Genomic DNA, 57,671 nt, shown 5'->3' with positions numbered 1-57,671 from the left:
TATTGGTATTTACCTAGGCCTTAATTACAGCGACGAAATTGAAGATATCATGGACACCGATGCTTTTGAGCGAGTGCAGGAACGTGCTGAAGACGGCAAAGATGCATTGATGGATACAATTGACGAGATCAAAGGTTAAAAATGTCTGAAGAACAGAAAACTGATATTTCTAAAGATATTCAAGACGAATTACAAGAACTGCAAGAGACACAAGAGTCTCTGTTAGAAGAGCAAAAGAAAGGCGGTCTAGCTCGTACCATTGGTTTGGTATCGGTTATTTCTATTGCTTTGGGTGGCTTTAATGACAGCTTTGATGCATTGGAAAAGATGTTCGACTTTGGTCTTTCTCAAATGACAGATATTCCATCTCATAGAAAGCTAGAGAGAATATATATTCGTTCATCCGCTGAAGCTTTGGATCAAACTTTTGGCGCACCAGTATATATAAAACGTTCAAGTAGTGGTGATGTGATCAAATATTATCAAGATGATCATTTCATACTGTCTGCGATTACTAGAGATAACGCTATTGTCGCTTACCTTGTCTTTCCTGATCAAGGTTTTGTACCTGAAACACGAGAACATGCAGGTGGTGTAGAGTTTTTCAATCAGCCTTTTAATACCATTGAAAGTGTTAATGAAATTCGAGCATCGTTCGCTAGAACTGGCAATTATTACATTGAAGAAAATAACGGTGGGGAATTCGGCTATCTCTATTCTTCAATCAGTGGCGTTAGTGAATTTATTGCGCCAATGACCAAAGGCAATAAGAATTTGCTTGCTGCCGTCGTTGACTCGTTAACGATGGACGAAGATGTCGTAACGAGCGTACAGTCTTTGCGATTGAGCGCCAAACCAAACTTTTATGGTTACAGTACGTTAGGTGTCGATGCGCTTGAAGAAGCGATTTTATCGAGTGCAGAGTACCGTTTGATTCATAAGAGTTAACCATTAACACATTAGCTCTGGCTTCTTACAAAGCTAGAGCTTTATCAGCAGTTGGATTATGGCAAATTCAAAATTCGATACCTTTCTAGAAAGACTCAAAGGCAATAAACGAATCATTGTTCAAGCTCATGACTTCCCAGACCATGATGCGTTGTCTTCGGCGTACGCTCTAGCTTACCTATTAAAAAAGAAAGGTTTTCACCCATTTATTACCTTTCATGGTTACATCGATAGAGTGTCACTGAGGAATCTAATCGATTGGTTAGAGATTCCAATCTATGAGCCAAAAGACTTGAAGCTACAACCAGACGACAAGGTTATTGTTGTTGATGGCTGTATTGGTGAGAAGAATGTTACCGACGTTCCTGGTTTAGAAGTCGCAGTGATTGATCACCACCAAGTAAAAGTTCCAGATTTTGTATGGTACTCCGATGTGCGAGCAAATTATGGCGCAACAGCAACTATGATGGTCGAGTATTACCGCTATTTTTCTTTGCCGATGCCACAAAAAGTTGCAACAGCACTATTGGTCGGTTTGAGCTTTGATACCGCTAACTTTACTCGGGCTGTCGGAGCGGCTGATCTAAAAGCACTGCTGTACCTTCAAGAGAGGGCAGGCAATACCATGGTCAACAAGATTTGTCGTAATCAGGTCGAGTTCCACGAATTGCAACTTTTCAGTTCAATGCTTACTAACTTGCGCCGTGAAAAAAATGCAGCATTTGCGGTGCTTCCTGAGGGTTGTCCTAAAAATATGCTCGGTGTATTAGGAGATTTTCTATTAAGTGTTGATGAGCTTGATATCGTCGTCCTCATTGCTAGGAGTCATGAGAAAACCTTTATTTCTCTTCGTTCAGAATGTTCTAAAAACAATGTAGCGAAGATAGTTAGAAGGGCACTGAACGATAAAGGGATTGGCTTTGGAGGTGGGCATTCTCACATGGCTGGTGGCATCATCAACAATCAGTTTCAACTCAATGATGACCTCGATTATGTCTATGACTTGATTCGACCTAACCTGGTGCTTGACGCTTAAACTTGTTTGCATAGATTGCTGGATATTTTGAAAGGCTTAGCATTTTTATCTAAGTATGAGCGTCATCTTCGACTAATTGTATGCTTAGTTCAGAAGGTAATTGGGTGTTGTTGGTGTATATACGATCAAATTGCTCCAACGATGCTACCTTCAGAGCAGCAAAACGGCCCCATTTACTTGCGTCAGCTACGAGCCAACTTTCGCGGCTGTTTTTGACAATAGATTTTGAAAGGTCGGCTTCAACCTGCTCATGTTCCATTGCAAAATGGCTGTCTGTTACTGAGCCACAACCGCAAATACCAATGTCGGCTTCAAAATCGGAAAAGAAGTGGACCACGCTACTTCCCACCATGTCTTGATGTTCTCTGCGAAATAAACCACCCGCTAAATACACTTCAATCTGCTCGTTTGCTTCAAGGATTCGAGCGACTTGCAGGTTATTGGTGATCACTCGTAATGCAGGCTTTGCCAATAAGTACTGTGCGATACGAGTGACGGTAGTGCCAATGCCCATCATTACCGTTGAACCTTCAGGTATAGCGTTTGCAACAGCCATGGCGATACTGTCTTTCGTTTCTGATTCAACACCAGCACGGAATCGATAACTGGTGTTGGTTAGCGTTGTCGGTAAGCTCACGCCTCCGTGCACTCTTCGTGCTAAACCTTGTTCACATAAGTGGTTGACGTCACGACGAATGGTCTGAGTGGTTACGGTAAATAGCTCGGCTAGATGGTCGATCTGTACGTCTTGATTCGCTTTAAGCGTCGCGAGTATTTGTTTTTGGCGGTGGTTCAGTTCCATAGAAGCTCACTAAAATTTGTTTGGTACGTCGGTAATGATGTTATCAACACCTAGGTTGAGGTATTTACTCGCCAGCAGTGGGTCGTTTAATGTCCATATTTTAAGTACTGTACCTGAAGCCTTGATTGTTTTTGCGGTCTGTTCATCAAGTATTCGGTGGTCAATGTGAATGCTGTATAGGTCGAGTGGCTGGAGCGATTCAAGGCTGAAATCATTCCATACTTCGCAGATAAATCCTCGTCTAACTTCAGGCATTAACTCTTGGCAAAGACTTAACGCTTCCTTTTTAAAGCTTGAGATGAGCAGTTTCTCGCTAGGAAAGTTCTTTTGCTTTATCAGCGCAATAACTTGGTTAACTAAAGGTTTGATCGCCTTATTGTCATATATCTTGATCTCAAGATTCAGAGTCAGACCGAGTTCTAGGCACTTGTCTAGCGCTTCACTTAACGTCGGAATTGAGGTGCCTGCAAACTCACTACCAAACCAACTGCCAGCGTCTAAAGCCTTGAGCGCAGTGAGATCTAAGTCTGCAATATTCCCAGCCCCATTAGTACAGCGGTTCACCGTTCTATCATGAAAAACCATAGGGATACCGTCGGCACTGAGCTGGGTATCAATTTCAACCCAGTCTGCGCCTGCTTTCGCTGCTTGCTCAATACTGACTAGCGTATTTTCTGGTGCTAAAGAAGCGGCACCGCGGTGGCCTGTAATCATAATGTATTCTCGATGTTCATTTGAAAATTTAGGGGACATTAGCTTTATTTTATTACAGATTTATTATCGATAGGCTATATCACCCCATTTTAACTGAGAACTGGTTAAAAGAAGTCGGTTAGAGTTTATACAATAGTGAGACCTTATCCTCAATGTGTTCAAGTGGCTAAGATAAATGTTCATATGAATGTAATAATTCACTTACATACTCTACGAAAACTTAATAACACCCTCTATATTTAGAAAAGATAGCCACGATAAGGTGATTAAAAAATGAAAAAGCTATTAGGTACAGTAATTATGGCGGCAACGTTACTTGTTGGTTGTGGTGAAGCTGACAAGGCTGGAGCGGACGCTAAAGACGAGCCGATTAATATCAACATGAGCCTTGTGTTCACTCAAAACGAGTTGTTAACCCAAGAGCTCATCAAAGCAACCGACAAAATACGCGAAAGAACTGAAGGTTCGGTAAATATTAAAGTTTTTCCTGGTGGTCAATTACCGGTTTATAAAGACAACTTGGAGCAAGTCGTTAACGGCGCAAACTGGATTGCCGTTGAGGATTTGACCTACCTGGGTGATTACGTACCAGACTTCGCAGCACTGGCTGGCCCAATGTTGTATAACACGTATGATGAATATTTAGCGATGATGGATACGGAATTTGTCGCGGGCTTGAAGGCTAAAGCTGAAGAAAAAGGCATTAAAGTATTGAATGCAGACTATATGTTTGGGTTCCGTCACATGATCACCAATAAAGAGATTGTGAATTCTGAAGACATGAAAGGGATGCGTATCCGTGTTCCACAAAGTCAGTTGTTCATTAGCACACTTTCAGCAATGGGTGCGGCTCCAGCTTCTCTGCCATTCCCAGAAACTTATGCCGGTGTTCAACAAGGTGTTGTTGACGGCCTTGAAGGTTCGATTTTGACGATGTACTCAACCAAAATCTACGAAGTAGCAAAGAACATGTCTTTGACTAAACACTTCCTAGGCACGGTTGGTATCTACATTTCACCGACACTTTGGGACAAATTTACGCCAGAGCAACAGCAAATCATCAATGAAGAGCTAGAAGCAGGCGCTGAATCTAATACTGCAGAGCTGGTTAAGCTTGATGTTGAATACACTCAAAAACTCGAAGAGCTAGGCGTTAAGTTTAATGAAGTTAACTCGGATGAATTCAATGAGTTGACAGCTGACGTATACAACCAGTTCCCAACATGGAGCGAAGGTATACACGCAACGATCATGAAAGAATTGGAAACGATTCGAGCTGCACAGTAATTCTGCGAATGTAGATTAATTCGTTAATGAAAACGGCCTGATTTCCTTCAGGTCGTTTTATTCCTGAAGTAACCGACGTGATGTCGGGTATTTCATTGGAGAAGTCTTTTGTTTTTATTGAAAAATATTGAAGAAATCCTCGCCTCTATAGCTATTTCGATTACCGTTTTAGTGGTCATTATTAACGTTGTGTTGCGTTATGGGTTTGGATTTGTTGTCCCTTGGAGCGAAGAGCTATCGGTTATTTGCTTCATATGGGCTGTCTATTTAGGCATTAGTTCCTGCTATAAACACAAGCTCCACATGGGTGTTGATGTGGTGGTCGCCATGCTGCCAGAAAAAGCAAAAATCCCGTTTAGGTTATGTGTTTCTATCTTCCTACTGGCTCTGAACATTCTGATGGCTGTTCTGAGTTACCAATACTTGATGTTATCCAATAAGGTAACGCCAGTGATGGGCATGTCATATTTTTCTATCAATGGCGTGTTGTTACTCTGCTTTTCATTGATGGCAATCCACACGGTTCGATTCATCGTCAACGATGTCGCTTCTCTAAAGCGCTCTTTTAAGTAGGTACGATTAATGGAAAGCTATCTTCCAATCCTGATTCTTTTTGTTCTATTTCTATTGAATATACCCATTGCGTTTTCATTGATTGCTTCGGCAATGGTGTACTTTCTCTTTATCAATGACTCGATTCCCGTCAGTTTAGTGATGCAACGCTTTATTAGTTCGACAGAGTCGTTTCCATTGTTGGCCATTCCCTTTTTTATCATGGTTGGCTCGGTGATGAACTATGCGGGGATCAGTAAAAGCTTGTTGGCTTTTGCAGATTCAATGATTGGCCATAAAACGGGTGGGCTTGCTCAAGTTAATGTGGCGTTGAGTACGTTAATGGGTGGTATTTCTGGCTCTGCGAATGCCGATGCTGCGATGCAATCGAAGATTCTTGCGCCTGAAATGACCAAGCGTGGCTATGATCTGCCATTTACAGCGGCTGTGACGGCGGCGTCATCGAGTATTAGCCCTGTTATTCCACCGGGTATCAACTTAATTATTTACGCTCTGTTAGCGAATGTATCGGTTCACCAAATGTTCATCGCGGGTTATGTGCCAGCATTTTTGATGGCGTTATCGCTGATGGTGACTATTGCGTTCATCGCACGTAAGCGACGTTATAAGCCTTCTCGTTCTGAGCCAGCGTCTGCGAAAGAACGTGTTCATTACTTTCTAAAAGCAATTCCAGCTTTGCTGATTCCTTTCGGCATTATTCTTGGAATGCGTTTTGGTTTGTTTACGCCGACAGAAGCGGGTGCAATAGCAGTATTGCTTTGTGCGATTATTGGCATTTTTGTTTATCGTCAGCTTGGCCTGCGACATATTCCGTTAATCATGCGTGAAACGGTACAGGGCACCAGTAGTGTGATGTTCATTATTATCGGAGCAATGGTCTTCGGTTACTACATGACCCTAGAGCAAATTCCGCACAATGTTGCGTCTGCTTTGATAGAACTTACTGATAACAAGTTACTCTTGTTGCTGTTGATTAACGTGTTGTTGCTCGTTGTAGGGATGTTCATCGAAGGTGGCGCAGCGATGATTATCTTAACGCCGTTGCTGCTTCCGGCTGTGCTTAACCTAGGGGTAAACCCGGTTCACTTCGGCATCATCGTGATCGTTAATATTATGATTGGTGGTGTAACGCCACCGTTCGGTTCGATGATGTTTACTGTATGTTCCATCTTGAAGGTTCGTATGGTCGACTTTGTAAAAGAAGTAGTGCCTTTGCTACTCGCTTTATTGTCGGTGTTGATGTTGCTGACTTTCTCTGAAAGTTTAGTGATGTTTTTGCCGAATTTACTTTAACACTAATAAGTTAGTTTATATTTGAGGGTGTAGAAATGAATTCGGTAACGAATGATTTAGACCAGAATTGGAAAAACATTGATTGGGTACTGACGGATGTCGACGATACCTTAACTTGGCAAGGTCAGTTGCCGCCAGAAACATTGGTGGCATTGAAAGCGCTAAAAGATGCGGGGAAAAAAGTCGTGGCTGTAACGGGTGCGTGTGCTGGCTGGTGTGATCATATCGCGCAATTATGGCCAGTGGATGCGGTTCTCGGTGAGAACGGGGCTTTTATTATGGAAAAGCAGAATGGCTACCTCACGTTGCGATCTCAGACGCCTTTAGAAGACGTCAGAGCGGAACAGCAGCGCCTAAAGGCAGAGGTCTTAGACATTCTGAATGATTACCCAGATTTGTCTTTAACGCTCGACCAGTCTTATCGCCTATGTGAAGTTGCGATTGATATTGGCCAGAATCGCCCTCGAGTCGATGATGTCACTATTGAAGAAATCGTTTCTAAGATTCATGCGTTAGGCGCGCATGCGACAGCAAGCTCAATACACATTAATGCTTGGTATGGTGAGCACTCGAAAAGAGCTACTTCAACAGCCTTCTTGAAAGAGAAAGGATTGTCGGATGAAGAGATACTCCAACATGCCTGTTATGTAGGCGATTCTATGAATGATCAGTTCATGTTTGAAGCACTGCCTTTCAGTGTTGGTGTAGCGAATATTGAACACTATTGGACGAAGTTATCGCATCACCCGGTTGTTGTGATGCAGAAACCGGGCGGATATGGTTTCGCTGAGTTCACTGATAAATTATTGGCGCTGAAATAGTCGTTATTTATACTTAATCCGTAATCCGTAATCCGTAATCCGTAATCCGTAATCCGTAGTACAAAGGCGATAACGAAAGTTGTCGCCTTTGTCTTGTTTGGAACAGATAAAACAAACTGAATAGCCGATCAACCGTAGTCTTGAAGTGACTCGGAGCACAAGTTAGTGAGCACAAACTGGATCTCGATAAATTGGAATACATGTTTGCGCCAAATGTATGAGAGTCTTGTTCTTCGTGCCAGTTGAACCACAAGGTTGTTGAATGCATCATTTTAATATCCGTGCGCTTGAGTATTTAAACGCATTATCAAAATATGGATCATTGCGTAAGGCATCTAAAATGATGAACGTCGACCCTGCGGCAATGAGTAGAATGCTGACGCAGTTGGAAGCTCAAGCTGAAATGAAAGTTTGGGAGCGTAATAATCGACAGTCACTTTTAACCGAAGCGGGTAACGAACTGTTGAACTACTATCGTTCAATCGTTCGTGGAGAGGCCGCGGTAATGGCGCGGCTGAGCAAGTTGAAAAATCTCAAAGGGGGTAATGTTAGTATTGCCATTGGTGAAGGATTTATTACCAACTTGGTTTCCAAGCCGATGCAAACTTTCATGGCTCGTTATCCAGATATCAATCTATCGATTGAGATAGCTGGAGCGTTAGACGCGGTCAAAATGCTTGAAGATCAACAGATAGATTTTGCAATCACCTATGCCTCTGCTCCACACCCTAAATTACATTCACATGTTGAGCGCAGCCATCCCCTAGAACTCATCGCTCCCAAAGGGCACTTTTTGACGATGAAAGAAGCGCCAGTGACACTTCAAGACATTAAAGATGTTTCTGTTGCATTAATCGATAACTCGACAGGAATGGGGCGGTTAGTGAAACATGCAGAGCAAATGTCCCATATTACCCTGCAGCCAAAGCTCCAAACGAATTCTGTTACTGCACTAACTAACTTTGTGTCAGCAGGGTTGGGCGTCACGTTCATGCCAAAGCTTACCGTGATTGATGAGATTAAGTCGGGGCAAATCGAAGTGGTTGCTACAGAGCTGGAAATGTTATCGAAAGCGACCGTTAAGGTTCAGTCTTTAAAAGGCCGTGCACTTACGCTTCAAGCCGAAACGCTGTTAGATTTCTTACTCGAGAATGCGACGTTCTTGAGTCATGATGCTTATAATATTTAGGCTGGTATAGAGCGGATCGAAATAAGCACTTCCGCGCATTCATTTATCCAAGCTTAAAAATTAGTGTCATCCTCAAGCTAACTCTCCGATGGCTAGTCACTGATTCTGCTGCTTAACTACAACCTAACTGCATACCCAACCTCACAGTTTTCAACTTCGAGATTCGTTTTTAAACTGAATTGATTTTTTGTCAACGCTTCTACTATTGTTATATCAACATCTGCCGAATAAGTTACAAATTATTAACGAAAGTCGTGTTTGAATTGAAAACAGTGCTCAACAGGTTGAGTTTGTGCTGTGTATTAGGGGAAGAGAATGGAAGTTATTGTTATTGGTAGCGGTGTTATCGGGTTGACCAGTGCTTGGTATCTAGCGAAAGAAGGGCACTCGGTGACGGTTATTGATCGACAGGATAGCAGTGGTAAGGAAACCAGTTTTGCGAATGCTGGCCAAATCTCTTACGGTTATTCATCACCATGGGCTGCGCCCGGAATCCCTTTAAAAGCGATGAAATGGTTAACCCAAGAGCATGCGCCATTAAAAGTGAAACCGTCACTTTCCCCTGAATTGGTTTCTTGGGCAACCAAAATGCTTGCCAATTGCAACGAAGCCAAATACGCACAAAATAAATCGCGGATGTTAAGAGTCGCCAATTACAGCCGTGATTGTCTGACTCATCTAAGAAACAGTGAAGAACTCGCTTATGAGGGCAGGCAGAAAGGGACGCTGCAAGTGTTTCGAAGCGAGAAACAATTGGATTTCATTCAGCAAGATATGAAGCTGCTCAAAGAGAGCGGAATTGAACATTCGTTGTTTGATGTTGAGCAGTGCTTATCTATTGAACCGGGTTTAGCGGACGTTAAAGATAAGCTGGTGGGTGGACTATATTTACCACACGATGAAACGGGTGATTGCCATAAGTTCTGTTTAACCTTGACTGAAAAAGCGAAGAAGCTTGGGGTTCAGTTTGTTTTTGATACTGAAGTGGTGAGACTCAATCATCAGAATCAAACCATTGAAAGTATTACCACGACTCAAGGTGACTTCAAAGCGGACGCTTACGTAGTCGCGTCTGGCAGTTATTCTCGTGATCTGCTGAAGCAAGTAGACCTTTCTATTCCTGTTTACCCTGTCAAAGGGTACTCACTAACACTGCCTATCGTAAATGCAGATAAGTCACCGACGTCTACTGTCATGGATGAAACCTACAAAGTAGCGATGACTCGTTTTGATGATCGTATTCGTATTGCAGGCACGGCAGAACTCGCAGGTTTTGATTATCTTATTCCTGAAAAGCGTAAAGCCACCATTGATATGGTGATCAAAGATCTCTTTCCTGACGCTGGTGACTTTTCTAAAGCGGAATATTGGACTGGGTTAAGGCCTATGACACCCGATGGCACGCCTATTATAGGCAAAACGCCAATCAAGAATCTGTTCACCAATACTGGTCACGGGACTCTGGGTTGGACGATGGCATGCGGCTCAGGAAAGATCTTGGCAAACGTGGTTAGCGGCTTCGCTAGTGATATAAAAACCGATGACTTGAGTATTCATCGCTACTTGTAGCTCTGTGACTAATGAATGTGAAAGTAACCCCATTCTTGAGTTCTAGAATGGGGTTGTAGTTTCTGGCTTAATATTGAGCATTTATCTGGTGGTGGTTTCTAATACGTGAGTGAAGCGATCCCACGATTTCTGGTCGGCTTCTTGTTGATAGTTATTTGAGCCGAACACGGTAAACGCATGTGGAGCACCACTGTAGGTGACCATTTCATGTTGAACCTTGGTTGTTTCAAGTTGAGCTGCTAGGCTCCCAAAGTCTTCCATTGATATCATGGAATCTGCCGTTCCGTGGAACACGACAACTGGGGCTTTTGTCTGAGAGTAATCTTGGCCTTTTGGTGTAGATAAACCGCCATGGAAGGTAACATAAGCTTTAGAAGGGATACCCGCGCGAGCGGCTTCTAAAACGGCAGCGCCGCCGAAACAATACCCCATCATCACATTGTTATCTAAGTTACCACCAAGCCTCTTCGCTTCCATCGCTCCAGCATTAAGTAACGTGCGCATTTTTTCTCTGTCTTTATACAGTTCGCCGGTATGTTGTTTTTTGTCTTTTACTTCAGTAGGGCGAATACCTTTGCCGAACAAGTCGATCGCGAACACGTTGTAACCAAGTTCGTTGAGCATTTCAGAACGTTTTTTTTCGTAATCCGTTAAACCATCCCAATCGTGTACTAACAGCACTAAAGGCGCTTGGTCACTGGCTTCGCTCCAATAACCTTCGTAGTCTATGCCGTCGACTTGGTAAGTGACGTTCTCTCCAGAAATCGCAGATAAGGGGAGTAGAGCTGAAAGTAGACCTAACGTAGTGAGTGTTCGCATGCGTTATTCCTTTAGTGACAATTGATATTCCAATCAAAATTATAGATAACACGATGATTCTCGCCAGTTTCCTTTTTCTTATTTGACTCGTGATCTTGAAGGTAACGATGGAATAGGAATTTAGCAGATAGCCACTGCAACGATATGTAGTGGCTATTTTGCTGCGAACGATAAAGTTCTCAGTTGAATGACGTTAGGATCATGAAGATAGGAATGATCAAGGTTGAATAACTACCAAGACGTGTTGGTTTTGGTATTGCTGCTGCTCACATCCGGATATTTCCGCTGATAGCGCGGCAGCATGGATTCATTGCCTAAGATGCCACCTTGATGAATATAGATAATGGTCTTGGTTGGATTAGTTTCTTGCCATTGTTCTAAGCATTGCCACATCAAAGGGTCATAAAGTAGGTCGAATTCAATATTGGTTTGCTCTTGAAGGTCCAACCAAGTTTGATAATCGTCTTGATACAACTTACCGAAATGGTGTTTTGTTGTAAGTGGCAGTATCTGCGGGTGATCTGTTTCGCCAAGCTCGTTAAATTGCTGTGTTAAGTAGTCATTACCACCAACGCAAGCGCAAGTTAAGACCGGGATATTGTGTAGTTTTAAATGCTTATGGAGGTAGAGAGCGGTGGCACCTGTGCCTGCTGGCAGCGCCACGACGAATTCATGTTGGTTTTCGAAACGTGTCCAGCTGAGTATCTCCATCGCCAGTTGTTTTACGCCATACTCCGAAAGTTGAGAGCGTCCGCCTTCGGGCAACACAATGCAATGAGAGTCGGGTTTTCTAACTTGTTCAATGTATGCTTTTGGGTGCAGCTCTGCTCCAGTTTCTTTAACTGAAATCACTTTAGCCCCTAAGTCGACAGCGCCACGGTAGTTACCTATTGGACGTTCATGCAGCCATTGAGGAATATGGTCTACATAAAACTCAAGCGTCCAACCTTTAATCTTTGCCAGTGCAGCAAGAGAGAAGAGAGAATTAGCTTGCGCAGAGCCATAACTGATCAAGGTTGTAGTATTAGGGTGCTCATCTTCGAGCAGTTTCATGAACTTGCGTGCTTTATTACCACAAAAGTGAGAGTGGAGTTGATCGTCACGCTTCAAGAAAAAGGTGTGGTCGTTGTATTGATGCTGAGTTACAGGGCTATTATTTAGTTTCATCGCACTTAGATAAAATGTTGACTAAGAAGCCAACATTTTTAAATCAAATAGGACCAGTGAGTATCTAGTAGCTAGCGAGCGCTGTAAACCAACTAAATCAAGTTTTCGGTGGATATTGAGCCTAGTACTACGAGTTTATTTGCTCTGGTATGGACAAGGGGGAATCGGTTTGAAAGGCGATTTTCGCGGTGCACCCACCACAGCTGCGATTGAATAACTGAAAGCTCCAATCGAAGCGTTGACATAGGTCTTCGACAATCAATAGACCTAATCCATGACCATTTGGATTGTACTGTTCCTGAAGGCCTTCGCCTTGGTCTTCAATCACAAGGTTGTCTTGGGAGAGGGTGATGGTTACAGTGCCACTATTGGTCGCAGCAATCGCATTCCTTAATAAATTACCAATCAACATGTTCATAATAGCGCTGGTGGCTTGAATGGTTGGTTCTGATTGAACCTGTAAAGAGATCTCTACTTCTTTGTCATCTGCCTGTAACGAGTTTTTCGAAATGATGCCCTCTAATTCTTGTTGGGTAAACAAACGTAACGGCGCGTCATCACTGTTTCTTTCATAACGCACGAGGCCAAGTAAGGCATCGACCATTTCAGACATCTGGACAATTGCATCATCTATACGCTCAACTTGACGAGATTGAAACTCAGTCGTTTCGCTTCTCAATAACAGCTTGTTTGCACCGCGCACAACCGTCAGTGGTGTTCTTAACTCATGACTTGAGTAGCGAGCAAAAGCTTGTTCACGCTTGATCAAAGAATTGATTTCTCGGTGATACTGATTGAGTTGATCTGTCAGTTGACGAAATTCAACCGCAGCGTCGTCGTTTACCCCGAACTCTTCACCTAGGTTTAATTTATTTGTCTCGAGTTGTTCTGAAAGTGAGTTGAAAGGCTCTATGAGTCGTTTCGATAACCGATAAAGTAAGGCACCAAAACTGAATATTAGAATCGAAAGCAGCGTTAACACAAAAGTAGTCGCGTACATCAGTTCATAGTTATCAAATTCGACGCGATCTATTTCAGATAAAAGGATTATAGGGTAGGTATTTCCACCATGGGAGTATTCACCGGCATACATCATTCGGGATTCGGGTTCATCGCCGACCTCACCAAGAAAGCTCTCTTTGCCCTTTATATATTGCAGGTATCTTTTTGGTACATGAGATAGATCGTTATAGGCCATCGTCAAACCGTCAATGCGCAGCTCTCCACTTTTTCCTGATTGAAAGATTTCTACAGCATAGTTTCGGTCAATCAGGATACGTCTTTCACCCACGCGGTCTTCTGATAAGTACAGCGCTGACACAAAAACCACGTAGACAAAAGCTGAGACAATCACAGCCATTATTCCAAAGAATACCGCTAAGCGCCCCGTCAAGGTTTTGGTGCTGGTGAGTACATTTAGAATCAACGGGTTGGCTCCAAACGGAAACCGACTTTAGGAACAGTAATTAACATCTGAGTGTCAAAAGGCTTGTCGAGTTGATTACGCAATTGATAGATGTGACTGCGTAACACATCATTATTGGGTTCGTCTTCTTCCCAAAGCTTGTATGAGATATCTTCGCGAGTCACTACTTCAGGTGCTTTTTGGCACAGCATCTCAAGTATGGTGTAAGTGGTGGGGTTCAGCGCGAGTAGCTTGTCTTGGCGGTAAGCTTTACGGGTTTTTTGGTCAATTGTGAGTTCATTAAACTGAAGTTTAGAAGAAGCTACTTTTCCACGGTAACGACGAACGAGCGCCTTCATTCTCGCTTCTAAGATATCTAAGTCAAAAGGTTTGGTGAGATAATCATCGGCACCATGTTCAAAGCCTTTCAGCATATCTTCGCGGCTATCTAAGGCGGTCAGCATCAAAATAGGTGTAGCAATACCTTGTTCTCGCAGTTTATTACAAACCGTGAGGCCGTCCATTCGTGGCAGCATTAAGTCTAATATTATGATATCAAATGAGTTTTCTAATGCGAGCTGTAAGCCAAGTTCACCGTTGTCCGCATAATCGAGTTCCATGCCAATACACTCAAAATAATCAAACAAGACACCCGCAATTTCACGGTTATCTTCGACTAATAGAACTCGTTTCATTTTGATTCTCATACAGAAATAGACAGTAACATTATCCTGAGTGAGCGTGAAAAATATGTCAACAACATAACTTTCACTTATGTGCGGGTAGATTGGCTTCAGATTAAAAAATAGAAGAATGTATTATGTCTGAACTTCATATAAGCCGCCCTAAAGTCTCCACATCGCAAATTAATCCAGCCGTCTCTTTGTCTATTATTGTACCGTTTTACGATGAGCAAGAGGTTTTGGAAGAGTTCCATTCTCGCCTAACCAAGGTTCTCGATAGTTCGCCTATCACTAGTGAAATCATTTATGTCGATGATGGAAGCAAAGACAACAGCTTGGACTTGGTGAGTTCATTCACTTCAATCAACAGCTCGATTTCTGTTATTGGTTTAAGCCGTAATTTTGGCAAAGAGTCAGCGATGAGCGCTGGCTTAGAACATTGTCGCGGGCAAGCGGTGATTTTGTTAGACGCTGACTTACAAGATCCTCCTGAGCTAATCCCACAAATGGTAGCAAAATGGCGCGAAGGTTTTGACGTGGTCAATATGCAGCGCAGTCAACGTGACGGCGAAACTTGGTTTAAGAAATTTTCAGCAGCAAGCTTCTATAAAGTAATGAATATGGCTGCAAAGATCGATGTTCCTGAGAATGTCGGTGATTTCCGATTATTGAGCCGAGAAGTTGTCGATCATATCAATCAGCTTCCAGAACGTAACCGCTATATGAAGGGTATTTTTTCATGGCCAGGTTTCAGACAAGCAACGATCCAATTTAAGCGCGATGCTCGCTTTTGTGGTGAGACTAAGTGGAATTACTTGAAGTTGGTTGGCTTGGCAATGGATGGAATTACCTCATTTTCGATTCGCCCGCTGCGCATCGCTACAGTACTGGGTGGCCTAGTAGCGCTCACTGCTTTTTTGTATGGCATGGTTATCGTATTCAAAACCATGATGTTTGGTGAGCCAATCACGGGCTATCCGTCAATGATGGTCGTACAACTTGCCCTTGGCGGCATACAACTTTTAAGTATTGGTTTGATGGGGGAATACATAGGTCGTATTTTCATCGAAACCAAGAATCGCCCTCTGTATCTGATTCAGTCGGTCGTCGATACACCTGCATTAAAAACACATTTCAAATTAGAGGAGTCAGCATGAGCCTGAACAGAACGCACCTATGGTATTTGTTGGCTTTTGCACTGATTTTAAGACTCCTATCTTTGGCGACTTATCCGTTAATGGATACTACGGAGGCGCGCTATGGAGAAATGGCTCGTTTGATGGTGGAAACCGGCAATTGGTTAACACCTCAGTTTGATTACGGTATTCCTTTTTGGGGCAAGCCACCGTTGTTCACATGGATGAGTGCTGCTGGTATTGAGCTGTTTGGCTTGAGTGAGTTTGCCGTTCGCGCGCCACATTGGTTAGCCGGTGTAGCAACGATTTTGTTAACGGCTTACATGGCGAAGCGAACCGGGCAAAGCGCGTTGGTCGCTGCGGTAGTGTTGGCGACATGCGGTATTTTCTCAATTGCCGCGGGCGCTGTGATGACAGACATCGCATTAACATTGGCTATGACCATCGCGATGCTCGGTTTCTATTTGTGTTGGAGAGGGCAAGAGAAAGCTGAAGGAAGAGCGAAAACCAATAGAGCTTGGGGTTATGTTGGTTTTGTTGGATTAGCGTTAGGTCTGCTTGCAAAAGGACCTGTCGCAATTGTGATTATGGGTATTGCGGTTTTTCCTTGGTTGATATTGCAACACGGATTTTTGGGTGCGTTTAAAGTTCTTTGGCAACGTTTTCCATTATTGTCTGGCTTAGGTGTGATGCTAGCGATCGCTTTACCGTGGTACATCATGGCTGAGATGGCAACACCAGGTTTCATTGATTACTTTATTGTTGGTGAGCACTTTAAACGTTTTGTTGTGAGTGGCTGGGAAGGCGATCTGTACGGTTCTGCTCATGACCAAGCACGAGGTATGATCTGGGTGTTCTGGATTCAAGCCGCTGCGCCTTGGTCGATTGTATTACCTATACTAGCGTTTGCTCGACGTAAGAAAATTGTAGAAATTAATACTGAAAATCGCGGCTTGTTTTCATTCCTTGTGTGCTGGCTTATTTCGCCTCTGATCCTTTTCACTATGGCGGGTAACATTCTCCCAGCGTACGTCCTACCGGGTATTCCAGCTCTTGGTTTGTTGGTTGCTATACTCGTAATAGAAAAAGATAAGAAGTGGTTCTCGAGCGTGGCCTTGGTTCTTCCAGTGTTGCTGATGATAGCGATGGTTTACTTGAACTTAGGTAAAGCGAATGAGAAAAGTGACCGTATCATCTTTGAACAGATCACCGATTCATCGCCAAGTTTTTATGTCGGTAAACGACCGTTCTCTGGGCAGTTTTACAGCCGCGGACAAGCAAAAAAACTGCTTGATATCGAACAACTTGACGGTATCGACAAGTTCTATTTGATTGGTAAAAGAGCGGAAGTAGAAACCAAGATTAAAGACAACGCGTTAACCTGTATTTTGGAACCAACGGTGAAAATAAAGCGCGCTTTGTTTAGTTGTCATAGCCAAAACATCAAACCAAATTTGTCGTTGAGCCACATTCGAAGTGAAAGTGATGTTCAGCGTTAACTCAGGGCTGCGAATGATCAATAACAAGCTTCAGAAACACAGTCAAAGGCTACAGTCCCATCACAAGATGGTTCGGTTTGCAGTGGTTGGTGCTGGCGGGTTTGTTGTTGATTGCCTTGTGTTTACATTGCTGCATTACGTTATTGGGTTACCTTTAATGACAGCGCGAATTGGCTCCTTCATTGCTGCTGCAACGACAACGTGGTTTGGTAATCGCGTACTGACCTTTGGGTTTAAGGGGCTGGGTAGTTGGTCTGAAAAACTGATTCAGTGGCAGAAATTCATTTTCTCAGCGTCGATATCGGCGGTACCTAATTTGCTGTGCTTTAAGCTGATGACGGAATTACTGCCTACGTTTGCTGGCGCTGTGTTTATCGCAATGGCGGTTGGTATTTTGGTTGGTATGGTGACTAACTATCTGTTTAGTCAGTATTGGGTCTTTGCCCGTTAGATAAGAAAGAGAAAGGCAAGTCATCCAATGACTTGCCTTTTTGTTTACATCGCTTGTCCGAGATGATTGGTAATTCTAACTATGTCCTTTGCCTTCTTTGCCTTCTTTGGCTTGTTTAGGTTGTTCCAGCTTTGTTTGAACCGCTCTTAACTGCCAATTCTTTATCGCGTAACAGACTAAGCCCAAACACAGCCCCCAAAATGCGCTGCCGACTCCGGCGAAGTTAATCCCAGATGCGGTTAGCAAAAAGGTGAGCAACGCTGCTTCTCTATGTGTGTCATCAGCAAGAGCCGTCGTCAGGCTGTTGGCAAGTGTCGGTAACAGGGCCAACCCCGCAATGGTAATAATGATGGCTTGCGGAACCGATGAAAACAGAGAAACAAAGGTTGTGCCTAATACCCCCGCCAACAGATAGAAACCACCCATCGCTAAGGCTGCTTTGTAACGACTTTTCGGATTTGGGTCGGCGTTCGGGCTCATGCATATTGCCCCTGTCAGCGCTGCCAAGTTAAAGGCAAAACCACCAAAGGGAGCGAGCAATAAACCGGTAACGCCTGTTGTGGTAATAATTCGTGACGCTGGTGGGTTATAACCATTGGCTTTCAATACGGCGAACCCTGGCAGATTTTGTGATGCCATTGTCACCACAAATAACGGAATACCGACACTCAACAGAGACGCCAAATCAAAATCTGGGGTGATGAACATAGGCTGAGTCAGCGTTAAGTTCACATCTGACAAATCGAGCTTTCCGGAAATGCCGCTCATTATGACGGCAAGCAGTAAGATAAAAGGAATCAACAAATTACCAAACTTAGGCTTCGCAAAAATATACGCGGCTAACATGGTACCGATGATAATCGCCTCTTGAGATAGAGAGGTGAAAATTCCAATTCCAAACATCCACAACACACCAGCCAGCATCGCGGACGCAATCGATGTGGGTATTCGCTTAAGCAGCGTATCAAAGATGCCAGTTAGACCCGTAATGGTGATCAGCAGTGAGCTAAATAGGAAGATAGCGACGGCTTGTTCTACGGTGAGCCCATCCAATGAGGTGATAAGGAGCGCAGCGCCCGGCGTAGACCATGCCGTCACTATCGGCTGTTTGTATCTCCACGATAGTAGAATCGTCGACACGCCCATGCCAATTCCGAGCGCCCAAAACCACGAAGCAATCTGCTGCTGGCTGGCTCCTGCACTGGTCGCTGCTTGGAAGATGATCGCTGCCGCACTCGCATAACCGATAAATACCGCAATAAAACCAGTACTGATGTGAGAAAACTTAACCTGACCCATACTAACCACTCTCGTTGTGCGTTATAACATACAGAGAACTTAACTTAGCATTTGTGCGTTATAGCGCACAAGTGTTATTTGTTTAAATTTTGTTCGCGATAAGGTTAAGCACGAGCAAACTTAAATAGGTAGATGAACGAAAACATGCCGAAGAACATGAATGTGGAAACTCGCTTTAATGTAAAAGAGAGTTTGAGTGACCAAAACGATGTGCAAGTCAGCCACAACCTAAAACGGATTCGTAAAGAGAAAGGCTGGAGCCTCGACGCGACTGCCAAAGCGACCGGTGTCAGTAAAGCGATGTTAGGGCAAATTGAACGTGGTGAATCGAGCCCAACCGTCGCGAAGCTATGGCAAATTGCCACTGGTTTGAACGTTTCATTCTCGAGTTTGATTTTGTCTTGCTCCAGTAATGTGTTGGTGAGTTTGTTTCGAGACGCGAATGAATTACGTGATGAAAGCCTGAATGAGGGCTTTACGGTTAGTGTTGTTTTTCCGTTTGAAGCCTCTGTAGGCTTTGAAGTGTATGAGCTGGGATTAGCAGAAAACTATGAGCACTTTTCTGAGCCGCACAATGCCGGAGTGATTGAGCATATATTGTGTATTTCAGGTCGAATGGCGGTGTTCTTCGATGACAGTTGGCATGAATTAAGCCAGGGGCAAGCGGTACGTTTTAATGCTGAACAACCCCATGGCTATAAAAACATCGGTTCAGAGAAAGCCGTTTTTCACGACATTATCCATTACCCCGACCAATGGCAGCGTTCATAGGTTGATAGGTTTAAACCAATTTAAAAATCTTCCAGACATAAAAAAGCGCAGCTAAATAGCTGCGCTTTGTATTTTTTACGATAGCGAAGTAAATGGGTTCGCTATATTAACGCTGTGTTGCGCGCTGGCGATTCTTTCCGTTACTTGCTGGTTTTCCACCTTGACCATTACCCGCTTTGCTGCGGTTTGGCTTGCCATTCCCGCCGCCATTCCCGCCGCCATTGCCTTGCGATTGCTGGCTAGCAGGGGCTTTTTTGATGAAACCAGTCGCTGGTTTATTCGCGTTACCATTACCGTTCTGCTTTCCGTTGCCTTGATTGCCGTTACCTTGGTTACCTGTTGGCTTCTTACCACCCGGCTTAGGCTTATTGCCACCAGGCTTAGAATGGTTACGTGGGCTTTCGCCGCCAAGACCCGGTTGGGCTTTACTGTGCTTAGTTGCAAAACGTTGTGAACCATGACGACCAGACTTACGACGCTGTGCCGGTGTCAGAGCTTCAAAATCTTCTTCTGGTACTAAACAGTTCGCTTTGTCACCAATTAGGTGTTTTTTGCCCATGCTGGTCAGTGCTTCACGGATGATCTTCCAGTTTTCTGGATCGTGATAACGAAGCAATGCTTTATGCAGACGACGTTGACGATCGCCTTTAGGCACTGGAACATCTTCACGTTTTTTGTATTTCACGCGCTTCAGAGGGTTGGTCTCTGAGTAGTACATCGACGTCGCATTACACATTGGCGATGGGTAGAAGTTCTGTACTTGGTCACACTCGTAGTTATGCTTTTTCAGCCACAACGCAAGGTTTAGCATGTCTTCATCTTCCGTGCCCGGGTGAGCAGAGATGAAGTAAGGAATTAGGTACTGTTTCTTACCGGCTTCAGCGCTGTACTTCTCGAACATCTCTTTGAAACGATCGTAAGTGCCCATGCCTGGTTTCATCATTAGATCCAGAGGGCCTTTTTCAGTATGCTCTGGAGCAATCTTCAAGTAACCACCAACGTGGTGAGTCACAAGCTCACGTACGTATTCTGGAGACTCAATCGCAAGGTCATAACGTACGCCTGATGCGATCATTACTTTCTTGATGCCCGGAACCTTTCTCGCAGAGCGGTAAAGGTCAATGGTGTGCTGGTGGTCTGTGTTCAGTTTTTCACAGATTTTAGGGAACACACATGATGGGCGACGACAGTTAATTTCAGCTTTAGGATCAGAACAACCTAGGCGATACATGTTCGCGGTTGGGCCACCCAAGTCAGAAATGGTACCGGTAAAGCCAGGTACTTTATCTTTAATGTCTTCGATCTCATCCAAGATCGATTCTTTCGAACGGTTCTGAATGATACGACCTTCGTGCTCTGTGATTGAACAGAAAGAACAACCACCAAAACAACCACGCATGATATTAACCGAGGTTTTGATCATGTCGTATGCCGGAATTTTCGCTTTGCCATACATTGGGTGAGGAACACGCTTGTACGCAAGGCCAAACACGTAATCCATCTCTTCAGTTGCAAGAGGGATTGGTGCTTGGTTGACCCATAGCTCGCGGTCACCGTGACGTTGAATAAGAGCACGACCTGAGTACGGGTTGGTCTCTAGGTGCAGAATACGGCTAGCGTGGGCGTAAAGAATACGGTCGTTATTGAGTTTTTCGAAACCAGGGATACGAACCGCGGTTGTTTTTGCATCGTGACGAGAAGGGCGAATAGTAATTGGCTGAGCCTTTACTTCTTCTTTTTCATCTTTCTTGGTATCACACTGCGTTTCTACTTCGTACGGGTTAACTGGAACATAGGCTTTGTTCGGCTTTTCGATACGAGAAGAGTCAATGATCTTGAAGCCTTCAGGCGCTGCAGGAAGATTGATAGCAGTACCGCGGATATTGGTCAGCGTAGACATGTCTTCGCCGTCGGCAATGCGGTGTGCCACTTCAACCAGTGCACGCTCAGCGTTACCGAAAAGAAGAATGTCTGCTTTTGCATCAAACAATACAGAGCGACGAACTTTATCTGACCAGTAGTCGTAGTGCGCAACGCGACGTAAGCTCGCCTCAATACCACCAAGAACGATTGGCGTACCTTTGTAGGCTTCACGACAGCGTTGAGAATAGATCAGAGTTGCACGGTCAGGACGCTTGCCACCTTCATTGTTTGGTGTGTAAGCATCGTCGTGACGAAGTTTGCGATCAGAGGTGTAGCGGTTGATCATGGAATCCATGTTACCCGCTGTGATGCCGAAGAATAGGTTAGGTCTACCCAGTTCCATGAAGGCATCTTTACTGTCCCACTTTGGTTGAGCAATGATGCCCACGCGGAAACCTTGAGCTTCAAGCAAACGGCCAATAATAGCCATACCAAAGCTCGGGTGATCAACATAAGCGTCACCAGTTACAATAATAATGTCACAGCTATCCCATCCAAGAGCATCCATCTCCTTTCTACTGGTAGGTAAAAAGGGTGCTGTTCCGTAGCACTCGGCCCAGTATTTTTTGTGTTCGTGAATAGGAGTGATATCGCTGTACATATTTCAACCTCTGATTTTTGAGGCGGGAATTATAGCGGCATGAGGCTAGACTAGCCAGTAGAACATGCCCTTGTTAGTTCTGATGTCTTTCGCCATATTACGATTGAAAGCGACGAAAGAACCATACAACAGCATAGTTTAAGTCTTGAGTAACGTCGCTAATTTGTGATTTTGATTAGTGTTCGGGGCAGTTTTTGATATTATTCGCGAAAATAAGTCTGAATAAGTAGATCCACAATGGTCGAATCATTATTAGTACAATTTGCTCCCATGTTATTAGGAGCCCAACTGATCTTAACTTTAATCCTAGTGAAGGGTGATATTTGCCCAGGTCAACGTGGCCGTATTCACAAGATGTTACCTGCTATTGGCGTGCTTTGGCTTGCTGTTGCTTCATTAAGAATTGAAGCGTTTCTGATCGTATTCGCTATCTTTTACTTTTATTCTCAAGTTCAAACCAAAAAGACACGTGATTCTGGCCCGATTTGGGTGATGTATCTTGCGTGTGGTTTGGCGCTGTCGTATGTCGCTATTCAAGCAAGTGAGCAAACTACCACTGTCGGTATTATTACCACTTTATTGCTGGTGGTGTTATTAGGCTCTGCGTTTGGCCATTTATTACTGACTATCGCTAGAACGCGCTTACAGGCATTTCATCGAGTTTTGCCTGTTGTCGGTGTATTGACGGGCATGTTTGTGGTTTTGGCGACGGTCCTTAACGTTTATTCGCTGTCTGAAACTCAATTAGAGCCTGTGATTTCAACATTGCTATTTAGCTTTGCTTTGCTTATCTCTTCTATTGTTGTGTGGTGCTGGCATTTATTGTTTGCAAAAACGCCTGAAAAGCTACAGTTAACGATTTCATTGTTGATGCTATTGGCGGCTGCGATTGGTTTGACGCCAGTTTGGGCCTTGTAAGCGGTTGTTGAGTTCACGAAACTTTTAGTCGATAAAATCAGTGTTAGCGAAAGAAGTGTGATCTGTTTTTTAGCGAGGCGTTAGTAAGCGTTCTAAACTTAAGTCTGGTCGGTGTGTTCGTAAGGAGTACGAGATGGATTTAAGCAACGTCAAAGGTTTCGATAGTATTATCTTGCTGGGAATCGTGAACGAAAAGCTTCGCCTAGAATGCGATAGTTTTGAAGAGTTGGTCAGTATGTATGAAATGGATATAGAGAGTGTTGTGGGTAAGCTAGATATGCTTGGCTATCAATATGATCCATTGACCAACCAGTTTAAGTCTTACCCTAGATAAGCAGCAAACTGGCGCATCTTCTATTGATTGTGAGTGAGTTATCGATTGTGAGTCAATTATCGTGAATGAACAAGTATCGCTCATCAGCTGATACTGAGAATTGAAAAGTCACAGATAATCTGTGACTTTTTTTGTTTTTAACGTTTAGCGTTGGCTCATGTAACTTAGCAATCAATATCGTTAAACGACTTCAATGCCATCTAGGTGACTCTTGCTCTGCTGCCTTGCTGTACTGAAGAATGCCTGCAGATAACGTTTGTCTTTCTCAGAGTTTCTCACCGCTGCAAATAAGCGTCTCGATAACCCTTTCCCCAGTGGTTTACTTGCAATCAATCCTTGTCTGGAAAACTCGCTGATTGCCCAGTTAGGCAAAGCTGCAACTCCGAGTCCTGCCGACACCATTTGAACCAGCATTAGTGTGTTGTCTGCCTGTTTCCATTTTTTAGGTTCAACACCCGCTGGCTGCAAAAAGTGCTTCACGACATCTAAACGCTGTTTTTGAACCGGGTAGGTGAGCATAGTGATATCGCTAAGATCTTGCGGATCAATGCTCGATTTTTCGGCCAAAGGTGAATTGATTGCGGTAATCAAACGCATCTCGAAATCAAAAAGCGGTTCGTAATGGACTTCCGAACGCGGTTGAATATCAGAGGTGATCACCAAATCTAACTCACCTGCCATTAATGCGGGCAGCGGCTCAAAACCAAAGCCTGACGAAAAATCTAGCGTCACGCTTGGCCAAGCCACTTGATATTCCTTCAAAGCAGGCATTAACCATTGGAAGCATGAGTGACACTCAATCGCCATGTGTAAACGACCATTCACATCCTCTTTCAGGCTTGCGAGTTCGTTTTCTGCTTTAGCTATTCTTGGCTGTATTTCATCGGCAAGCTTAAGCAAGATTTCACCCTCAGAGGTGAATTTTACTGGCCTAGTTTTACGCAGGAAAAGCTGACCGCCAATACGAGCCTCAAGATCTTTCAACTGATGAGAAAGCGCTGACTGAGTCAGATGAAGAGAAGTCGCAGTCGCAGTCAGTGAGCCGCTGTCTCTCAAGGTGGTCAATGTTCGAAGGTGTTTAAGCTCTATCATGAGTATTCCTCATATTCCCTAAGCCAATTCAATATTTCTTAATAATCACCCTACGGTGTTTTTGATCTTTTGTAAACGTCTAGATGTCCAGATGGATTTAAACTGTTCATCTTTGGATGATTCAAGATGAATATTATTAATAAACAAGATGAATATTTGGACGTTGTCCATAGATCGGATTAAGGCGATAGTTTAGCCATCCAGACGCCTTTGTGGAAAAGTGAAATCATCAAAGGCAGTCTGACCGGAAATTAAAATTATCGAATAAGGAACAGACTCATGACGACAACAACGCATATTTTAGGCTATCCACGTATCGGCGAAAAACGCGAACTCAAATTCACACTAGAGAAGTATTGGCGCGGTGAGATTAATCAATCTGAGCTCAAGCAGCTTGGCAGTGAATTGAGAAATCGTAACTGGAATGTACAAGCCGACGCGAATCTAAGCTTTGCAACTGCGGGTGACTTCGCATGGTACGACCATGTTCTAACAACGACTTTACTTCTAGGCCACGTGCCAAAGCGTCATGCTGGTGGTTCTGAAGATGAAAAAGCCTTTCCAGATTTGGATACCTTGTTCCGCGTTGGTCGTGGGCAGTCTCAAGTTCAGCCTACCTGTTGCGGTGGTACGCATACGTCTAATGATGGCACTAAAGACAGTTCGGCGGCTTCTGACATGACTAAGTGGTTCAACACCAACTACCACTATATTGTTCCTGAATTCAGTAAAGACGACTCATTCGAAGTGAGCTGGCCGCAGCTGTTTGACGAAGTGAACGAAGCGATAAAAGCAGGACACAAAGTTAAGCCTGTACTTCTCGGTCCACTGTCATACTTGTACTTAGGCAAAGAAGTGGAAGAGGGCTTTGATCGCTTAACTCTGTTGCCTCGCCTTCTTACTGCCTATCAAGCGATTTTGGCTAAACTTGCCAAGCTAGGTGTTGAGTGGGTTCAAATCGATGAACCTATCCTTTCTCTGGAACTTGAAAAGCAGTGGGCTGATTCATTCAAACTGGCTTATCAAGTGATTCAAGGCGACGTAAAGCTACTGCTCACTACGTACTTTGATTCGGTGACTGACACGTTAGACAAGATCGTGGAATTACCCGTCAACGGTTTACACATCGATTTGGCTGCCGCACCGCAGCAACTTAATGAGGTGGTGAACAAATTGCCACAAAATTGGGTGCTTTCTGCGGGTGCAATCAATGGACGCAATGTTTGGCGAGCAGACTTAGCTTCTCAGCTTGAGTTACTGCAACCTGTGAAAGAAAAGCTAGGCGATAAACTATGGGTCGCAAGTTCATGTTCGCTGCTGCATAGCCCAGTAGATTTGGAGTTAGAAGATTCGCTCAGCGAAGAAGTGAAGAGTTGGTTTGCTTTCGCGAAACAGAAAGTCACCGAGGTGAGTTTATTGGGGGCTGCGTTAGATGGCGATCAAAATGCCATTTTAGCGTGTGAGACTTACAGCCAACCAATTGTTGCTCGTAAGAGCGCGACTCATGTGAATAAGCCGCAAGTTCAAGCTCGCATCAATACCATCACTAAAGCGTTAGCTGAGCGAAGTGCGCCTTACGCAGAACGTGCGGCGCATCAGTCTGAAGTTCTCGGCTTACCGCTGTTACCAACCACAACCATTGGTTCATTCCCACAGACCGGTGAAATTCGCGTTCAACGTAGCGCCTACCGAACCGGTCAATTGAGTGAAGCGGAATACACCACCGCACTAAAAGGTCACATTGCGGATGCAGTCAAACGTCAAGAAGCACTCGATTTGGATGTACTTGTGCACGGTGAAGCCGAGCGCAATGACATGGTGGAATACTTTGCAGAAAACCTAGCCGGCTTCCAAACCACCAAATTTGGTTGGGTACAAAGCTATGGTTCTCGCTGCGTAAAACCTGCGATTGTGGTTGCGGATATCGAACGTGAAAAACCAATGACGGTAGAATGGTCGACCTATGCCCAATCTCTGACTTCAAAGCAGATGAAAGGCATGCTTACAGGGCCTGTTACTATTCTATGTTGGACATTCCCACGTGAAGACATCTCACGTAAAGAGATCACTAACCAACTGGCGTTTGCACTGCGTGATGAGGTGTCGGATTTACAAGATGCTGGCATCAACATCATTCAAATTGATGAACCTGCCATTCGTGAAGGTTTGCCACTGAAAAAGCGCGACCACGCAGAATATCTAGAGTGGGCGGTTGATGCCTTTAAGATCTCAGCGGCGAGTGCCAAACCAGAAACTCAGATCCATACCCATATGTGTTATAGCGAGTTCAATGAGATCATTGATTCAGTCGCTGCGCTAGATGCCGATGTGATTACCATTGAGACTTCTCGTTCGAACATGGAGCTACTGAAAGCGTTTGAAGAGTTTAACTACCCGAATGCGATTGGACCGGGTGTTTATGACATTCACTCACCAAACATTCCTTCAGAAGAGTGGATTGTTGATTTACTTAAGAAAGCGGCAGAAAAAATCCCAGCAGAACGTTTGTGGGCAAACCCTGATTGTGGTCTGAAGACGCGTAACTGGGCAGAAACAGAAGCGGCACTGACAAACCTTGTGTCGGCGACTAAGACACTGCGTAAAGAGTGGGAAGCTGCAGACGCTTTAGTATAACGAACACTAGGGTTTGATTACCCGCTAATCCACGATGAGCCACAAAAAAGGCCTCGCAAGTGCGAGGCCTTTTGGTTCTGTGCTTGTTCGAATCTCGAGCTAGAAACTAGCTGCTACTTTGACACGTCTCTTTACTGATCAGCTTCTCAACGATCAATTGTCCGCGAGTGTTGCGAATCTTGATGTTGTAAGCCAAGCCCATGTCGAGGTTTGCTCTTACTTCAGAGTTAGTGCAGTAGCTATTTACACTCATGTCTACAACTTGATTTAAAGGCTTAGCACCTTTTGCATCTTGGTTGTAGATCATCATGATTTCGATAACCGTGTTCTTTGCCAGCACGCGCATGACCGACAGCGGGCCATACTCAATCGGCAGGCCTGCGGATAAAACGCCAGCGCGATGTTGCGCCATCATTTCTAGCTGTCTTTGTTTGTCTTGTTCACTTGATGAGCTACAGCCTGCAAGCAGAACAGCGGCCAGTGAACCGATAATCCATTTTTTCACGTTAAAATACTTTCTTGAATGGTTTAACAATCACATTTTGGTAGACGCCAGCAGCAATGTACGGGTCTGCGTCTGCCCATGCTTGTGCATCGTCTAAAGAATTAAATTCAGCAATCACAGTAGAACCAGTGAAACCAGCTTCGCCGGAGTTATCTGAATCAATCGCTGGCATTGGACCTGCGGTTAAAAGTCGGCCTTCATCGTGAAGTGTTTGTAGGCGTTCTAGATGTTGTGGGCGAACACTTAGTCGTTTTTCTAATGAGTTTTCGACGTCTTGAGAAAAAATCACGTACCACATATTGAGATATCCTTATTTTACTTCACTGAATTTGGGGCGTTTAAATCCGCTATCTTGCTAATTTACGCGAACTAATTGGTATTGGAAGGGCTAATGATAAGAAATTGTGAAATGGTGCTAGAGAGTTGAATGGTCTTTAGTGATTTCGTTTGCCGTCGCTAAAGACCGTTGCATTCGTTTGTATCGACAGAACAGCAAAAAGTTTGCTTAGTGAAAAGTGCTATTTTTTAACTGGTCGAGGTTTGCCACTTTCATCAACAGCGACGTAGTTGAATGTCGCACCACATACCTTGTAGCGATCGCCGATACCGTGATCAAGTACGGGCTTAACCCAAACTTCTAGGTCGATATTCATCGAGCTACGACCAATCTTAGTGCAGTCGCCATAAACACAGACTACATCACCAACCGATACGGGTTGTTTGAACTGGATGCTCGATACTGAAACGGTGACGATCTTGCCGTTAGAGATCTCTTTCGCCAGTATGCCACCAGCAAGGTCAAGCTGAGACATTATCCAACCACCGAATATTTGACCTGCTGCATTGGTATCAGAAGGCATCGCTAAAGTGCGAAGGAGTAAAGAACCAATCGGGTTCAAAGTTGATTGAATAGTCATTGTAGTACTCTTGGTGGTATTGATTATCTGAAATAAAAAAATAGATGTGTGATGGGTTATCGGAGTATTTGTTACTTCACAAGCAACAAGTTACCGTCAAATAGGTGAACGAGTGGCAGCCTCAAAGAGGACGTTAATTACTCGTTTTTCCCGTACACAAACAAATCAGTGGCCAATGATCGCGAGTATCATTGGCCACCGGGAATCGCATATTGAGAAGAATTGTAACAAAAAGGGGATGAGGACTCATCCCTTAGGGTTACTTCTCGTCGGTATTTTTGTCTGCTAGGTCTTGCTGCTTATCTTTTTCCAGAGCTTGGTCTTTTGACTGAAGCTGGTCTTTTGGTAAATGTTTATAGATATAAACACCCGTTAGCAAGGTAAACGCAAAGGTTGCGATGAGAAGGCCGAACACTTTGAAGTTAACCCAAACATCTAATGGCAGGTTGAAAGCCACATAAACGTTTAGAGTGGCGCAGAGAGTAAAAAACAGAGTCCAAGCCCAGTTGATCTTGCCCCATACGGCATCAGGAAGTGGGATCTCTTTGCCCAACATGCCTTTAATTGCAGACTTGCCCATGATGTGACTTACCGTTAAGCCAATAGCAAACAGGGCGTAAACGATGGTTACTTTCCATTTTATGAAATTATCGTCGTGCAAAAAGATGGTCATGCCACCAAATACGGCAACCATCAAAAATGTGATGATCTGCATTTTTTCTACTTTCTTGTAGATGATGTACGTCAAAACGATTTGTACTGCGGAAGCAACAATCAATGCGCCTGTAGCTGTGTAGATGTCGTACATCTTGTACAGCGCAAAGAAAATAATGAGAGGAATGAAATCAAGGATTTGCTTCATGTGGCACTGAGTATCCAGTTAGTTGAGTTGCAGACAGTCTAACTAAAATTGCCTCGATGCTAAATAGCCCGAGACAATTGGCTGCAAAACTAATTGTGTGGAACTCAATGTCACCGCATAGGCGATGTTTGGTACCGCGGGATCAGTTTCTTAATATCCTCAAGGTAACCTTCGCTCTTCAAGCTATCTAACGTATTTTCGAGCTCTTGTTCGCTCATGGCAAAACACGTCGATTTACCCGTCGTTAGACCGAGATAATCGTGGTATTCACGCTCTGTGAAGTGGCCGATTCTATCCATCAATAGGGTTTTAATTCCATGGTGAATTAAGCCGTAATATGTATGTCTTTGTAAGGTCATAACCTATCCTCCGTGACAAGCTGCGAAGATAAAGGGGCAACCTGCTGTTTATTGTTTGGGTTATCTAAGACAAAGCAATTCGAATGCCATTTTGGTCAGAAAAACAGAACATTTCTCATATCAAATTGAATTGATTTTCTTTTCAATCAGTTAAAAAGAAGCACATTCTGTTCTCACCTAATCAATACGTAACTAACGCAAAATAGTTTTATTTTGAGAATCCCCCAATTCTCATTCTGACGACCTACAACCGCTTTATCGCTAGTGGATTCTCAATGTTGATAGTGGTTAACCTACAAGCCAATCGACTAGCGTAGATAGAGACGTATTTTGGCGATTTTTGGGTTGTATTAAGAAGTAACTATTTCCAGAAAAGACACTGTCTTCGCTCACTTTGACTAGCCTACCTAAATCAATATCTTGTTTGGCAAGAGTGATGTCGCCTATTGCAATTCCAAATCCTTGAATCGCCGCGTTCATCGCTTGATCGAGTGTCGCGAATTGCTGGTTTTTCTTGCTTGAAAGGTCATGACTTCCAATATGTTCTAACCAAAGTCGCCAGTCACTCTGCTCGTTATTGGCGTGTAGCCACGTGTATTGAGCGAGTTTATGTGGCTTGATTAGAGAGGAGGTACCATTAGCAAGGTGACTGAGTTTAATACTTTGTGCTTGGCAGACGGGCGCCAGTTGTTCGTTGAACAAGAGTTGGCTAACAATCGATTGTTGGCTTGGCTTCTTGCCATAGGTAATGACGGCATCAAAAGGATCAAAGCTTGGTTCGAAAACGTGCTTGATGGTTGAGGTGAGCTCGACATCAATTTCAGGATAGGCTTGTTGGAACGACATCAACTTGGGTAGGAGCCAAGAGGTGATACAACTCGGGGCATTGAGTTTTATCTTAGAGGGAGAACTCGCGACCTGATTAAGTGCCGATTGCAGTTGTTGAATTGTATCTTGAATGAGAGGGACCAGTTCTTCTCCTTTGGGTGTTAATGACAACCCGCGAGCATGACGATAGAAAAGGTCGCACCCAAGACTTTCTTCAAACGACAAAACTTGGCGACTCACCGCGCCTTGCGTGACATTGAGTTCATGTGCTGCGCGAGTGAAGTTGAGGTGCCGTGCCGTTGACAGAAACGCGATCAAGGTTTTGGTTGAAGGCAACGTGTTGTTCATGTCTCTACCTATGAATTTTAATCATGCCTATTATGTAATTATTTCGATTCATTTATCAATAGCGTTCTGTTTGAATGTAAATACTTACTCATCATTTGTGATTCAATATGTGTATAAGCTGCATATTTTGAATATGAAGGCAGTGGTGAAGACATTGTGATTAAGTGAAAGGGATAGCTTTTTGACATCTTTTATTGATAATTTAGTGCCTCAGGCTGTAAAAAAATTAATACCTTATCAATCAGCAAGAAGAATTGGTGGTGACGGACGTGTTTGGTTAAACGCTAACGAATTGGAAAGCTCGTTGTTTGAACGGGAACCTAGTCATAACCGCTATCCAGATTTTCTACCGCAAGATATTGCTAAGGCTTACCAAGCTTATTGTGGAACTGATGCCGAGACGGTAGCTGTTCGTGGAGCAGACGAAGCGATTGATTTGCTGATCAGAACATTCTGTAAACCAGCGAGCGACAATATACTGATTTGCTCACCAACGTATGCGATGTATGAGTTTTGTGCCGATGCATTGGCGATTGAAACACTCGACTCGCCATTACAAGAAGACTTTAATCTTAATGTCGCCGATATTGTGCAGAAATCTGAACTGGTTAATCTTGTCTTTCTTTGTTCACCAAACAACCCTACTGGCAACGTGATTCCAAAAGTAGACCTCATTGAGGTACTGGAGGGAACTGTGGGCAAATCGCTAGTGGTGGTTGATGAAGCATATATTGAATTTGAACCCCATACATCGGCAGTGAGCCTCATTGAGCGTTATCCGCATCTAGTCGTGATTCGTACTTTATCTAAAGCATTTGGATTAGCAGCAGTACGTTGTGGCTTTATTTTGGCTAGTCCTAACGTGATGCAATATGTATCTAAACTGATTCCCCCATACCCAATGCCAGATTGTTCTTCTCAGATCGTATTAGAAGCTTTGTCTGATGAGCGTGTTGCTGTGATGAAAGAGGCGACCGCTAAGCTGGTTGAGATTCGTAATCAGTTCGCTGTTGCGTTAACCCAGTTCGACTTTATTGAATATGTTTATCCGTCATCGACCAACTTCATTTTGTTACGTCAAAAATCGGGGCATGAACTGTTTAGCGTATTAACTAAAGATGGCATTGTGACCAGGAACCAAAATCACGAGCCTGCATTGCGTAACTGTGTTCGGATCACTATTGGTAGCCCTGAGAGCATGGCTGAAGTGATAGCGTCACTAGCAAGCTACCAGGCCGAGTTGCAACAGACTCAACAAGATCAGCAAAAACAACAGCATCAACAAGATCAATATATAGAAACTCAATCTCAACTCGATAAAGATCATATCTAGGATGGCAATGATGAAAAAGATAATACTAGGACTCGCTTGCGCAGCTGCTTTACTTGGTACAACGGTACAGGCGAAAGAGATCCGTTTAGCGTCAGATTTTACGTATCCGCCATTCAACTATAAAAACAGCGATGGTGTGCCTGTAGGGTTTGATATTGAAATAGCTGACGCTCTGTGCGAGCAAGCCAAACTCGATTGTACTTGGGTTTCACAAAGTTGGGATTCATTGATTCCAAGCTTATTAGCAAGGAAGTCAGACGTGATCATGGCTTCTATGCGCATTACCGAAGAACGTAAAAACAAGATTTTGTTCACAGATAAGTATTACCAAACTCCCGCAGTGTTTGTTGCCGCTAAAAGTGCAAAGTTTGATATTGATAAGCAAGGTCTCGATGGTAAAACTATTGGAGTTCAACAAGGAACGATTCACGATCGCTACGTAACAGACAAGTTTGGCGATGTGGCAAACATTAAGCGTTATACCGGCCAAGATGAAGTTTATCTGGATCTGCAAAACGGCCGTCTAGATCTAACCTTCGGCAACTCAGATCAACTGTCATTGGCTTTCTTAGATAAGAAAGAAGGTGAGGGTTTTGAATTTAAAGGCAAAGCAGTAACCGATAAAGCCTATATTGGTGAGGGTACTGCACTGGCACTCAGAAAGCAGGATTCGAAGTTAGCTAAGCAATTCAACGCTGCGATTGAAGAGATCAGAGCGAATGGTACCTATGACAAAATCGCCGCTAAGTACTTTACGTTTGATATCTATGGCAGTGATTTATAGCCACAAATTAGACCGCTTTCTTTTAGATACAACTTAACGAATGGGGTGGTTTCAGTTGATTGAAACCTTCTCTGTGAGAACTTAATCCGAGGGCAAGTTAGCTCTCGGATTTTCTATTCTATCTATATGGCCAAATATGGATAGCCAAATATGGCAAGACGTCTTCTGTTGCTCTGTTCTGGAATGCTAATTCTGGCTTGAGCAGCAAGTTTCAATCATTCTTTTCAGCTCAACCTCCAACTCATCTTCTATTTCAAGATAGATCTAACTCACTCGTTTCTGGTTAGAAACCTTTCCAACTTATGCCATATCTCTAGATAATTAGCACAAATAAAGTCTTAAAATAACACAAAATTATTGTGCTATTTGTAACTAAGTATTTTTTGACCTGCTTCAAAAAACAACGAAAATTAAAAGTTACCGTAAAATTAGGTCGTTTTACGATCGAAATGACAGTGTCCTATAGCAAGTATGATTGATATCACAATCAAACCATCTCTCTGGTTGATTAATGAGTCTCAGACCACATTATTCTCACATCGTATTGTAATACAAAAATCATAAGGGTAAGAATATTGTAATGAAACGTTACGGTCATGAGCAGTATGCAATAGAACGTTAGATTTCAAGCTCAGTTAGAACGTGTCATATAAAAACTGTACCTCTTACAAAATGGATTCTGGAGAAGAACATGAAAAAACACCTACTGACGATTGCAGCGGCGTCAATTCTGATGGCATTTGGCGCTCAAGCAAAAACTTTGACCTTAGGGCATGCAATGTCATTAGAAAGCGCAGCTCACCAAGGCATGGTGATCATGGCTGATAAAGTGAAAGAAAAATCGAATGGTGACCTTACGATTAAGATCTTTCCAAACGGTCAACTAGGTTCTGAACGTGATCAAGCTGAGCAAGTTGTTACCGGCGCGATTGATATGGCTAAAATCAATGGTGGGTTAGCAGAATCTTTTGAACCAACGTTTAAAGTCAATGCACTGCCTTTCTTATTTCGTGACGTTCCACACATGAGAACGTTCATGAGAAGTGAAGCCGCACAAGAGATGTTGCTTTCAAGTGAAGGTAAAGGCTTCATTGGTCTTACATTTTATGATTCAGGCACACGTAGCTTCTACGCTAAAAAAGCCATTAACTCACCGGCTGATCTAGCAGGCATGAAAGTTCGAGTTCCTGGTTCTCCAACGATGATGGAAATGGTTAACCTACTAGGCGGTAAAGCAACACCTGTACCTTTCAATGAGGTATACACGGCGCTGCAACAAGGCGTCATTGACGGTGCTGAAAATAACATTTCTAGCTTAGTTGAAATGAAACACAGTGAAGTTGCTAAATTTTATTCTATGGATCAGCACATGATGACACCTGACGTGATCATCATTTCAGAATACAAATGGGGTTCATTAACGGCAGAAGAGCAAAAAATCTTAAAAGAAGCTGCTGCTGAATCTCTTGAAGAGCAGATCAAAATCTGGGACGCAACAGATGACATGAACAAAGAGAAAGGAATGAAAGAAGGCGTAACGTTTGTTGAAGTTGATAAAGCCCCTTTCCGTGCAGCGGTTAAACCTATGATTGATGAGGCGAAAAAAGATCCAAAACTAGCTCCATTCATTGAAAAAATTGAAGCTCTTTAATCAGTATTAGTGAAAATATAATTTTGCCTTGGCTTTGCTAAGGCAAAATTTTTTGAGGTATCACACCATGTTAGCAACTTTCAGAACCCTACTTGATAGGTTGATTCTTTTTGTCTCTTCTTTTGCATTAATGTTACTTGTCGTTACTGTCACTTGGCAGGTTTTTAGTCGTTATGTTTTGAATGACCCAAGTAACTGGACTGATGAACTTGCTCGTTATGCGATGGTATGGCTTGGATTATTAGGAGCAAGCTACTTATTCGGTATCAAAGGACACTTAGCAATAACGTTATTGGATGGTTATCTTAAGGGTAAAGCACATATAGCATTACACGTACTTATCAATGTGATCTCTGGTTCATTTGTCTTTTTAGCAATGCTTCAAGGTGGTATCGCCCTAATGGGCAGAACCACACAACAACTCTCTCCAGCACTGCAATTACCGATGTCGACGGTTTATTCAATATTGCCGATATCAGCCGTTATTATCCTCATCTATTTGGTCATGAATACGTTTGATCTTTTTTGTGAACCCAACAAAAAGTAAGTTTTAAAAGGACTCTATATTATGGATTTGTCCATTGGTGTTTGGCTGCTCGGCCTATTCTTATTCATGATTGCGATAAGCATGCCCATTGCGATTGCGATTGCCATGTCATCTTTAACGATCATGTATTTCATCTTACCGTTTGAAGTCGCTAGTATTACGGCGGGTCAAAAAATTATTACCGGTATCGATAGTTTCAGTTTATTAGCCATCCCTTTCTTTATTCTCGCTGGGAATATAATGAATGTGGGTGGTATCGCTAGCCGACTTATCAACCTTGCAAAGCTCCTGGTTGGTTGGATTCCGGGTTCACTTTTTCACGTTAACATCTTTGCAAATATGATGTTTGGCGCCGTTTCAGGATCAGCCGTTGCTGCAGCGGCTGCGGTTGGTAAAACCTTAGGCCCTGAATTAGAAAAAGATGGTTATGATAAAAACTTAGCAACAGCAGTAAACGTTGCATCTTGCCCAGCTGGTTTATTAATACCGCCGAGTAATTCACTGATCGTGTTTTCAGTGGTATCGGGTGGAACATCCGTTGCAGCATTATTTATCGCAGGTTATGTCCCAGGTATTTTAATGGGTTTAAGTTGTATGGTCGTAGCCTATTTCATCGCTAAAAAGAAAGGCTACAAAACAAGTGCGAATGACGGCTTTACAACGAAAGATGTGCTAAAGGTTGTTTGGCAAGCAACGCCAAGCTTAGGGCTTATTGTTGTTGTTATTGGCGGTATTATTGGTGGTATATTCACTGCAACAGAAGGGGCATGTATAGCGGTTCTTTACTCTTTTATTCTGTCACTCTGTTACCGAACCCTCAAATGGGCGCATTTCCCGATAATTTGTAGAGAAACCGTTCAGGTCACGGGTATTATGCTGTTCTTGATTGGTGCTTCAACCATCATGTCATGGGCTATGGCTTTTACCGGTCTACCGACAATGATCAGTGATTGGATGCTCTCTATTTCAGATAATCCGATCATCATCTTTATTCTAATGAACTTGATCCTACTGATTGTGGGTATGTTTATGGATCTTACGCCTGCCGTATTGATTTTTACCCCTATCTTTATGCCGATTGCTGAGCATTTAGGTATGCATCCAATTCACTTTGCGATGATGATTATCTTCAACTTATGCATTGGTATTGCAACGCCACCTGTTGGTACTGCGCTATTTGTAGGCTGTAGTGTCAGTGGCTCCAAGATTGAGAATGTTATTAGAAGTATCATGCCGTTTTGTGCCGTATTGATCGTCACATTGTTGGCTATTACCTTCATTCCTGAAATTAGTTTAGCGCTGCCTCGTGCATTTGGATTAATCAATTAACCTTACAAGGGTAAGATTTACCTACTAAAGATTGATCATCATCTAATAAAAAAACCGCCTACATGAAGGCGGTTTTTATTTATCAATCAAAACTAAAGCTGAATACTACGCTTGTTGTTTTTGTAGCTCAGCTTCTTGTTCTTCGTCTTTGATTAGAGAATCAACGATTACTGCACATGCTGCATCACCAGTGATGTTCAGAGCAGTACGAATCATATCGAAGATACGGTCCAGAGCGAACAAGAGAGGCAGACCTTCGATCGGGATACCAGCTGCTAGAAGAACAGCAACCACTAGGAAAGAAGGACCTGGAACGCCAGCTTGACCAACTGCGCCTAGTGTAGAGGTTACGATGATAGCAACATAAGCACCCATAGTAAGATCGATGTTGAACAGCTGTGCAAAGAATATAGCCACTAGGCCGTAGTAAATTGCGTTACCAGACATGTTGATCGTCGCACCTAGAGGCAGAACGAATGAGGCTGTAGAGTTACGAACGCCAAGCTCTTTCTCTACCGTTTCCATTGTTACTGGCAAAGTAGCCATTGAAGATGCAGTTGATAGTGCAACCGCTTGAGGCTTCTTCATTGCCACTAGGAACTTCTTAGCTGAAGTTTTAGTAAAGATTTGAATCATTAGTGGGTAAGCAACAAAGCCGAAGATAAGAATTGCAGCGATGTAAACAATGAACAGCTTGAACACAACCATCAATGCGCCAAAGCCGAATGTACCGACTGCTTCTGCCATTAGGCCGAATACGCCAAGTGGTGCAATGATCATAACCTTGTTGATCATCCAAACCATAGCGTCAACGATCGCATTTACGCCGTTGATGATCGGGTCACGCTTCTCTTTTGCTTGTTTAGAAATCGCAATACCAAAGAATAAGCAGAAAACGAGAATTTGCAGAATGTTTGCTTCATTCAGTGATTGAAAAACGTTGGTAGGGATCATGCCAGTGATGGTGGCCCAGAACGTTGGCAGTTCGCCTTTCGCAGCGTATTCTGAAGAGAACATACCTTCAACGCCAGAAACATCGATACCACGCCCTGGCTCGAATACTTCACCCATTACAAGCGCAAGAGCTACAGCAAGTGCAGACGTTAGTGCAAAGTAACCTAATGTTGTTACGCCAACTTTACCTGCAGATGAGCTGTTACCCAGGCCTGCAGCGCCAGAGATAAGTGCTACCGCAACTAGAGGGATAACCAGCATCTTGATCAAATTGATGAAGATCGCACCTAGTGGAGCGAACATAGTTGCGCTTTGGCCCATCATCGCACCGACAACAGTACCGATGATCATTGCAATAACGACTTGTACGCCGATATTGCGTAGTAAACTCTTTTCTTTTAACACTTTCATAACTCCTGTGCTACAAAATATAAAAATCCTAGAATTACACACCAAGGTATCAGTTACCATTAGATGAATATTTCGCGACGAGTTTTACACGTATCTTTTACATTTATCAATATGAGCAGATGTGAAAGACCATTAAAAATCGGTAATCAAATGTCAATTGGTGTTTTTTTAGACTCAAGCAAACGTTTGCCTGTTAATTTGGCATTATTATTTATAAATCATAATTATGTTTTGGTTAGGTGTTATCGGTGTGCTACAGATTTGTTTTAAGCGTTGTTTTTATCAAAGCTTTAACAATTGATAGGGGGATGGAGTGTTTTCGGAGAAAAACTCCCACTGAGTGAATTGTCACACTAGTGGGAGATTATTTATTACTTCTGTGTCGCAGCTTTCATTGGTGTAACAAATTCAGCCAATGCTTTTAGCATTGCTTCTGGCTGTTCAACGTTATTCTCAATGATCTTTACAACGGCTGAGCCAGAAATAGCGCCGGCAGCACCCGCTTCAATGGCTTCTTTTACTTGCTCTGGTGCGGAGATACCAAAACCAAGCAGTGCTGGTGGAGCATCAAACTTGTTTAAACGGTTAAGCAGTGCAGAAACTGGCATGTTTGCCTTTGTTTCAGCACCGGTTACGCCGGCACGAGAAAGTAGGTATGTGTAACCGCCACCTAGTTCAGAAACCGATTGAAGTGTTTCATCGCTTGCTGTTGGTGGAGCAATAAAGATTGGGTGAACGCCAAACTTTTCAGCCGCCGCAACGAACTCTTGGCTTTCATTGGTTGGTACATCAGCAATCAATACTGAATCGATACCTGCTTTTACGCAGCGTTCGTAAAAATTTTCTATACCACGTGCGTAAACCAAGTTTGCGTACATCAGTAGGCCAATTGGTAGCTCTGGGTATTTAGCGCGGATTTGGCTAATAAGCTCAAAGCACACGTCAGGCGTTACTTTCGAATCCAAAGCACGGATGTTTGCGCCTTGGATAGTTGGGCCATCTGCAAGCGGATCTGAGAATGGAATACCAAGTTCAAGTGCGTCAGCACCGGCTTCCACTAGTGTTTCCATGATCTTCAATGATTGCTCTGGGTTAGGATCGCCAACCGTTACGAATGGTACAAATGCGCCTTGATTCTTTTCAGCTAAGCGAGTGAAGAGTGATTGATAGCGATCCATTATAATGCTCCTTTCTCTTTAAGAATATCGTGTACAGAGAAAATGTCTTTGTCACCACGACCAGATAAGTTAACGACTAATAGTTGCTCCTTCTCTGGGTCGTCGTGTGCCATTTTGACAGCGTGAGCCACAGCATGAGATGACTCTAGCGCAGCAATAATACCTTCTTTACGTGCAATCAATTGGAATGCATCTAACGCTTCGTCATCGGTTACGCTGTCGTATTCTGCGCGGCCAATGGCATTCAGGTGCGCGTGCTGCGGACCCACTGATGGGAAATCTAGACCCGCAGAAACCGAATAAGACTCTTCTACTTGGCCGTTCTCATCTTGCATCAGTGGTGCTTTCATACCGAAGAAGATACCCGTTTTGCCATGCTTAAGCGGTGCGCCGTGTTGGTCGGTATCAATACCTTTACCAGCAGGCTCTACACCGATCAGGCGAACAGACTCTTCTTCAATGAAGTCAGCGAACATACCGATAGCGTTTGAACCACCGCCGACGCAAGCAATAACCGCATCAGGAAGGCGACCTTCACGAGCTAAGATTTGGTGCTTCGTTTCTTCACCAATCATGCGTTGGAAATCACGAACAATCGTTGGGAATGGGTGAGGGCCCGCAGCAGTACCCAATAGGTAGTGCGCGTCTTCATAAGATGCAGACCAGTCACGTAGCGCTTCGTTACATGCATCTTTTAGCGTTGAAGAGCCAGAATGAACAGGGATAACCTCTGCGCCCATTAGCTTCATGCGGAACACGTTCGGGCTTTGACGTTCAACGTCTTTTGCACCCATGTAAACACGACACTTAAGGCCCAGTAAAGCACACGCTAGAGCCGTTGCAACACCGTGTTGGCCCGCGCCAGTTTCAGCGATGATTTCCTGTTTACCCATACGTTTTGCTAGCAATGCTTGGCCAAGAACTTGGTTTGTCTTGTGAGCACCGCCGTGCAGTAGATCTTCACGCTTTAGGTACAGTTTGGTTTTTGTACCTTTAGTCAGGTTACGCGTTAGCGTTAGTGCCGTTGGACGACCTGCGTACTCTTGTAGAAGTGTCATGAATTCACTGCGGAACTCAGGATCTGCTTGTGCATCGATGAATGCTTGTTCTAGTTGGTCTAGTGCTGGCACTAGGATCTGCGGTACGTATTGACCACCGTATTCACCAAAGTAGGCATCGAGTTTAGCCATTGTGTTATTCCTTCAATTCTATCGATGTGTATTCACACCAAGTCATTTAATCTTGTTTGAGCTTCGCAAAAGGCAAAGCCCACAAATATGTTTTTAGTTTCTGCTTTCTAGTTCTGGTTTCTAAGCTCTGGGTTCCAGATTTAAGTTCTAGAAGCCAGACTAGTAATTACGAATCGCTGCAAAAGCACGTTGCAGTTTGTCTGCATCTTTTTTACCTGGAGCCGATTCAACGCCAGAGTTTAGGTCTAGCCCTAAACAACCCAACTTAGCCGCTTGGTTAGCATTTTCTGGGTTTAGACCACCCGCTAACATGATTGCGCTTTGGTTGTTGATTAGGCTCCAATCGAACACTTGGCCTGTACCGCCAATTTGAGAACCCACTTTAGTATCTAGCAGATGGCGAGTCACGTTGCTTTTCAGTAATTCTGGTAGCGCACTTTCAGCGCCGTTTTCAGCACTGCAAGCAACACCGTAAGCTTTCCAAATCTCAACGTTTTCAGGTAGTGATTGTTTTAACTCATCTACAAACGCTTGAGACTCATCACCGTGCAGTTGCACCGCAAATAAACCTAGCTCAGAAACCGTTTTCGCAACGTCAGTAACGCTATGATTTTGGAACACACCCACGTAGTTCAAAGGTGCGCCGCTCATGGTTAAACGAGCGGCTTCGATATCAACATGACGCTTAGACGCTTCAACGAAAATCAGACCACCGAATACCGCACCGGCTTGATAAGCCTTTGCTGCATCGTCAGAGTGAGTTAAACCACACACCTTATTTTCACCGAGCGTCACTTTACGTACCGCAAGCTCTAGGTTCTTTTCAGCCATCAGAGAGCTACCGATTAGGAAGCCGTCTGCAAATGTTGAAAGGTCACGTACTTGCTGATGGTTGTAGATGCCAGACTCTGAAATCACGACTGCGTTTGGAGCCAGTTTGCGAACCAGCGGAGCTAACTCTTTGGTACGGTTCAAATCAGTCGAAAGGTCACGCAGGTTACGGTTATTAATGCCGATCACTTTTGCTTTTAAAGCGACAGCGCGATGAAGCTCTTCTTCGTTGCTGACTTCGGTTAGTACACCCATGTTGAGTGAGTGAGCGACTTCAGCAAGCGCTTTGTACTCTTCATCATCTAATACCGACAGCATCAGCAAGATTGCATCAGCTGAATAGTGACGAGCTAAGTAAACTTGGTAGCTATCGACCATGAAGTCTTTACACAAGATAGGTTGCTTAGCAATGCTACGAACCTTTGGCAAAAACTCAAAATCACCTTGGAAGTACTTCTCGTCTGTTAGTACTGAAATCGCATTTGCGTGGTTGTTGTACACTGATGCGATGTAGTCCAAATCAAACTCGTCGCGAATCAAACCTTTTGACGGCGATGCCTTCTTACATTCCGTGATGAAAACGGTTTGCTCGCCGCTTAGTGCATCATAGAAGCTACGATCTGTTGCGGTTAAGGTCGCTTTAAACTCGTCCAATGGTTGAGCCTGCTTACGCGTTTCAACCCACTGGTATTTGTCACGAACGATTTTCGCTAATACTTCTGCCATTTCTGCTTCTTTCATCGAAACGTGGGTCGACAGTTTATCGGTAGTCTGTGTCATGTTCTTTATCTCTACTCGTCGTTCGTTAGGCGTGTGCAGCAAGTTTTTGCACAAGCTCGTAAGCTTTTCCAGAGTTCATCGCTTCAATAGCTTGTTGTGCGTTAGCTTTTAGATCTTCATGGCCAAATAGACGCATCAGCAGAGCAACGTTGACTGCAACTGCACCAGCTTGGGCTTCAGTACCTTTACCTGTCAGAATGTCCGTTGTGATAGCGCGGTTCTCTTCAGGATCTCCGCCTTTAATAGCTTCAAGAGGGTGAGTGTTTAAACCAAAGTCAGCAGGGTTCACTGTGTATTCATGAATCTCGCCATCTTTGATTTCAGCAACCAGTGTTTCACCATGAATTGCCACTTCGTCAAGGCCGCTACCGTGGACAACCGCGGCACGCTTCATACCCATTTGCAGCATCGTCTCCGCAATAGGGCGTACGAGTTCTTTGCTGTAAACACCCATCAGCTCGATGTTAGGGCGAGCAGGGTTAATCAATGGACCAAGGATGTTGAAGATAGTGCGTGTTTTCATTGTTTGACGAACAGGCATCGCGTGACGTACACCAACGTGATATTGCGGAGCAAATAAGAATGCTACGCCAAGTTCGTCAACGGCTTTACGTGTATCTTCAGCGGTCATCGCTAAGTTGATACCAAACGAGTCTAGCAGATCAGAAGAGCCTGATTTACTTGATACGCTGCGGTTGCCGTGTTTCGCGATTTTTAAGCCACATGCGGCTGCAACAAAGGCTGAAGTTGTCGAGATATTAATGGTGTTATGACCGTCACCACCTGTACCCACGATGTCCGCAAAATCGTAATCAGGACGTGGGAACGGTTTTGCATTTGCTAGTAGTGCTTTCGCCGCGCCTGCGATCTCATCTGGCGTCTCGCCTTTGATTTTTAATGCAGTAAGCGCAGAAGCCATCAAAATAGGGTCTAGTTCACCTTTGATGATGACATCAAACAGTTGTTGGCTTTCTTCTTGAGTAAGAGACTGTTGTTCGTAAAGTTTATTAATCTGTTCCATGATCGTTTCCTAGTTAGTCTTTTTATCAAGAGTAGAGCTTTTCTCTAGATGAAGAGGTTTCTCAAGAGCCCATTCGATAGCGTTCGCTAGAAGCGTTGCACCGTAGGTTGTCATAATCGATTCAGGGTGGAATTGGAATCCACAAACCTTGTCTTGTTCTTGAACCACAGACATCACCAAATCATCGACTTCAGCGGTCACCGTTAGGCTATCTGATACATGTGTTGCCACCAAAGAATGGTAGCGAGCGATAGCCAGTGGCGAAGGTAAGCCTTGGTAAGTCGCATGGTTTTGGTGTTCCATCATAGACACTTTACCATGAATGATTTCGCCAGCGCCTGCAACGGTGCCGCCGTAGGCTTCAACAATCGCTTGGTGGCCTAAGCAAATGCCAATCATTGGCACTTTGCCTTTTAAAAGCTGAATTAGCTCTGGCATACAGCCCGCATCAGCAGGAGCGCCAGGGCCTGGTGAAAGTAGCGCAACAGGGTTGTCTAGCTCGTTGATAGCCGCTTCCACTACTTTTGCCGAGATGTTGTTACGGTAAATCTTTACGCTGTGTCCCAATGAACGAAACTGGTCTACAAGGTTATAAGTGAACGAGTCGAAGTTATCGATGAATACAATATCAGCCATGATTACGACTCCTGCTTATTTGATGATGACTTACAAGATGCAGTATGCGCGGCTTGAATCGCTGAGATAACCGCTTGTGCTTTACCGCGAGTTTCATCTGCTTCTGCTTGTGGATCTGAATCGAACACCACACCTGCACCCGCTTGAACCTGTGCTACGCCATCTTCAACGTAAGCAGAGCGAATTACGATACAAGTATCTAATGTGCCTTCACCCGTTAAGTAACCCACTGCGCCACCGTAGCTACCACGACGCGTTTTTTCTACGTCACGGATAAGTTGCATTGCGCGGATTTTTGGCGCGCCAGTTAGCGTACCCATGTTCATACAAGCTTGGTAAGCGTGCAGGGCATCTAAGTCTTCACGTAGCTGACCAACAACGCGAGAAACCAAGTGCATCACATGGCTGTAGCGATCAACTTTCAATAAGTCTGCTACGTGGCGAGTGCCGGCTTCCGCAATACGTGCCACGTCGTTACGCGCTAGATCGACCAGCATCATGTGCTCGGCGTTTTCTTTCTTGTCGGTACGCAGCTCAAGTTCAATACGGCTGTCTAAGTCGAAATCGATTTGGCCATTCGGGCGCTTACCACGACGACGAGTGCCAGCAATTGGGTAGATCTCGATTTGGTTGGTTTCGGTTTCGTATTTCAGCGCGCTTTCTGGAGAAGCACCGAACAGAGTAAATAGCTCGTCTTGCATGTAGAACATGTAAGGGCTTGGGTTACTTTGTTTGAGTTCTTTATAAGCCGCCAGTGGAGCAGGGCAAGGCAGCGTGAAGCGGCGTGAAGGTACCACTTGGAATACATCGCCTTTTACCACGTACTCTTTTAAGTCACGAACCGTTTGGCAGAAGTCTTGATCTGAAACGCTTGGTACAGCGTCAACGTTGTCGAGCGGCGTTACTTCTGTGATGGCTTTCAAGGACTGACATTGTGTTTGAATATCAGCTAGACGGTCCGTTAATTGTGCCTTAATGCTTTCGTCTTGAGTGAACAAGCTTGCGTGAAGCAGGCCTTCATTCTCCTGGTGGTCGAAACGTAATAGTGTTTCAGCAACGTAGAAAACAAAGTCAGGGCAGTTGTTAGTCGCTTCCGCATCGCCTAGCGGTTCAAAGTTCGCCACGATGTCGTAAGCGAATAGGCCAGCCATAAATAATGCGTGTTTGTTGCTTGGGTCTTGCTCAAAGCTGTGCTGAACTAAACGCAATGCATCGAAAGAAGACGCTTCTCTTAAACGTGAGTCTTCGTCTAATTCGTTACTAGGCTCGACAAAAGTGAGCGTCAATACGTTATCGGTAAGGTCAGATTTGATCTCTGTTTTAACGTTTTGAGCTAGGTGTTCGATAAGCGCTTGACCGTTTTGGGTCAATGCTTGAAAGGTTACTTCATGTCCGCGACATACGATGCGAACAGCAGAGTCGATAAGGAGTAAGCTTGTCAGGTTTTGTTTAGATTCAATCTCAGCAGATTCCAGCAACAGACTGTCTGTTTTGTTTTCACACAAAGTATGAAAAACACTGGTTGGATCTTGTGAGTAAGGAACCGAAGAATTGATGACCTCAATGGTTCCCAGCTTTTTGATTTCAATGGCCTTGTTCACAAGACCTCCTTTATGATTCTTTAAATTTCCTGCCGTACATAGTCGCATAAAGATACCGTTCACCCAATCTAGAATATGGTCAATTCGTTGATTTGTTAGTCAGTTGAATGTGAGATGTTCGACAAATTAAAAAGCCCGCTATGAAAGCGGGCTTAGTGATAACTTTTTTATAAACAAACTGTTTAACTAGAAGTACACGTTAGCCCACCAAGAACTTGTCCAAGTGCGCCACCAATTAAGCTCAGAGCTTGCTTCTACTGAAGAAAGTTCTAAAACTTTATCTTTATGGTTTTGGTTAAATTCTTGTAACATGGTAAACCTATCAAATGTGATACTTCGTATTTGTGTACTAGTTAACTAGTTTTGCGCTTGCAGGTCAAGTGCGTTGGCACAAATATAACGATAAAAATTAAAAACAATGAAAAAGAATATATGAGAATTGATCTACATAGTCATACAACAGCCTCAGATGGCCGACTTACTCCACCTGAACTGATTGACCGAGCGTTAGGCTTTAACATCGAAGCGTTAGCGATTACAGATCATGATACGACTGATGGGCTTGCTGAAGCACGCAACTATATTGCTGATAACAACCTTCCGATTCAGTTGATTAACGGCATCGAGATCTCAACAGTTTGGCAAAACAAAGATATCCATATTGTTGGGTTAAACGTCGATCCTGAATCACCAGAATTGAAAGCGTTAATTGAACAACAAAAGCTTCACCGTATTGGGCGTGCAGAGATGATTGCTCAACGTCTTGAGAAAGCGACGCGTGAAGGGTTGTTAGAAGAAGTTAAATTGATTGCTGGTGATGCGCCTATCACTCGTGCTCACTTTGCTAAGTGGCTAGTCGATAATGGTTACGCAAAAACCATGCAACAGGTGTTCAAAAAGTTTCTTACTCGTAATAACCCAGGTTATGTACCGCCAACGTGGTGCTCAATGAGTGATGCTGTAACGGCTATTCATGCGGCTGGTGGCCAAGCGGTGCTTGCACACCCTGCGCGATATGGCTTCACCGCTAAGTGGATTAAACGTCTTCTCGCTGCATTTGTTGAAGCAAATGGTGACGCTATGGAAGTGGCTCAACCTCAGCAAGCGCAACAAGAAAGACGCACACTCGCGGATTATGCTATACAATACAAACTATTAGCCTCCCAAGGCAGCGACTTCCATTACCCATCCCCATGGATGGAACTTGGACGTAATCTCTGGCTACCTTCTGGGGTCGAAGAAGTATGGAAAGATTGGGAGTTTCAAACGGTTTCACCATCTGATATCGATGACAGTATTTAGGTGAACCAGCTCCTTCTGATGATAGAGTCGAGAGATTCGATAACGAGGATCAACAATGAGCCAGTTTTTTTATGTACACCCAGATAACCCACAAGCACGCTTAATTACTCAAGCTGTTGCTATTATCCGTAGTGGCGGTGTTGTGGTTTATCCGACAGATTCAGGTTATGCGCTGGGTTGTCAGCTTGAGAATAAACAAGCACTTGAACGTATCTGCAAAATTCGTCGAATCGATGATAAACACAACTTCACTTTGTTATGCCGTGATCTTTCTGAGTTATCACTGTATGCACGAGTTGATAACGTTGCTTTCCGTTTGCTTAAAGCACATACACCAGGTGCTTATACGTTTATTTTCAAAGCAACCAAAGAAGTACCAAAGCGGTTGATGAACGCCAAGCGTAAAACGATTGGTATCCGTGTTCCTGACAATAAGATTGCTCTCGATCTGCTAGAGGCGATGGGTGAACCATTGATGTCGACGTCACTAATCCTGCCGGGTAATGAGACAACAGAGTCGGATCCGGAAGAAATTCGCGACAGCCTTGAGCATGCCGTTGATGTCATTCTGAATGGCGGCTATTTAGGTGAACAACCAACTACGGTTATTGACTTCAGTGACGATGACGCCGTTGTCTTACGCCGTGGTGCCGGTGATCCAGCGCCGTTTGAATAACAGCGTTACTGATTAACAGTCTGTAACGAAACAGCAAACCTGCCAGAGTAAATAACAAGTGCTTTTTGGCAGGTTATTTGCGATAATACGCGACCGCGATTTGGTCGCGAAAAAAATTCATTCGACGTCTGTGAAGACGACAATTAGGTAGAAAATAGTAAATGAGCGAAAAATTACAGAAGGTTTTAGCGCGAGCTGGTCACGGTTCTCGTCGTGAACTAGAAGGTTTAATCAAATCTGGTCGTGTAAGTGTTAACGGGCAAGTAGCAAAATTGGGTGAGCGTCTTGAAGACGAGAACTCAGTTATCCGTATCGACGGTCACACTATTACTGGTAAAGCTTCTGAAGAAGTGGTTTGTCGTGTGCTTGCTTACTACAAACCAGAAGGTGAGCTTTGTACTCGTCATGACCCAGAAGGTCGCCGTACTGTTTTCGATCGTCTACCTAAGATCCGTGGTTCTCGCTGGATTTCAGTAGGTCGTCTTGATGCAAACACATCTGGTCTTTTGCTTTTCACTACCGATGGTGAACTTGCAAACCGCCTAATGCACCCAAGCCGTCAGGTTGAGCGTGAGTACCTAGTACGTGTATTTGGTGAAGTGACTGAGCAGAAAGTTAAAAACGTGACTCGTGGTGTGAAACTAGAAGACGGCATGGCTCGTTTCGAAGACGTGGTTTACGCTGGCGGTGAAGGTATGAACCATACTTTCTACGTGGCGATTAACGAAGGTCGTAACCGTGAGGTTCGTCGTCTTTGGGAATCACAAGAAACAACAGTAAGCCGTCTGAAACGTGTACGTTACGGTGATATCTACCTTGATAAGAAACTGCCTCGTGGCGGTTGGAAAGAGCTAGATCTTCAAGAAGTAAACTACTTGCGTGAGCTTGTTGAACTTCAGCCTGAAAAAGAGACTCTACTGGATCTTGATCCTGCAAACACTTCTCGTAAGCGTGAGCGTTCTCGTAGCCAGAAAATTCGTCGTGCTGTTAAGCGTCACGAAGAGCGCGCAAATGCTCCTAAAGGCCGTAGCAACCAGACTAAGCGTAAGAAGCCTGCAACTCGCGGTACTACAACACCTGATTCAGGTCGTAGTGCTCCAGCGACCAATGGCAAACCTCAGGCTACCAAAAAGCCTAAACTGAACAACGGACGCCCGGCTAAACCGGCTAAGCCAAGAACTCGCCAGTAATACCGCGACTTCATTAGTTTAAAGGTCATTCAGCTAAAGCTTTAAATAACCTAAAGCTTCGAATACTAAAAAACCTGCTAACTTAGCAGGTTTTTTTACGCCTTCAATATGACGCAATTCAAATCATGTGGCAGTGCTTAACGAGTGGGTTAGGTCACTTTCAAGTGATTAGAGAAGTTGTCACCTTTTGCCATGCGGTCGTACAAAATGACATTTACCGCGGCAGCTAAGTTCATGCAACCATTGGTCGGGACATAGATGGTTTCACGACAGAAGTCGGTGATCTCTTTTTTCAGAGTTCCATCTTCAGGGCCAAAGATGTAAAAAGCACGAGGTGGGTGCTTATAATCAGGCAGAGGCTTTGCGCCTTCAATCAAGTCAACTGCAACGGGTACGCAGCCAACCGGAATAATGTCTTTAAGGTCTTCTACACCAATGAGTGGTAACTCAAGGTGCTTTTCTTTAGTGTCGGTATGAAACTGTCGAGCGTGGTCATAGCGGGTGCCCGTATAAAATACAGAGTTTGCTCCGTAGCAACCAGCTGCTCGCATTACTGAGCCAACATTTTCAGGTGTTTTGGGATTCACTAATCCAACACAGGCGTAGCCTTTGGATAGGGTATCTGTTTTTGCTTTGGTCATAATTTTGTAGAGTTGCAGTTTTGTGAGTCTATGGAAGTCGTAATAAAACCAGCTCAGTAATCTGAGCTGGTTCAAGAACAGCTTAGTCGCGTTTCCACAGCACGTGACAGAACTTATGTTCTGGGTCACGACTGATTAGCATACGAGCAAACACATCGTCTAGAACGTCATCAGTTTCATTCACAAGACCAATGCGCACTTCAGCGTAGATTTCTTTGTCGACTTCAAAGCCAACATGTTCAACCCAATCATCGCCAGTTTCAACAAGTTCTGCAGCGCCACGGTCTTCGAACTGAGCTGTGAATAGAATCACGTCAGCAGGTTCAAGATTGTCGGGTGCCATCTCTAAGAAGATGTCGTACGCAGTGTCAATTGCGTCGTCGTAAGACATTAGGTCGTTAGCTTCGCTCATAATCAATATCTTAGCTTGCGCGGTTCATGTATTTACGTTCAGTCGTGTTCACTACTACTTTATCGCCAGTTGCGATGTACTCAGGAACTTGAACAGTAAGGCCGGTAGACAGGCGAGCTGGTTTAGTACGAGCAGAAGCAGATGCACCTTTGATTGAAGGGTCTGTTTCTTCAATAACTAACTCAACTGAAGAAGGCAGTTCAAGAGTTGCCGCTGTACCATCGATAAGAATTGCGTATACGCCTTGAGTCTCTTCGTTGATGAACAGCAGTTCGTCTTCGATCATTTCACCGTTGAAGATGAACTGTGTGTAATCTTCGTTATCCATGAAGATGTACTCATTGCCATCAACGTAAGAGAACATCACTGCACGCTTAGTTACGTCGATAGTTTCAACGATTTCGTCAGCCTTGTGGCGAACTTCTGTTTTAACGCCAGTTGCTACATCGTGACCACGGAAGCGGTAAATCTTTTGACCGCCACGGCCACCAGGTGTTGTCACTTCGATATCTTTAACGAGTACTGTTTTGCCATCTACATTGATCGCAAAACCTTTTTTAATCTCACTTGCTCTAGGCATTTTGTGTTTGTCCTTATTGGGTCTATCCGCTGATTATATCTCGGAGATGCTACAAATAGGAATAGCTTGAATCATAAAGTCACCTAAGCGATCATAGAGTCATAGTTAAATCATCACTTTATTTACCGAAACGACCTATGCAGCTACCTGTTATTGACCCAACACAGCCTTTTCAACCTGAATTTCAACCTGTGGTTAACGATCTGATTACCTTTTTAAAAGGTGGGTTAGGCTCGAACCTACACAGTGTCTATATCTATGGCAGTGTGGCACGTAAGCAAGCCGTAGCCGGTCGCTCCAATCTTGATGTGGTTGTGGTGACCCATCGCCCTTTTCCTGATCAACGAACCACGCTGTTGAACACCATTAAATGGCGTTTTCAAAAAAGCTTCCCACAGGTGGCTCAAGTCGCAATCAAAACAACGTTAGTGAGTGAGATAGTCGATTTCGACAACATATTCACATGGGGCTTTATGCTCAAGCATTTAGCGGTATGTGTACATGGTGAAGATTTGTCAGACTGCTACGGTGATTTTGAAACGAGTTGGGAGATTGCTAAGCATTGGAATATGGATGCTGAAAACTGGTTGGCGGTCTACCGAAATAAAATCGTTCGAGCTACAGTGCCCGAACAACAAATAGCAGCACAGGTGATTATCGCCAAGAAGCTTTTAAGAGCGAGTTACTCTTTGGTAATGTATCGTGATAAATACTGGTTCGATGATCCCGTCGAATGTGGCCAGCAGTTCTTGAAGTATTACCCAGATAAAGAAGTCGAAATCCAACGATTAGGTATCTTACTGTCTGGAAGGGCGATCCCTAAACGATCGGTGATCGGCATTTTAGATGGTTTTGGTGAGTGGTTGGTTAAGCAGTATCAGAAAACTGAGTTTCGAATCGGGTAGGGCTTCATAAGCTATCCATTGATGTGTAAAAGCAGAGCGAGTTAAGCACTCCTCTGCTTTTTTCGTTTTGATGTCTGGCTCGAGTTTTAATTGGTATCTCGAGTCTAATGTCGCCTCGAAAAGAGAATTCAATCTAGAACAGACCTAGCTGCTGCCCGCTAACTCTTTCAAAATCTAACCCTATAAACGGCAGAATCGCTTCTGCTACTGGTTTAATTTGTTTGTCGATGTAATGTTGATAATCGATACCACTCTTCAGATACTCCTTGGGCTCAGGGCCACTCAGCGTAATCAAATATTCAATACGCCCTTTGTTTTGGTATTGAAGCGGACGACCAAGCTTGGCATTGATCTCGTCGGCCAATCTTGCTGCGCGAACCTGTGGCGGAATATTCTTTTGGTATTCATGCAACTTACGGCGCAAGCGTTTTTGATACACCAATAAATCATCGTGTTTACCCATAGAGGTATCATCAACAAATTGTCTGACGTAGTCACTTGGGTCTTGATCGTGGAACACCATCTCATACAAGGTTTGCTGGAATTGCTGTGCAAGGGGAGTCCAATCGGTTCGGGCACTTTCAAGGCCTTTGAAAATGATTTTCTCTTGGTCACCCTGATTGATTAGGCCAGCATAACGTTTTTTTGATCCTGTCTCAGAGCCTCGAATCGTCGGCATTAGAAACTTGCGGTAATGGGTCTCGTATTCCAATTCAAGTATTGAGGTGAGGTTGTATACTTCTTTCAGGTGATTCGTCCACCAGTCGTTGATGTAAGCGACTAATGTGTTTCCGATCTCATCTGCTTTTTTCTGATCATAACTGCCATTCAAAGAAACGAAGGTTGAATCGGTGTCGCCATAAATTACTTGATAGCCTTTGTCTTCGATTAGAACCTTAGTTTGCTTCATGATTTCATGCCCGCGCATGGTGATAGAGGAAGCGAGTCGTGTATCAAAGAAACGACAACCTGAAGAACCGAGCACGCCATAGAAAGAGTTCATGATGATCTTAATCGCTTGAGAAAAAGCTTTCTCATTGTTTTTCTTTGCAACATCACGCGCTGCCCAGAGGTTTTCGATCATCTCTGGTAAAAAGTGCTTAGAGCGGTGGAATTGGCCACCTCGAAACCCTTCAACGGCTTGGTTTTCGGCGGGGCCAAGTTCTAATTTTAAACCTTCAATAAGCCCCATTGGGTCAATCAGAAATGAACGAATGATCGATGGGTATAGGCTTTTAAAATCGAGAACCAAAACCGAATCGTAAAGGTTCGGTACAGAGTCCATTACATAGCCACCAGGGCTAGCGATCCAATTTTCAGGCTCTAAATTAGGTGCGACGTAGCCCGCTCTGTGTATCTGAGGCATGTATAAATTAGTAAATGCCGCAACAGAACCACCAACACGATCAAGTTCAACGCCGGTTAATCGGGAGCGTTCAATAGCAAAATCGAGTAGATGAGTGTGTTCGAATATACGGTTAACTAGCACACAATCTTGCAGGTTATATTTGGCGAGCGATGGTTTATCGAACTTAAACATTCGGTTGATCTCATCCATGCGATCGTGAACGTTATGAATGTCTTTGCCTTCGCCGAGTAATTCTTGCGATACCGACTCTAGAGACCATGAGCGGAAGTGATAGGTTGCCGTCTTAAGCATATCGATGCCATCCAACACAACACGCCCTGGAATAGTGATAAAGCCTTGCTGGTTTTGTGCAGAACTACGGAAAAAACTCGGTTGGTTGTCTCTGCCGATATTGAGTTTTACTTCGTTCCACTCTGAACGTTTGTGCAGCAGCCTAAAGTCGAAATCGATAACGTTCCAACCAATGATGATGTCAGGGTCAAACTCGGAGAACCAAGTAATCATGGCTTCCAGTAGCGCCTTTTCATTAGCAACCCATTGGATATTGGTATCTGCTTCTTGTGGCTCGCCAATCATTATCACTCGGCTGTCCATCGAGCTGTCTAGGCCGATGGAATAAAGCACACCTTTTTCCGAACACTCAATATCAAGCGAAACCACAGACAAGTTTGGCAAGTAATCGCCAGCTCGACATTTTGCGTTCGAAACTCTGAGGTGCTGTTTTTTTTGAGTGATAGCGCCTATGAATTCAATACTGCCCTTGATAAAGCGTTCCATTAAGAAACGATCAGCGAGTCGAATATCACTTTCAAAGGTTTGAATCTCTTCACCGTTAAAGGCTTGAGCTAACCCGAAGCTGCTTCTCGATAATGAGGTGTAACAAGCGGCTAAAGGGATCTGATCGAATGTGGCTAGTTCTAGAGACTTGAATTGGCAATCGATCGACTCTTTCGCTGCGATTGCCTGACATTCTTCAACATCAGATTGAGCGACGAAAAATACAGGTTTTTCATTTTGAATCGTCAGCAGAGTTGGGCCTTGAGGCGAGCTTAACCACAAGTCAATTTGGGTACGCCCTGAAAAGTCTCTCGCTTGTCTTGTGAGTACAAAGCCTTGCTGAATATCCAATGTAGTAACCTATTGAAATTGGGAGTCGAATACTACCATCTAGCGGCTCTCTGCGCACAACAGGCAACCAAAATAGTAACTAAATTCCAAATAACAGCGACAAATAACGGGACTCCATATGCAAAAAAGTGAAATTTTCGCGAATGGTTATTCAATGGTGTTGAAAATATCTTTATCTTGTGTAATTTTATTGGGTGTTGTTTTAACTGATTGATTTTTACCAAAAGCTTGTTGTTTTAGTTGGCTTATTTATAAATAAGTACTTGCTAAAGTTCGTGTTTCAGCACATATTCAACAGAGCTTTTTTTAAGTAATTAAGTTAAGATGTACTCGATGCTGCGATCCACTGTTTCTTTGTTCAATTGTTTCAAACAGATGAAACGACACAGTGGTTGCAGAGCCAATTAATAGTGTGGAGATACAAGTTTGATAAATGTTTTCCTTGTAGATGATCACGAGCTGGTTCGCACAGGGATACGACGTATTATTGAAGACGTCCGTGGAATGAACGTAGCAGGGGAAGCTGAAAGCGGTGAAGATGCTGCAAAATGGTGTCGTACTAACAATACTGACGTTATTTTGATGGATATGAATATGCCTGGTATTGGTGGCTTAGAAGCAACCAAGAAAATCTTGCGTTTCAACCCTGATATTAAAATCATCGTTTTAACGGTTCATACGGAAAATCCGTTTCCAACTAAAGTGATGCAAGCTGGAGCTGCTGGTTACCTTACTAAAGGGGCAGGTCCGGATGAAATGGTAAATGCTATTCGAATGGTCAACAGCGGCCAAAGATACATTTCGCCAGAAATTGCGCAGCAGATGGCTTTGAGCCAATTCTCGCCTGCGTCTGAAAATCCATTCGCAGACCTATCTGAACGTGAACTTCAAATCATGATGATGATAACCAAGGGTCAGAAAGTGACGGATATTTCGGAACAACTCAATCTAAGTCCTAAAACAGTCAATAGTTACCGCTACCGTTTATTCAGTAAACTGGATATCAGTGGTGATGTAGAGTTGACGCATTTAGCGATTAGACATGGAATGTTAGATACTGAGACCCTTTAACACTGAGATCGTATAGTGACCAACTTGTTTGACTCAGTCTCATTCCTCAAGACAGTAACAGAGCAGCCTGGCGTTTATCGGATGTATAACGCCGAGGCTGTTGTTATCTACGTCGGTAAAGCTAAGAACCTCAAAAAACGCCTTTCTAGCTATTTTCGTAAAAAAGTCGATAGTGAAAAAACACGAGCTTTGGTCAGTAATATTGCCAAAATTGATGTCACTGTAACGCATACGGAAACAGAAGCTCTTATTCTTGAGCATAACTACATCAAGCAGTACCTGCCGAAATACAACGTACTTCTGCGTGATGATAAGTCGTACCCCTATATTTTTATTAGCGGTCACAAACACCCTCGTTTGTCGATGCATCGTGGTGCTAAGAAGAAAAAGGGTGAATATTTTGGTCCTTATCCCGATTCCGGTGCTGTGCGTGAGACGCTACACTTAATACAAAAAATCTTTCCTGCTCGTCAGTGTGAAGATACGGTTTATGCCAACAGAACTCGCCCATGTTTGATGTATCAGATTGGTCGTTGTGCTGCGCCTTGTATCAGCTCGATTATCTCAGATGAAGAGTACAGTGAGCTTATCGCTTACGTTCGTCTCTTCCTGCAAGGGAAGGATAAGTTAGTACTTGAAACACTCATCGATAAGATGGATAAGGCAAGCCAAGAACTTCGTTTTGAACAGGCCGCCGCTTTTCGTGATCAAATCCAAGCTATTCGACGCGTTCAAGAACAACAGTACGTATCTGACGACTCAATGGAAGATATGGATGTACTGGGGTTCGCACAAGAGAATGGTGTAGCTTGTATTCATATCTTGATGATTCGCCAAGGTAAAGTCTTAGGGAGTCGAAGCCATTTCCCTAAAATTCCCAACAATACGGTGCGAGAAGAGGTCTTTTCGAGCTTTTTAAGTCAGTATTATCTTGCTCATAATGAAGCGAGAACGATTCCAACTCGTCTGATTCTTAATGCTGACTTGATGGATGATGTTACGCCTATTCAAGAAGCCTTATGCGAAGTTGCGGGTCGAAAAATCTATTTCAATACCAATCCTTCTGGCACTCGAGGTCGCTACCTTAAGTTATCGAATACCAACGCATTAACTGCAATTACCACTAAAATTAATCATAAGATGACGATCAATCAGCGCTTTAAGGAGCTTCAAGAAGTGCTGTCAATGGACGTTATCAAACGCATGGAATGTTTCGATATCAGTCACACTATGGGTGAAAGTACGATTGCTTCTTGTGTGGTGTTCAATCAAGAAGGCCCCGTGAAACCGGAATATCGCCGCTACAACATCACTGGTATTACCGGTGGTGATGATTACGCTGCGATGGCTCAGGCCCTTGATAGACGTTATTCAAAACAACTGGATGTGGATAAGATCCCAGACATCATCTTTATTGATGGTGGTAAAGGTCAGCTTAATCGTGCTCATGAGATCATTTCTCAATATTGGGATGATTGGCCATTTAGACCAAGAATGATGGGTATTGCGAAAGGCGTGACCCGTAAGCCGGGTTTAGAAACCTTAGTAACCCTTGAAGGGGAAGAGTTTAATCTACCTAGTGATGCGCCAGCACTGCACCTTATCCAACACATCCGTGATGAAAGTCATAATCATGCGATAGCAGGGCATAGGGCAAAACGCGGAAAAACACGCAGGACAAGCGCTTTGGAAGGAATTGAAGGAGTAGGACCTAAACGTCGTCAAGCTTTGCTGAAATATATGGGTGGCTTACAAGAACTTAAGCGTGCAACTGTCGAAGAAATAGCCAAAGTACCGGGCATTAGTCATTCTTTGGCAGAAAACATTTATCAAGCATTGAAACAATAGTAAAAATCCCGCACCATTAAAGCGCAATTAATAAGAGCCCAATAATATGCGTTTGAATATACCTAACATTTTGTCCTTACTGAGACTGTTTTTGATCCCAGTATTCGTTGTTGTTTTTTACCTACCTTACCAATGGGCTCCTTTTGCTGCTGCAATGGTGTTTTGGGTAGCGGGTTTTACTGACTGGCTAGATGGCATGCTGGCTCGTAAACTCGGGCAAACGTCTCGTTTCGGTGCCTTTATTGACCCTGTAGCGGATAAAGTGCTGGTTGCTACGGCTCTTATCTTGATGACTGAGCATTACCACTCGATTTGGATAACTATTCCTGCAGTCACCATGATAGCTCGTGAAATTATCATTTCAGCGCTTCGTGAGTGGATGGCTGAAATCGGTAAACGTGCAAGTGTTGCTGTATCTTGGGTTGGTAAGGTAAAAACGGTTTCTCAAATGTTCGCGTTATGGGTGCTTATTTGGCGCTATGACGATTGGATGATTTGGGTTGGCTACATAGCACTCTATGTTGCTACTATCCTGACTTACTGGTCTATGGCGCAATATTTGATGGCAGCCAAAGACGATTTGTTAGACGAAAAATACCATTGATGAAGAAGCGAGCTGAGGCTCGCTTTTTTGATCTTAAACCTAAGGTTAAGTTATCAATAGTGGTTATCTAATGTGATATAGGTCTCCTTTGAAGAGCCTGTTCACAGTGTGCTTTGTGCATAAAGTCAGCTATTTGGCCTGTTTCGTATGAATTCTATTCAAACGAATTAAAAATACAAAAATAATATTGACTCAATCCTCTGAATCCGTAGAATGCATCCCGTACCCAAGAGGATGGCAATAAGCGATTCGATTGGAGTTACTAAGGCGCCTTGGCAGAGTGGCTATGCAGCGGATTGCAAATCCGTGGACCTCGGTTCGACTCCGGGAGGCGCCTCCATTCTCTCTTTCTCTTTTTAAAATAAGAGGTAAGTAAGAAGAATGAAAATGCGATACTAGCTCAGTTGGTAGAGCGCAACCTTGCCAAGGTTGAGGTCATCGGTTCGAACCCGATGTATCGCTCCAAAATTTGTAATGTTGATTCATTTTGACATTAAGATGGTGTTTTACTTTTCAGTAATCGGCATCGCAATAAAGAATTGCGTGCCCTGGTGGTGGAATTGGTAGACACAAGGGATTTAAAATCCCTCGGCGTTCGCGCTGTGCCGGTTCAAGTCCGGCCCGGGGCACCATCTATTAAAGTCTACGTCTTAACGGATGTAGCAAATGCGATACTAGCTCAGTTGGTAGAGCGCAACCTTGCCAAGGTTGAGGTCATCGGTTCGAACCCGATGTATCGCTCCAAATCAAAAAGCCCGAACAGAAATGTTCGGGCTTTTTTGTTTTGGCTGTCCCGTCCTGAAATGTGTTTACACATTGAGGACGAATTATGACTACTTCAAATAATACCTACGTTAAGCGCACTCAGCGTGATTACACACTAGGCTTTAAATTACAGGTCGTCGCCGCTGTAGAA

The 57,671-nt window shown here is 43.8% G+C and carries 55 protein-coding genes, 4 tRNA genes and 1 other annotated feature (1 of these 60 running past the window's edge); of the genes, 32 read left to right on the top strand and 27 right to left on the bottom strand.

Going from position 1 to position 57,671, the window contains the following annotated elements:
• The 3 genes in view from AACW75_RS14285 to AACW75_RS14275 are tightly spaced (at most 58 nt apart) and all read left to right on the top strand, a layout consistent with a single transcriptional unit that may run on beyond the window.
• Positions 1-139: the 3' portion of a hypothetical protein gene (locus tag AACW75_RS14285; protein WP_186437218.1), read on the top strand. Its footprint begins 32 nt before the window's first position; the window shows 139 of its 171 coding nt (coding positions 33-171); its start codon lies off the left edge, out of view; its stop codon occupies positions 137-139.
• Positions 140-141: 2 nt separating this feature from the next.
• The gene (locus AACW75_RS14280) at positions 142-948 is read left to right on the top strand and encodes an ETEC_3214 domain-containing protein (protein ID WP_145571968.1); all 807 of its coding nucleotides are present in this window, start codon (positions 142-144) and stop codon (positions 946-948) included.
• Between the two features lie 58 nt (positions 949-1,006).
• Positions 1,007-1,984: a DHH family phosphoesterase gene (locus AACW75_RS14275; RefSeq protein WP_145571966.1), complete on the top strand. Its 978-nt coding sequence runs from the start codon at positions 1,007-1,009 to the stop codon at positions 1,982-1,984.
• Between the two features lie 49 nt (positions 1,985-2,033).
• Here AACW75_RS14275 and AACW75_RS14270 read toward each other — a convergent pair whose 3' ends face one another.
• Together AACW75_RS14270 and AACW75_RS14265 are read right to left on the bottom strand one after the other, a co-directional pair.
• A complete protein-coding gene (locus AACW75_RS14270; RefSeq protein ID WP_145571964.1) occupies positions 2,034-2,786 on the bottom strand; it encodes a DeoR/GlpR family DNA-binding transcription regulator in 753 nt (250 codons plus the stop codon).
• A 9-nt stretch (positions 2,787-2,795) separates the two neighbouring features.
• Entirely contained in the window at positions 2,796-3,500 is a 705-nt protein-coding gene (locus AACW75_RS14265; protein ID WP_145571962.1) for a glycerophosphodiester phosphodiesterase family protein, read from the bottom strand.
• A 273-nt stretch (positions 3,501-3,773) separates the two neighbouring features.
• On the opposite strand from AACW75_RS14265, the gene AACW75_RS14260 reads away from it, so the two are divergent.
• The 6 genes from AACW75_RS14260 (at position 3,774) to AACW75_RS14235 (ending at position 10,232) form a co-directional block, all read left to right on the top strand.
• Positions 3,774-4,787: a C4-dicarboxylate TRAP transporter substrate-binding protein gene (locus tag AACW75_RS14260; protein WP_145571960.1), complete on the top strand. Its 1,014-nt coding sequence runs from the start codon at positions 3,774-3,776 to the stop codon at positions 4,785-4,787.
• Between the two features lie 108 nt (positions 4,788-4,895).
• Positions 4,896-5,360, top strand: a complete 465-nt coding sequence (locus tag AACW75_RS14255) for a TRAP transporter small permease (RefSeq protein ID WP_017076406.1) — start codon at positions 4,896-4,898, stop codon at positions 5,358-5,360.
• A gap of 9 nt (positions 5,361-5,369) precedes the next feature.
• Entirely contained in the window at positions 5,370-6,653 is a 1,284-nt protein-coding gene (locus AACW75_RS14250) for a TRAP transporter large permease (RefSeq protein WP_145565028.1), read from the top strand.
• Between the two features lie 35 nt (positions 6,654-6,688).
• The gene (locus tag AACW75_RS14245; protein WP_145571958.1) at positions 6,689-7,474 is read left to right on the top strand and encodes an HAD-IIB family hydrolase; all 786 of its coding nucleotides are present in this window, start codon (positions 6,689-6,691) and stop codon (positions 7,472-7,474) included.
• Positions 7,475-7,736: 262 nt separating this feature from the next.
• Entirely contained in the window at positions 7,737-8,663 is a 927-nt protein-coding gene (locus tag AACW75_RS14240; protein WP_145571956.1) for a LysR family transcriptional regulator, read from the top strand.
• A gap of 315 nt (positions 8,664-8,978) precedes the next feature.
• Positions 8,979-10,232 carry a D-amino acid dehydrogenase gene (locus AACW75_RS14235; RefSeq protein ID WP_145571954.1) on the top strand — a complete coding sequence of 418 codons (1,254 nt, stop codon included), beginning with the start codon at positions 8,979-8,981 and terminating at the stop codon, positions 10,230-10,232.
• Between the two features lie 81 nt (positions 10,233-10,313).
• On the opposite strand, the gene AACW75_RS14230 is transcribed toward AACW75_RS14235, so the two are convergent.
• From AACW75_RS14230 to AACW75_RS14215, 4 genes are all read right to left on the bottom strand, one after another.
• The gene (locus AACW75_RS14230; protein WP_145571953.1) at positions 10,314-11,051 is read right to left on the bottom strand and encodes a dienelactone hydrolase family protein; all 738 of its coding nucleotides are present in this window, start codon (positions 11,049-11,051) and stop codon (positions 10,314-10,316) included.
• Positions 11,052-11,282: 231 nt separating this feature from the next.
• Positions 11,283-12,218 carry a pyridoxal-phosphate dependent enzyme gene (locus tag AACW75_RS14225; RefSeq protein WP_145571951.1) on the bottom strand — a complete coding sequence of 312 codons (936 nt, stop codon included), beginning with the start codon at positions 12,216-12,218 and terminating at the stop codon, positions 11,283-11,285.
• 127 nt (positions 12,219-12,345) lie between these two features.
• Complete coding sequence (locus tag AACW75_RS14220) at positions 12,346-13,644, bottom strand: sensor histidine kinase (RefSeq protein WP_145571943.1); 1,299 nt, start codon at positions 13,642-13,644, stop codon at positions 12,346-12,348.
• On the bottom strand, positions 13,641-14,318 hold the full coding sequence (locus AACW75_RS14215; RefSeq protein WP_145571930.1) for a response regulator transcription factor: 678 nt from the start codon (positions 14,316-14,318) through the stop codon (positions 13,641-13,643). Before AACW75_RS14215 ends, AACW75_RS14220 begins: the two co-directional genes overlap by 4 nt.
• Before the next feature lie 125 nt (positions 14,319-14,443).
• Here AACW75_RS14215 and AACW75_RS14210 point away from each other — a divergent pair, with 125 nt between their 5' ends.
• From AACW75_RS14210 to AACW75_RS14200, 3 genes are read left to right on the top strand one after another with little or no spacing between them, the layout of a single operon-like run.
• Positions 14,444-15,463, top strand: a complete 1,020-nt coding sequence (locus AACW75_RS14210) for a glycosyltransferase family 2 protein (protein ID WP_017076397.1) — start codon at positions 14,444-14,446, stop codon at positions 15,461-15,463.
• The gene (locus AACW75_RS14205) at positions 15,460-16,941 is read left to right on the top strand and encodes an ArnT family glycosyltransferase (RefSeq protein ID WP_145571928.1); all 1,482 of its coding nucleotides are present in this window, start codon (positions 15,460-15,462) and stop codon (positions 16,939-16,941) included. The genes AACW75_RS14210 and AACW75_RS14205 overlap by 4 nt, the downstream gene beginning before the upstream one ends.
• Positions 16,928-17,392 carry a GtrA family protein gene (locus AACW75_RS14200; protein WP_135454643.1) on the top strand — a complete coding sequence of 155 codons (465 nt, stop codon included), beginning with the start codon at positions 16,928-16,930 and terminating at the stop codon, positions 17,390-17,392. The genes AACW75_RS14205 and AACW75_RS14200 overlap by 14 nt, the downstream gene beginning before the upstream one ends.
• A 75-nt stretch (positions 17,393-17,467) precedes the next feature.
• Here the strand turns inward: AACW75_RS14200 and AACW75_RS14195 are convergent, their stop codons facing one another.
• Positions 17,468-18,691, bottom strand: a complete 1,224-nt coding sequence (locus AACW75_RS14195) for a benzoate/H(+) symporter BenE family transporter (protein WP_145571926.1) — start codon at positions 18,689-18,691, stop codon at positions 17,468-17,470.
• Positions 18,692-18,823: 132 nt separating this feature from the next.
• Between AACW75_RS14195 and AACW75_RS14190 the strand changes: the two genes are divergently transcribed.
• The gene (locus tag AACW75_RS14190) at positions 18,824-19,462 is read left to right on the top strand and encodes a helix-turn-helix domain-containing protein (protein ID WP_081324442.1); all 639 of its coding nucleotides are present in this window, start codon (positions 18,824-18,826) and stop codon (positions 19,460-19,462) included.
• A 106-nt stretch (positions 19,463-19,568) separates the two neighbouring features.
• Here the strand turns inward: AACW75_RS14190 and AACW75_RS14185 are convergent, their stop codons facing one another.
• A complete protein-coding gene (locus AACW75_RS14185; RefSeq protein ID WP_237297848.1) occupies positions 19,569-21,893 on the bottom strand; it encodes a YgiQ family radical SAM protein in 2,325 nt (774 codons plus the stop codon).
• A gap of 330 nt (positions 21,894-22,223) precedes the next feature.
• Here AACW75_RS14185 and AACW75_RS14180 point away from each other — a divergent pair, with 330 nt between their 5' ends.
• A complete protein-coding gene (locus tag AACW75_RS14180) occupies positions 22,224-22,904 on the top strand; it encodes a hypothetical protein (RefSeq protein ID WP_145571922.1) in 681 nt (226 codons plus the stop codon).
• 133 nt (positions 22,905-23,037) lie between these two features.
• Positions 23,038-23,238 carry a DUF4250 domain-containing protein gene (locus AACW75_RS14175; RefSeq protein WP_017076390.1) on the top strand — a complete coding sequence of 67 codons (201 nt, stop codon included), beginning with the start codon at positions 23,038-23,040 and terminating at the stop codon, positions 23,236-23,238.
• Positions 23,239-23,418: 180 nt separating this feature from the next.
• On the opposite strand, the gene AACW75_RS14170 is transcribed toward AACW75_RS14175, so the two are convergent.
• Positions 23,419-24,330, bottom strand: a complete 912-nt coding sequence (locus AACW75_RS14170) for a LysR substrate-binding domain-containing protein (protein WP_017076389.1) — start codon at positions 24,328-24,330, stop codon at positions 23,419-23,421.
• 279 nt (positions 24,331-24,609) lie between these two features.
• Between AACW75_RS14170 and metE the strand changes: the two genes are divergently transcribed.
• On the top strand, positions 24,610-26,964 hold the full coding sequence (gene metE, locus AACW75_RS14165; protein ID WP_145571920.1) for a 5-methyltetrahydropteroyltriglutamate--homocysteine S-methyltransferase: 2,355 nt from the start codon (positions 24,610-24,612) through the stop codon (positions 26,962-26,964).
• A 106-nt stretch (positions 26,965-27,070) separates the two neighbouring features.
• On the opposite strand, the gene AACW75_RS14160 is transcribed toward metE, so the two are convergent.
• From AACW75_RS14160 to AACW75_RS14135, 6 genes are all read right to left on the bottom strand, one after another.
• Positions 27,071-27,469 (bottom strand): GspS/AspS pilotin family protein, encoded by a 399-nt coding sequence (locus AACW75_RS14160; protein WP_029225239.1) that lies wholly within the window; start codon positions 27,467-27,469, stop codon positions 27,071-27,073.
• 1 nt (position 27,470) lies between these two features.
• Positions 27,471-27,767, bottom strand: coding sequence for a YciI family protein (locus tag AACW75_RS14155; RefSeq protein ID WP_145571918.1), 297 nt, complete (start codon positions 27,765-27,767; stop codon positions 27,471-27,473).
• A 220-nt stretch (positions 27,768-27,987) separates the two neighbouring features.
• Positions 27,988-28,386 (bottom strand): acyl-CoA thioester hydrolase YciA, encoded by a 399-nt coding sequence (gene yciA, locus AACW75_RS14150; protein ID WP_017076386.1) that lies wholly within the window; start codon positions 28,384-28,386, stop codon positions 27,988-27,990.
• Between the two features lie 259 nt (positions 28,387-28,645).
• A complete protein-coding gene (locus AACW75_RS14145) occupies positions 28,646-29,248 on the bottom strand; it encodes a septation protein A (RefSeq protein WP_145571916.1) in 603 nt (200 codons plus the stop codon).
• Positions 29,249-29,358: 110 nt separating this feature from the next.
• Entirely contained in the window at positions 29,359-29,607 is a 249-nt protein-coding gene (locus AACW75_RS14140) for a hypothetical protein (protein WP_145571915.1), read from the bottom strand.
• Positions 29,608-29,895: 288 nt separating this feature from the next.
• On the bottom strand, positions 29,896-30,783 hold the full coding sequence (locus AACW75_RS14135; protein ID WP_145571913.1) for a LysR substrate-binding domain-containing protein: 888 nt from the start codon (positions 30,781-30,783) through the stop codon (positions 29,896-29,898).
• A gap of 181 nt (positions 30,784-30,964) precedes the next feature.
• On the opposite strand from AACW75_RS14135, the gene hisC reads away from it, so the two are divergent.
• The 5 genes from hisC to AACW75_RS14110 all read left to right on the top strand — a co-directional run bounded on the left by hisC (position 30,965) and on the right by AACW75_RS14110 (position 36,427).
• On the top strand, positions 30,965-32,116 hold the full coding sequence (hisC, locus tag AACW75_RS14130; protein WP_145571911.1) for a histidinol-phosphate transaminase: 1,152 nt from the start codon (positions 30,965-30,967) through the stop codon (positions 32,114-32,116).
• Between the two features lie 10 nt (positions 32,117-32,126).
• A complete protein-coding gene (locus tag AACW75_RS14125; protein ID WP_145571980.1) occupies positions 32,127-32,900 on the top strand; it encodes an ABC transporter substrate-binding protein in 774 nt (257 codons plus the stop codon).
• 691 nt (positions 32,901-33,591) lie between these two features.
• Positions 33,592-34,551: a TRAP transporter substrate-binding protein gene (locus tag AACW75_RS14120; protein ID WP_017076380.1), complete on the top strand. Its 960-nt coding sequence runs from the start codon at positions 33,592-33,594 to the stop codon at positions 34,549-34,551.
• Between the two features lie 67 nt (positions 34,552-34,618).
• Complete coding sequence (locus AACW75_RS14115) at positions 34,619-35,098, top strand: TRAP transporter small permease (RefSeq protein WP_017076379.1); 480 nt, start codon at positions 34,619-34,621, stop codon at positions 35,096-35,098.
• 21 nt (positions 35,099-35,119) lie between these two features.
• Positions 35,120-36,427, top strand: a complete 1,308-nt coding sequence (locus tag AACW75_RS14110) for a TRAP transporter large permease (protein ID WP_145571909.1) — start codon at positions 35,120-35,122, stop codon at positions 36,425-36,427.
• Positions 36,428-36,532: 105 nt separating this feature from the next.
• Here the strand turns inward: AACW75_RS14110 and AACW75_RS14105 are convergent, their stop codons facing one another.
• From AACW75_RS14105 to AACW75_RS14070, 8 genes are all read right to left on the bottom strand, one after another.
• A complete protein-coding gene (locus AACW75_RS14105) occupies positions 36,533-37,792 on the bottom strand; it encodes a dicarboxylate/amino acid:cation symporter (protein ID WP_145571907.1) in 1,260 nt (419 codons plus the stop codon).
• Positions 37,793-38,163: 371 nt separating this feature from the next.
• Positions 38,164-38,970 (bottom strand): tryptophan synthase subunit alpha, encoded by an 807-nt coding sequence (trpA, locus tag AACW75_RS14100; RefSeq protein ID WP_145571905.1) that lies wholly within the window; start codon positions 38,968-38,970, stop codon positions 38,164-38,166.
• The gene (gene trpB / locus AACW75_RS14095) at positions 38,970-40,160 is read right to left on the bottom strand and encodes a tryptophan synthase subunit beta (RefSeq protein WP_145565012.1); all 1,191 of its coding nucleotides are present in this window, start codon (positions 40,158-40,160) and stop codon (positions 38,970-38,972) included. The genes trpA and trpB overlap by 1 nt, the downstream gene beginning before the upstream one ends.
• A 159-nt stretch (positions 40,161-40,319) precedes the next feature.
• Positions 40,320-41,771: a bifunctional indole-3-glycerol-phosphate synthase TrpC/phosphoribosylanthranilate isomerase TrpF gene (gene trpCF, locus AACW75_RS14090; protein ID WP_145571903.1), complete on the bottom strand. Its 1,452-nt coding sequence runs from the start codon at positions 41,769-41,771 to the stop codon at positions 40,320-40,322.
• A gap of 25 nt (positions 41,772-41,796) precedes the next feature.
• Positions 41,797-42,792: an anthranilate phosphoribosyltransferase gene (trpD, locus tag AACW75_RS14085; RefSeq protein ID WP_145571901.1), complete on the bottom strand. Its 996-nt coding sequence runs from the start codon at positions 42,790-42,792 to the stop codon at positions 41,797-41,799.
• A gap of 9 nt (positions 42,793-42,801) precedes the next feature.
• A complete protein-coding gene (locus tag AACW75_RS14080; protein ID WP_017076372.1) occupies positions 42,802-43,428 on the bottom strand; it encodes an aminodeoxychorismate/anthranilate synthase component II in 627 nt (208 codons plus the stop codon).
• Positions 43,429-43,430: 2 nt separating this feature from the next.
• Entirely contained in the window at positions 43,431-45,029 is a 1,599-nt protein-coding gene (locus AACW75_RS14075; RefSeq protein WP_145571899.1) for an anthranilate synthase component 1, read from the bottom strand.
• A 125-nt stretch (positions 45,030-45,154) separates the two neighbouring features.
• Positions 45,155-45,269, bottom strand: a sequence feature (Trp leader region).
• Positions 45,216-45,341, bottom strand: coding sequence for a trp operon leader peptide (locus tag AACW75_RS14070; RefSeq protein ID WP_009848753.1), 126 nt, complete (start codon positions 45,339-45,341; stop codon positions 45,216-45,218). (Overlaps the previous feature by 54 nt.)
• Before the next feature lie 120 nt (positions 45,342-45,461).
• On the opposite strand from AACW75_RS14070, the gene rnm reads away from it, so the two are divergent.
• The 3 genes from rnm to rluB all read left to right on the top strand — a co-directional run bounded on the left by rnm (position 45,462) and on the right by rluB (position 48,197).
• A complete protein-coding gene (gene rnm, locus AACW75_RS14065) occupies positions 45,462-46,331 on the top strand; it encodes an RNase RNM (RefSeq protein WP_029225234.1) in 870 nt (289 codons plus the stop codon).
• A 55-nt stretch (positions 46,332-46,386) separates the two neighbouring features.
• A complete protein-coding gene (locus AACW75_RS14060) occupies positions 46,387-47,007 on the top strand; it encodes an L-threonylcarbamoyladenylate synthase (protein WP_017076369.1) in 621 nt (206 codons plus the stop codon).
• Between the two features lie 161 nt (positions 47,008-47,168).
• On the top strand, positions 47,169-48,197 hold the full coding sequence (rluB, locus tag AACW75_RS14055; protein ID WP_017076368.1) for a 23S rRNA pseudouridine(2605) synthase RluB: 1,029 nt from the start codon (positions 47,169-47,171) through the stop codon (positions 48,195-48,197).
• A 149-nt stretch (positions 48,198-48,346) separates the two neighbouring features.
• Here rluB and AACW75_RS14050 read toward each other — a convergent pair whose 3' ends face one another.
• From AACW75_RS14050 to efpL, 3 genes are all read right to left on the bottom strand, one after another.
• Complete coding sequence (locus AACW75_RS14050) at positions 48,347-48,838, bottom strand: RNA methyltransferase (protein ID WP_017076367.1); 492 nt, start codon at positions 48,836-48,838, stop codon at positions 48,347-48,349.
• An 82-nt stretch (positions 48,839-48,920) separates the two neighbouring features.
• Complete coding sequence (locus AACW75_RS14045) at positions 48,921-49,250, bottom strand: HI1450 family dsDNA-mimic protein (protein WP_017076366.1); 330 nt, start codon at positions 49,248-49,250, stop codon at positions 48,921-48,923.
• A gap of 10 nt (positions 49,251-49,260) precedes the next feature.
• Positions 49,261-49,830: an elongation factor P-like protein EfpL gene (gene efpL / locus AACW75_RS14040; RefSeq protein WP_017076365.1), complete on the bottom strand. Its 570-nt coding sequence runs from the start codon at positions 49,828-49,830 to the stop codon at positions 49,261-49,263.
• Between the two features lie 137 nt (positions 49,831-49,967).
• On the opposite strand from efpL, the gene AACW75_RS14035 reads away from it, so the two are divergent.
• The gene (locus AACW75_RS14035) at positions 49,968-50,735 is read left to right on the top strand and encodes an elongation factor P (RefSeq protein ID WP_017076364.1); all 768 of its coding nucleotides are present in this window, start codon (positions 49,968-49,970) and stop codon (positions 50,733-50,735) included.
• 133 nt (positions 50,736-50,868) lie between these two features.
• Here AACW75_RS14035 and AACW75_RS14030 read toward each other — a convergent pair whose 3' ends face one another.
• Positions 50,869-53,232 (bottom strand): DNA polymerase II, encoded by a 2,364-nt coding sequence (locus tag AACW75_RS14030; RefSeq protein WP_145571897.1) that lies wholly within the window; start codon positions 53,230-53,232, stop codon positions 50,869-50,871.
• Between the two features lie 426 nt (positions 53,233-53,658).
• Between AACW75_RS14030 and uvrY the strand changes: the two genes are divergently transcribed.
• The 7 genes from uvrY (at position 53,659) to AACW75_RS13995 (ending at position 57,499) form a co-directional block, all read left to right on the top strand.
• Positions 53,659-54,303: a UvrY/SirA/GacA family response regulator transcription factor gene (uvrY, locus tag AACW75_RS14025; RefSeq protein WP_010438064.1), complete on the top strand. Its 645-nt coding sequence runs from the start codon at positions 53,659-53,661 to the stop codon at positions 54,301-54,303.
• Positions 54,304-54,318: 15 nt separating this feature from the next.
• Positions 54,319-56,151, top strand: coding sequence for an excinuclease ABC subunit UvrC (uvrC, locus tag AACW75_RS14020; RefSeq protein ID WP_102554277.1), 1,833 nt, complete (start codon positions 54,319-54,321; stop codon positions 56,149-56,151).
• Positions 56,152-56,197: 46 nt separating this feature from the next.
• Complete coding sequence (gene pgsA / locus AACW75_RS14015) at positions 56,198-56,755, top strand: CDP-diacylglycerol--glycerol-3-phosphate 3-phosphatidyltransferase (RefSeq protein ID WP_017076361.1); 558 nt, start codon at positions 56,198-56,200, stop codon at positions 56,753-56,755.
• Positions 56,756-57,021: 266 nt separating this feature from the next.
• A tRNA-Cys gene (locus tag AACW75_RS14010) sits at positions 57,022-57,095 on the top strand.
• A 49-nt stretch (positions 57,096-57,144) separates the two neighbouring features.
• Positions 57,145-57,220, top strand: a tRNA-Gly gene (locus tag AACW75_RS14005).
• A gap of 80 nt (positions 57,221-57,300) precedes the next feature.
• Positions 57,301-57,387, top strand: a tRNA-Leu gene (locus AACW75_RS14000).
• A 36-nt stretch (positions 57,388-57,423) separates the two neighbouring features.
• Positions 57,424-57,499 (top strand) — tRNA-Gly (locus tag AACW75_RS13995).
• The last annotated feature ends 172 nt before the right edge of the window (positions 57,500-57,671 follow it).

This window comes from Vibrio sp. L3-7, assembly GCF_963898195.1.
Classification (GTDB): domain Bacteria; phylum Pseudomonadota; class Gammaproteobacteria; order Enterobacterales; family Vibrionaceae; genus Vibrio; species Vibrio echinoideorum.
The sequence above is the reverse complement of the archived record's forward strand: the minus strand, read 5'-3'. Positions and strand labels throughout refer to the sequence as shown.

Bases quoted from the DNA above. Each gene is read 5' to 3' on its own strand.
- AACW75_RS14280 (WP_145571968.1), top strand. From the start codon at position 142: ATGTCTGAAGAACAGAAAACTGATATTTCTAAAGATATTCAAGACGAA.
- AACW75_RS14275 (WP_145571966.1), top strand. From the start codon at position 1,007: ATGGCAAATTCAAAATTCGATACCTTTCTAGAAAGACTCAAAGGCAAT.
- AACW75_RS14270 (WP_145571964.1), bottom strand. From the start codon at position 2,786: ATGGAACTGAACCACCGCCAAAAACAAATACTCGCGACGCTTAAAGCG.
- AACW75_RS14265 (WP_145571962.1), bottom strand. From the start codon at position 3,500: ATGATTACAGGCCACCGCGGTGCCGCTTCTTTAGCACCAGAAAATACG.
- AACW75_RS14260 (WP_145571960.1), top strand. From the start codon at position 3,774: ATGAAAAAGCTATTAGGTACAGTAATTATGGCGGCAACGTTACTTGTT.
- AACW75_RS14250 (WP_145565028.1), top strand. From the start codon at position 5,370: ATGGAAAGCTATCTTCCAATCCTGATTCTTTTTGTTCTATTTCTATTG.
- AACW75_RS14245 (WP_145571958.1), top strand. From the start codon at position 6,689: ATGAATTCGGTAACGAATGATTTAGACCAGAATTGGAAAAACATTGAT.
- AACW75_RS14240 (WP_145571956.1), top strand. From the start codon at position 7,737: ATGCATCATTTTAATATCCGTGCGCTTGAGTATTTAAACGCATTATCA.
- AACW75_RS14235 (WP_145571954.1), top strand. From the start codon at position 8,979: ATGGAAGTTATTGTTATTGGTAGCGGTGTTATCGGGTTGACCAGTGCT.
- AACW75_RS14230 (WP_145571953.1), bottom strand. From the start codon at position 11,051: ATGCGAACACTCACTACGTTAGGTCTACTTTCAGCTCTACTCCCCTTA.
- AACW75_RS14225 (WP_145571951.1), bottom strand. From the start codon at position 12,218: ATGAAACTAAATAATAGCCCTGTAACTCAGCATCAATACAACGACCAC.
- AACW75_RS14215 (WP_145571930.1), bottom strand. From the start codon at position 14,318: ATGAAACGAGTTCTATTAGTCGAAGATAACCGTGAAATTGCGGGTGTC.
- AACW75_RS14210 (WP_017076397.1), top strand. From the start codon at position 14,444: ATGTCTGAACTTCATATAAGCCGCCCTAAAGTCTCCACATCGCAAATT.
- AACW75_RS14205 (WP_145571928.1), top strand. From the start codon at position 15,460: ATGAGCCTGAACAGAACGCACCTATGGTATTTGTTGGCTTTTGCACTG.
- AACW75_RS14200 (WP_135454643.1), top strand. From the start codon at position 16,928: ATGTTCAGCGTTAACTCAGGGCTGCGAATGATCAATAACAAGCTTCAG.
- AACW75_RS14195 (WP_145571926.1), bottom strand. From the start codon at position 18,691: ATGGGTCAGGTTAAGTTTTCTCACATCAGTACTGGTTTTATTGCGGTA.
- AACW75_RS14190 (WP_081324442.1), top strand. From the start codon at position 18,824: ATGAACGAAAACATGCCGAAGAACATGAATGTGGAAACTCGCTTTAAT.
- AACW75_RS14185 (WP_237297848.1), bottom strand. From the start codon at position 21,893: ATGGATGCTCTTGGATGGGATAGCTGTGACATTATTATTGTAACTGGT.
- AACW75_RS14180 (WP_145571922.1), top strand. From the start codon at position 22,224: ATGGTCGAATCATTATTAGTACAATTTGCTCCCATGTTATTAGGAGCC.
- AACW75_RS14175 (WP_017076390.1), top strand. From the start codon at position 23,038: ATGGATTTAAGCAACGTCAAAGGTTTCGATAGTATTATCTTGCTGGGA.
- AACW75_RS14170 (WP_017076389.1), bottom strand. From the start codon at position 24,330: ATGATAGAGCTTAAACACCTTCGAACATTGACCACCTTGAGAGACAGC.
- metE (WP_145571920.1), top strand. From the start codon at position 24,610: ATGACGACAACAACGCATATTTTAGGCTATCCACGTATCGGCGAAAAA.
- AACW75_RS14155 (WP_145571918.1), bottom strand. From the start codon at position 27,767: ATGTGGTACGTGATTTTTTCTCAAGACGTCGAAAACTCATTAGAAAAA.
- yciA (WP_017076386.1), bottom strand. From the start codon at position 28,386: ATGACTATTCAATCAACTTTGAACCCGATTGGTTCTTTACTCCTTCGC.
- AACW75_RS14145 (WP_145571916.1), bottom strand. From the start codon at position 29,248: ATGAAGCAAATCCTTGATTTCATTCCTCTCATTATTTTCTTTGCGCTG.
- AACW75_RS14140 (WP_145571915.1), bottom strand. From the start codon at position 29,607: ATGACCTTACAAAGACATACATATTACGGCTTAATTCACCATGGAATT.
- AACW75_RS14135 (WP_145571913.1), bottom strand. From the start codon at position 30,783: ATGAACAACACGTTGCCTTCAACCAAAACCTTGATCGCGTTTCTGTCA.
- AACW75_RS14125 (WP_145571980.1), top strand. From the start codon at position 32,127: ATGAAAAAGATAATACTAGGACTCGCTTGCGCAGCTGCTTTACTTGGT.
- AACW75_RS14120 (WP_017076380.1), top strand. From the start codon at position 33,592: ATGAAAAAACACCTACTGACGATTGCAGCGGCGTCAATTCTGATGGCA.
- AACW75_RS14115 (WP_017076379.1), top strand. From the start codon at position 34,619: ATGTTAGCAACTTTCAGAACCCTACTTGATAGGTTGATTCTTTTTGTC.
- AACW75_RS14110 (WP_145571909.1), top strand. From the start codon at position 35,120: ATGGATTTGTCCATTGGTGTTTGGCTGCTCGGCCTATTCTTATTCATG.
- AACW75_RS14105 (WP_145571907.1), bottom strand. From the start codon at position 37,792: ATGAAAGTGTTAAAAGAAAAGAGTTTACTACGCAATATCGGCGTACAA.
- trpA (WP_145571905.1), bottom strand. From the start codon at position 38,970: ATGGATCGCTATCAATCACTCTTCACTCGCTTAGCTGAAAAGAATCAA.
- trpB (WP_145565012.1), bottom strand. From the start codon at position 40,160: ATGGCTAAACTCGATGCCTACTTTGGTGAATACGGTGGTCAATACGTA.
- trpCF (WP_145571903.1), bottom strand. From the start codon at position 41,771: ATGACACAGACTACCGATAAACTGTCGACCCACGTTTCGATGAAAGAA.
- trpD (WP_145571901.1), bottom strand. From the start codon at position 42,792: ATGGAACAGATTAATAAACTTTACGAACAACAGTCTCTTACTCAAGAA.
- AACW75_RS14080 (WP_017076372.1), bottom strand. From the start codon at position 43,428: ATGGCTGATATTGTATTCATCGATAACTTCGACTCGTTCACTTATAAC.
- AACW75_RS14070 (WP_009848753.1), bottom strand. From the start codon at position 45,341: ATGTTACAAGAATTTAACCAAAACCATAAAGATAAAGTTTTAGAACTT.
- rnm (WP_029225234.1), top strand. From the start codon at position 45,462: ATGAGAATTGATCTACATAGTCATACAACAGCCTCAGATGGCCGACTT.
- AACW75_RS14060 (WP_017076369.1), top strand. From the start codon at position 46,387: ATGAGCCAGTTTTTTTATGTACACCCAGATAACCCACAAGCACGCTTA.
- rluB (WP_017076368.1), top strand. From the start codon at position 47,169: ATGAGCGAAAAATTACAGAAGGTTTTAGCGCGAGCTGGTCACGGTTCT.
- AACW75_RS14050 (WP_017076367.1), bottom strand. From the start codon at position 48,838: ATGACCAAAGCAAAAACAGATACCCTATCCAAAGGCTACGCCTGTGTT.
- AACW75_RS14045 (WP_017076366.1), bottom strand. From the start codon at position 49,250: ATGAGCGAAGCTAACGACCTAATGTCTTACGACGACGCAATTGACACT.
- efpL (WP_017076365.1), bottom strand. From the start codon at position 49,830: ATGCCTAGAGCAAGTGAGATTAAAAAAGGTTTTGCGATCAATGTAGAT.
- AACW75_RS14035 (WP_017076364.1), top strand. From the start codon at position 49,968: ATGCAGCTACCTGTTATTGACCCAACACAGCCTTTTCAACCTGAATTT.
- pgsA (WP_017076361.1), top strand. From the start codon at position 56,198: ATGCGTTTGAATATACCTAACATTTTGTCCTTACTGAGACTGTTTTTG.